This is a genomic window from Pseudanabaena sp. lw0831, from assembly GCF_016584665.1.
Lineage (GTDB): Bacteria > Cyanobacteriota > Cyanobacteriia > Pseudanabaenales > Pseudanabaenaceae > Pseudanabaena.
The window spans coordinates 1-57,671 of the sequence record NZ_BBJB01000065.1 but is presented as its reverse complement, the minus strand read 5'-3'; the positions used below and the strand labels follow the sequence as shown (position 1 = coordinate 57,671).

57 protein-coding genes and 1 other RNA gene (1 of these 58 running past the window's edge) are annotated in these 57,671 nt (G+C 42.1%); 24 read left to right on the top strand and 34 right to left on the bottom strand.

Translation table 11 applies throughout. The features are described 5' to 3' along the window. The 5 genes from APA_RS12960 to APA_RS12940 form a co-directional block, all read right to left on the bottom strand. Positions 1-513, bottom strand: the 5' portion of a protein-coding gene (locus APA_RS12960) for an LON peptidase substrate-binding domain-containing protein (RefSeq protein ID WP_103670693.1). Its footprint begins 123 nt before the window's first position; 513 of the gene's 636 nt are visible here — the first part of the coding sequence; its start codon is at positions 511-513; its stop codon lies beyond the left edge, outside the window. 104 nt (positions 514-617) lie between these two features. Beyond that, a complete protein-coding gene (locus APA_RS12955) occupies positions 618-1,055 on the bottom strand; it encodes a PH domain-containing protein (RefSeq protein WP_201322685.1) in 438 nt (145 codons plus the stop codon). Positions 1,056-1,182: 127 nt separating this feature from the next. Then, positions 1,183-2,382: an argininosuccinate synthase gene (locus APA_RS12950; protein WP_201322684.1), complete on the bottom strand. Its 1,200-nt coding sequence runs from the start codon at positions 2,380-2,382 to the stop codon at positions 1,183-1,185. A gap of 34 nt (positions 2,383-2,416) precedes the next feature. Further along, positions 2,417-2,513: signal recognition particle sRNA small type (gene ffs, locus APA_RS12945), an RNA gene on the bottom strand. A 127-nt stretch (positions 2,514-2,640) separates the two neighbouring features. After that, on the bottom strand, positions 2,641-2,862 hold the full coding sequence (locus APA_RS12940) for a hypothetical protein (protein WP_201322683.1): 222 nt from the start codon (positions 2,860-2,862) through the stop codon (positions 2,641-2,643). 500 nt (positions 2,863-3,362) lie between these two features. On the opposite strand from APA_RS12940, the gene APA_RS12935 reads away from it, so the two are divergent. After that, positions 3,363-5,777, top strand: coding sequence for a PP2C family protein-serine/threonine phosphatase (locus APA_RS12935; RefSeq protein ID WP_236579563.1), 2,415 nt, complete (start codon positions 3,363-3,365; stop codon positions 5,775-5,777). A 29-nt stretch (positions 5,778-5,806) separates the two neighbouring features. Here APA_RS12935 and APA_RS12930 read toward each other — a convergent pair whose 3' ends face one another. The 5 genes from APA_RS12930 to secD (APA_RS12910) all read right to left on the bottom strand — a co-directional run bounded on the left by APA_RS12930 (position 5,807) and on the right by secD (APA_RS12910) (position 10,463). Beyond that, positions 5,807-6,232, bottom strand: a complete 426-nt coding sequence (locus APA_RS12930; protein ID WP_201322682.1) for a hypothetical protein — start codon at positions 6,230-6,232, stop codon at positions 5,807-5,809. Then, the gene (locus APA_RS12925; protein WP_201322681.1) at positions 6,229-6,795 is read right to left on the bottom strand and encodes a Uma2 family endonuclease; all 567 of its coding nucleotides are present in this window, start codon (positions 6,793-6,795) and stop codon (positions 6,229-6,231) included. Before APA_RS12925 ends, APA_RS12930 begins: the two co-directional genes overlap by 4 nt. 72 nt (positions 6,796-6,867) lie before the next feature. Continuing rightward, positions 6,868-7,830, bottom strand: coding sequence for a protein translocase subunit SecF (secF, locus tag APA_RS12920; RefSeq protein WP_201322680.1), 963 nt, complete (start codon positions 7,828-7,830; stop codon positions 6,868-6,870). Next, positions 7,827-9,323, bottom strand: coding sequence for a protein translocase subunit SecD (secD, locus tag APA_RS12915; protein WP_201322679.1), 1,497 nt, complete (start codon positions 9,321-9,323; stop codon positions 7,827-7,829). The genes secF and secD (APA_RS12915) overlap by 4 nt, the downstream gene beginning before the upstream one ends. Before the next feature lie 267 nt (positions 9,324-9,590). Continuing rightward, positions 9,591-10,463, bottom strand: a complete 873-nt coding sequence (gene secD / locus APA_RS12910; RefSeq protein ID WP_201322678.1) for a preprotein translocase subunit SecD — start codon at positions 10,461-10,463, stop codon at positions 9,591-9,593. Positions 10,464-10,856: 393 nt separating this feature from the next. Here secD (APA_RS12910) and APA_RS12905 point away from each other — a divergent pair, with 393 nt between their 5' ends. From APA_RS12905 to APA_RS12885, 5 genes are all read left to right on the top strand, one after another. Continuing rightward, positions 10,857-11,141: an RNA-binding protein gene (locus APA_RS12905; protein WP_094528637.1), complete on the top strand. Its 285-nt coding sequence runs from the start codon at positions 10,857-10,859 to the stop codon at positions 11,139-11,141. 156 nt (positions 11,142-11,297) lie between these two features. Next, a complete protein-coding gene (locus tag APA_RS12900; RefSeq protein ID WP_201322677.1) occupies positions 11,298-12,089 on the top strand; it encodes an ABC transporter permease in 792 nt (263 codons plus the stop codon). A 110-nt stretch (positions 12,090-12,199) separates the two neighbouring features. Continuing rightward, positions 12,200-12,712, top strand: coding sequence for a photosystem I assembly protein Ycf3 (locus tag APA_RS12895; protein ID WP_201322676.1), 513 nt, complete (start codon positions 12,200-12,202; stop codon positions 12,710-12,712). 111 nt (positions 12,713-12,823) lie between these two features. Next, the gene (gene gatC, locus APA_RS12890) at positions 12,824-13,114 is read left to right on the top strand and encodes an Asp-tRNA(Asn)/Glu-tRNA(Gln) amidotransferase subunit GatC (protein ID WP_201322675.1); all 291 of its coding nucleotides are present in this window, start codon (positions 12,824-12,826) and stop codon (positions 13,112-13,114) included. A 6-nt stretch (positions 13,115-13,120) separates the two neighbouring features. Further along, on the top strand, positions 13,121-13,537 hold the full coding sequence (locus APA_RS12885; protein WP_201322674.1) for a response regulator: 417 nt from the start codon (positions 13,121-13,123) through the stop codon (positions 13,535-13,537). Positions 13,538-13,616: 79 nt separating this feature from the next. Here the strand turns inward: APA_RS12885 and rpmA are convergent, their stop codons facing one another. The 3 genes from rpmA to APA_RS12870 all read right to left on the bottom strand — a co-directional run bounded on the left by rpmA (position 13,617) and on the right by APA_RS12870 (position 15,366). After that, on the bottom strand, positions 13,617-13,904 hold the full coding sequence (rpmA, locus tag APA_RS12880) for a 50S ribosomal protein L27 (RefSeq protein ID WP_009629204.1): 288 nt from the start codon (positions 13,902-13,904) through the stop codon (positions 13,617-13,619). Between the two features lie 79 nt (positions 13,905-13,983). Beyond that, on the bottom strand, positions 13,984-14,313 hold the full coding sequence (gene rplU, locus APA_RS12875; RefSeq protein ID WP_142655909.1) for a 50S ribosomal protein L21: 330 nt from the start codon (positions 14,311-14,313) through the stop codon (positions 13,984-13,986). Between the two features lie 210 nt (positions 14,314-14,523). After that, on the bottom strand, positions 14,524-15,366 hold the full coding sequence (locus APA_RS12870) for an undecaprenyl-diphosphate phosphatase (protein WP_201322673.1): 843 nt from the start codon (positions 15,364-15,366) through the stop codon (positions 14,524-14,526). Positions 15,367-15,529: 163 nt separating this feature from the next. On the opposite strand from APA_RS12870, the gene APA_RS12865 reads away from it, so the two are divergent. Beyond that, entirely contained in the window at positions 15,530-15,664 is a 135-nt protein-coding gene (locus APA_RS12865) for a photosystem II protein Y (RefSeq protein WP_201322672.1), read from the top strand. A gap of 150 nt (positions 15,665-15,814) precedes the next feature. Continuing rightward, complete coding sequence (locus APA_RS12860; protein WP_201322671.1) at positions 15,815-16,951, top strand: citrate synthase; 1,137 nt, start codon at positions 15,815-15,817, stop codon at positions 16,949-16,951. A gap of 371 nt (positions 16,952-17,322) precedes the next feature. Here APA_RS12860 and APA_RS12855 read toward each other — a convergent pair whose 3' ends face one another. From APA_RS12855 to APA_RS12835, 5 genes are all read right to left on the bottom strand, one after another. Beyond that, the gene (locus APA_RS12855; protein ID WP_201322670.1) at positions 17,323-18,453 is read right to left on the bottom strand and encodes a hypothetical protein; all 1,131 of its coding nucleotides are present in this window, start codon (positions 18,451-18,453) and stop codon (positions 17,323-17,325) included. A gap of 20 nt (positions 18,454-18,473) precedes the next feature. Next, positions 18,474-19,937, bottom strand: a complete 1,464-nt coding sequence (locus APA_RS12850; RefSeq protein WP_201322669.1) for an MBOAT family protein — start codon at positions 19,935-19,937, stop codon at positions 18,474-18,476. A 253-nt stretch (positions 19,938-20,190) separates the two neighbouring features. Further along, positions 20,191-21,054 (bottom strand): Rpn family recombination-promoting nuclease/putative transposase, encoded by an 864-nt coding sequence (locus APA_RS12845; RefSeq protein ID WP_201322668.1) that lies wholly within the window; start codon positions 21,052-21,054, stop codon positions 20,191-20,193. Positions 21,055-21,140: 86 nt separating this feature from the next. Beyond that, complete coding sequence (locus APA_RS12840) at positions 21,141-23,630, bottom strand: dynamin family protein (protein ID WP_201322667.1); 2,490 nt, start codon at positions 23,628-23,630, stop codon at positions 21,141-21,143. Positions 23,631-23,776: 146 nt separating this feature from the next. Continuing rightward, positions 23,777-23,995: a hypothetical protein gene (locus APA_RS12835; RefSeq protein WP_201322666.1), complete on the bottom strand. Its 219-nt coding sequence runs from the start codon at positions 23,993-23,995 to the stop codon at positions 23,777-23,779. Between the two features lie 429 nt (positions 23,996-24,424). Here APA_RS12835 and APA_RS12830 point away from each other — a divergent pair, with 429 nt between their 5' ends. After that, positions 24,425-26,743: an MASE1 domain-containing protein gene (locus APA_RS12830; protein ID WP_201322665.1), complete on the top strand. Its 2,319-nt coding sequence runs from the start codon at positions 24,425-24,427 to the stop codon at positions 26,741-26,743. Positions 26,744-26,780: 37 nt separating this feature from the next. On the opposite strand, the gene APA_RS12825 is transcribed toward APA_RS12830, so the two are convergent. Beyond that, on the bottom strand, positions 26,781-27,863 hold the full coding sequence (locus APA_RS12825; RefSeq protein ID WP_201322664.1) for an alkene reductase: 1,083 nt from the start codon (positions 27,861-27,863) through the stop codon (positions 26,781-26,783). Positions 27,864-28,002: 139 nt separating this feature from the next. Between APA_RS12825 and APA_RS12820 the strand changes: the two genes are divergently transcribed. Beyond that, the gene (locus APA_RS12820) at positions 28,003-28,305 is read left to right on the top strand and encodes a helix-turn-helix transcriptional regulator (RefSeq protein ID WP_201322663.1); all 303 of its coding nucleotides are present in this window, start codon (positions 28,003-28,005) and stop codon (positions 28,303-28,305) included. A gap of 113 nt (positions 28,306-28,418) precedes the next feature. Here APA_RS12820 and APA_RS12815 read toward each other — a convergent pair whose 3' ends face one another. Beyond that, on the bottom strand, positions 28,419-29,213 hold the full coding sequence (locus APA_RS12815) for a carbonic anhydrase (protein WP_201322662.1): 795 nt from the start codon (positions 29,211-29,213) through the stop codon (positions 28,419-28,421). Positions 29,214-29,378: 165 nt separating this feature from the next. Next, positions 29,379-29,684, bottom strand: coding sequence for a hypothetical protein (locus tag APA_RS12810; protein WP_201322661.1), 306 nt, complete (start codon positions 29,682-29,684; stop codon positions 29,379-29,381). A 210-nt stretch (positions 29,685-29,894) separates the two neighbouring features. Between APA_RS12810 and APA_RS12805 the strand changes: the two genes are divergently transcribed. Then, entirely contained in the window at positions 29,895-31,280 is a 1,386-nt protein-coding gene (locus APA_RS12805; RefSeq protein WP_201322660.1) for a 1-acyl-sn-glycerol-3-phosphate acyltransferase, read from the top strand. 113 nt (positions 31,281-31,393) lie between these two features. On the opposite strand, the gene tsaD is transcribed toward APA_RS12805, so the two are convergent. Beyond that, on the bottom strand, positions 31,394-32,419 hold the full coding sequence (gene tsaD / locus APA_RS12800) for a tRNA (adenosine(37)-N6)-threonylcarbamoyltransferase complex transferase subunit TsaD (protein ID WP_201322659.1): 1,026 nt from the start codon (positions 32,417-32,419) through the stop codon (positions 31,394-31,396). Between the two features lie 192 nt (positions 32,420-32,611). On the opposite strand from tsaD, the gene APA_RS12795 reads away from it, so the two are divergent. From APA_RS12795 to APA_RS12785, 3 genes are all read left to right on the top strand, one after another. Then, a complete protein-coding gene (locus APA_RS12795) occupies positions 32,612-33,187 on the top strand; it encodes a Photosystem I reaction center subunit III (RefSeq protein ID WP_201322658.1) in 576 nt (191 codons plus the stop codon). A gap of 101 nt (positions 33,188-33,288) precedes the next feature. Beyond that, positions 33,289-33,405, top strand: a complete 117-nt coding sequence (locus APA_RS12790; protein WP_201322657.1) for a Photosystem I reaction center subunit IX — start codon at positions 33,289-33,291, stop codon at positions 33,403-33,405. Positions 33,406-33,797: 392 nt separating this feature from the next. Next, complete coding sequence (locus tag APA_RS12785) at positions 33,798-34,055, top strand: hypothetical protein (RefSeq protein WP_201322656.1); 258 nt, start codon at positions 33,798-33,800, stop codon at positions 34,053-34,055. Between the two features lie 306 nt (positions 34,056-34,361). Here the strand turns inward: APA_RS12785 and APA_RS12780 are convergent, their stop codons facing one another. Next, positions 34,362-36,593: a PhoX family phosphatase gene (locus APA_RS12780; protein WP_201322655.1), complete on the bottom strand. Its 2,232-nt coding sequence runs from the start codon at positions 36,591-36,593 to the stop codon at positions 34,362-34,364. A 236-nt stretch (positions 36,594-36,829) separates the two neighbouring features. Between APA_RS12780 and APA_RS12775 the strand changes: the two genes are divergently transcribed. After that, positions 36,830-38,905, top strand: a complete 2,076-nt coding sequence (locus tag APA_RS12775; protein WP_201322654.1) for an FAD-dependent oxidoreductase — start codon at positions 36,830-36,832, stop codon at positions 38,903-38,905. 35 nt (positions 38,906-38,940) lie between these two features. On the opposite strand, the gene APA_RS12770 is transcribed toward APA_RS12775, so the two are convergent. Continuing rightward, positions 38,941-39,837: an Rpn family recombination-promoting nuclease/putative transposase gene (locus APA_RS12770; protein ID WP_201322653.1), complete on the bottom strand. Its 897-nt coding sequence runs from the start codon at positions 39,835-39,837 to the stop codon at positions 38,941-38,943. 59 nt (positions 39,838-39,896) lie between these two features. Next, positions 39,897-40,397, bottom strand: coding sequence for a GAF domain-containing protein (locus APA_RS12765; protein ID WP_236579562.1), 501 nt, complete (start codon positions 40,395-40,397; stop codon positions 39,897-39,899). 205 nt (positions 40,398-40,602) lie between these two features. Between APA_RS12765 and recO the strand changes: the two genes are divergently transcribed. The 3 genes from recO (at position 40,603) to APA_RS12750 (ending at position 44,376) form a co-directional block, all read left to right on the top strand. Then, a complete protein-coding gene (gene recO, locus APA_RS12760; RefSeq protein ID WP_201322652.1) occupies positions 40,603-41,439 on the top strand; it encodes a DNA repair protein RecO in 837 nt (278 codons plus the stop codon). After that, on the top strand, positions 41,436-42,830 hold the full coding sequence (locus APA_RS12755) for an MFS transporter (RefSeq protein WP_201322651.1): 1,395 nt from the start codon (positions 41,436-41,438) through the stop codon (positions 42,828-42,830). Before recO ends, APA_RS12755 begins: the two co-directional genes overlap by 4 nt. A gap of 154 nt (positions 42,831-42,984) precedes the next feature. Next, a complete protein-coding gene (locus APA_RS12750) occupies positions 42,985-44,376 on the top strand; it encodes an NAD-dependent malic enzyme (RefSeq protein WP_201322650.1) in 1,392 nt (463 codons plus the stop codon). Positions 44,377-44,470: 94 nt separating this feature from the next. On the opposite strand, the gene APA_RS12745 is transcribed toward APA_RS12750, so the two are convergent. Continuing rightward, positions 44,471-45,139: a hypothetical protein gene (locus APA_RS12745; RefSeq protein WP_201322649.1), complete on the bottom strand. Its 669-nt coding sequence runs from the start codon at positions 45,137-45,139 to the stop codon at positions 44,471-44,473. 122 nt (positions 45,140-45,261) lie between these two features. Further along, the gene (locus APA_RS12740) at positions 45,262-46,581 is read right to left on the bottom strand and encodes a 3-isopropylmalate dehydratase large subunit (protein WP_201322648.1); all 1,320 of its coding nucleotides are present in this window, start codon (positions 46,579-46,581) and stop codon (positions 45,262-45,264) included. Between the two features lie 308 nt (positions 46,582-46,889). On the opposite strand from APA_RS12740, the gene APA_RS12735 reads away from it, so the two are divergent. The 6 genes from APA_RS12735 (at position 46,890) to APA_RS12710 (ending at position 52,218) form a co-directional block, all read left to right on the top strand. Beyond that, positions 46,890-48,623 carry a zinc metalloprotease HtpX gene (locus APA_RS12735; RefSeq protein ID WP_201322647.1) on the top strand — a complete coding sequence of 578 codons (1,734 nt, stop codon included), beginning with the start codon at positions 46,890-46,892 and terminating at the stop codon, positions 48,621-48,623. 89 nt (positions 48,624-48,712) lie between these two features. Further along, complete coding sequence (locus APA_RS12730; protein ID WP_201322646.1) at positions 48,713-49,003, top strand: DNA-binding protein; 291 nt, start codon at positions 48,713-48,715, stop codon at positions 49,001-49,003. 41 nt (positions 49,004-49,044) lie between these two features. Next, positions 49,045-49,221: a hypothetical protein gene (locus tag APA_RS12725; protein WP_201322645.1), complete on the top strand. Its 177-nt coding sequence runs from the start codon at positions 49,045-49,047 to the stop codon at positions 49,219-49,221. After that, complete coding sequence (locus tag APA_RS12720) at positions 49,221-49,427, top strand: hypothetical protein (protein ID WP_201322644.1); 207 nt, start codon at positions 49,221-49,223, stop codon at positions 49,425-49,427. The genes APA_RS12725 and APA_RS12720 overlap by 1 nt, the downstream gene beginning before the upstream one ends. Before the next feature lie 207 nt (positions 49,428-49,634). Further along, positions 49,635-51,194, top strand: a complete 1,560-nt coding sequence (locus tag APA_RS12715; RefSeq protein ID WP_201322643.1) for an adenylate/guanylate cyclase domain-containing protein — start codon at positions 49,635-49,637, stop codon at positions 51,192-51,194. 49 nt (positions 51,195-51,243) lie between these two features. Further along, positions 51,244-52,218 (top strand): alpha/beta hydrolase, encoded by a 975-nt coding sequence (locus APA_RS12710; RefSeq protein ID WP_201322642.1) that lies wholly within the window; start codon positions 51,244-51,246, stop codon positions 52,216-52,218. 5 nt (positions 52,219-52,223) lie between these two features. Here APA_RS12710 and APA_RS12705 read toward each other — a convergent pair whose 3' ends face one another. From APA_RS12705 to APA_RS12675, 7 genes are all read right to left on the bottom strand, one after another. Then, on the bottom strand, positions 52,224-53,021 hold the full coding sequence (locus tag APA_RS12705) for an SH3 domain-containing protein (protein WP_201322641.1): 798 nt from the start codon (positions 53,019-53,021) through the stop codon (positions 52,224-52,226). A gap of 41 nt (positions 53,022-53,062) precedes the next feature. After that, entirely contained in the window at positions 53,063-53,539 is a 477-nt protein-coding gene (locus APA_RS12700; protein ID WP_201322640.1) for a hypothetical protein, read from the bottom strand. Between the two features lie 87 nt (positions 53,540-53,626). After that, positions 53,627-53,986, bottom strand: coding sequence for a DUF4926 domain-containing protein (locus APA_RS12695; protein ID WP_201322639.1), 360 nt, complete (start codon positions 53,984-53,986; stop codon positions 53,627-53,629). A 14-nt stretch (positions 53,987-54,000) separates the two neighbouring features. Then, positions 54,001-54,636 (bottom strand): type I restriction endonuclease, encoded by a 636-nt coding sequence (locus APA_RS12690; protein ID WP_201322638.1) that lies wholly within the window; start codon positions 54,634-54,636, stop codon positions 54,001-54,003. 77 nt (positions 54,637-54,713) lie between these two features. Then, entirely contained in the window at positions 54,714-55,049 is a 336-nt protein-coding gene (locus tag APA_RS12685) for a DUF433 domain-containing protein (RefSeq protein WP_201322637.1), read from the bottom strand. A gap of 110 nt (positions 55,050-55,159) precedes the next feature. Continuing rightward, positions 55,160-55,909 (bottom strand): abortive infection family protein, encoded by a 750-nt coding sequence (locus tag APA_RS12680; protein WP_201322636.1) that lies wholly within the window; start codon positions 55,907-55,909, stop codon positions 55,160-55,162. 116 nt (positions 55,910-56,025) lie between these two features. Next, positions 56,026-57,573 (bottom strand): NAD(P)H-quinone oxidoreductase subunit N, encoded by a 1,548-nt coding sequence (locus APA_RS12675; protein ID WP_201322635.1) that lies wholly within the window; start codon positions 57,571-57,573, stop codon positions 56,026-56,028. Positions 57,574-57,671 lie beyond the last annotated feature (98 nt).

Below are 57,671 nucleotides of genomic sequence, written 5' to 3'. Positions count from 1 at the left end.
TAAGCTTGCACCCTGAAAGTTGCTGGCGACCCAATAGGATAATTCGATCGGGCCACGGGGAATCTTCGGTAACTCTATTTCTTGATCGGTAAGCTTTTGCGATAGACGGATTACGTCATTGAGCAACTCACGTACTTCTGTGGCTAATAAAAATGGTGCGTCACTACTAGGCTCGTCTTCAATCCATTCCACCAATCCCACCCGATAGGGAGTTTCGCGTACATATTCCAACACTCGAAAGCGCTGTTGACCCATAGTCAAAAGTTTAAAGCGATCGTCTGGCAAGCGATGATACTGTACGATTTGGGCAACACAGCCGATATTTGCAGGTTTACCCGTCTCTGAGTCCCACATTACGACCCCAAACATGCGATCGCTTTCTAGCACAGTATTGATCATCATGCGATAGCGGTACTCAAAAATATGAAGCGGTAGAGACTGTCCCGGAAATAGTACCAACTCAGGTAAAGGGAACAGCGGCAATTCACGAACTGAAATCGATGATGAAGTCATTGTTGCTAAGCTTGGCACTAGTTAAGACGTTCTACCCAGTTTAGCTTGAGTTCTATAGCGATCGCCATATCAGGAAATTTTCTGTGCCATCGGCGCAGAAAATTTCAAAAAAGTTCTCTAGGATTTTCTTCATCACGAACATGAAAGCGAAATCTTGCTTGCTGAATGCATGGACGCATCTGCTCGTATAGCTCTCTCACGTTAATTGGTAGACGGTTTAAGAGCAACTTTGGGGCGGAAATATCACGGGTTAACAAAAGCATATTTCCAGTACCCATAATGCGCTGGTTTAAGGGCATTTCCAACTGGATATCATCAACTTGATAAATTTCTAGAATTTCAATATCTTTTGAGAAAACTCCTCTTTCTATAACAATTCGTTGTGAAGTAATCAGATATTTTGTATTGATCGACTGCAACCAATACCAGATAGCACCAATACCTAGGGTAAAAATCGAAATCAGCAACCTTGTCACACTACCAATAACCGCAGGATGACCTTTAAAAAGAATGCGCTCATCGGGTAGAGGTACTTTAGTCATAGAGAAAATTACTATTTTGAGCCATCTTACAGCGATTTGCACCAGTAATCAAAGAGGAGTCAACGCTTAGCGTTGACTCCTCTTTGCGATTTTTAAGTGTAAGGCAGTGCTAAGCGCTCATTTACACTTATCTATTTTTCTGGGCCCATACACGAATAGGCATACCCCAAACATAGATAAATCCTTCAGCAGCCTTGTGATCGAATTGGTCAGCACTGGTATAAGTTGCCAAGTCCTCGTCATAAAGGGAGTTGACTGACTGACGACCGACAATGATCGCATTGCCTTTATGGAACTTGACGCGGACAGTTCCTGATACACGCTCTTGGCTGCTGTCGATGAAAGCATCGAGGGCAGTCTTGAGGGGGCTGTACCAAAGACCGTTATAAATCATCTTGCCATAGGTGTCTTCAAGACCGCGCTTGTATTGCGCTAAGTCAGAAGGCAAAGCAAGGCTTTCCAGATCGCGGTGAGCATGGATCAAGACCAACATCGCGGGAGCTTCGTAGATTTCACGAGACTTGATCCCCACTAAGCGGTTTTCTACCATGTCGATGCGTCCAACGCCGTTGTTACCAGCGATCTCATTCAAGGCAGTAATCAACTCGACAGGCTCAAGAGCTTTACCATCGATCGCGACAGGAATGCCTTTCTCGAAGCCAATTTCGGTATAGGTTGGCTCGTCAGGGGTATCGGCGATCGCTTTGGTCATCGCATAAATTTCTTCTGGCGGCTCATTCCAAGCATTTTCGAGAGGCCCTGCTTCGATGCTGCGACCGAGCAAGTTGCGATCGATGCTGAATGGTGAAGACTTCTTCACTGGTGAAGCAATCCCAAATTTTTCACCATAGGCGATCGTTTCTTCTCGGCTCATGCCCCATTCACGGGCTGGAGCTAAGACTTTAATATCTGGATTGAGAGCAGCGATCGACACATCAAACCTTACTTGGTCATTGCCTTTACCCGTACATCCATGAGCAACGGCATCAGCACCATATTCTTCCGCCGCTTCCACCAAAATTTTGGCTATGAGGGGACGCGCTAGAGCCGTCGTTAAAGGATAACGATTTTCATAAAGCGCATTGGCTTTAATCGCTGGGAACGCATAGTCTGTGACAAATTCTTTAGTTACATCTCTAACCAGAGAGACGGACGCTCCTGAATCTAGAGCCTTCTGCTTGATGGGATCTAACTCATCGCCTTGTCCTAGGTCTGCTGCAAGGGTAATGACTTCTTCAACGCCCCATTCTTGCATGAGATAAGGAATACAAACAGATGTATCAACGCCGCCTGAATACGCAAGTACGACTTTTTTCGCCCGACCCATGAATCTCTCCTGAACCCATTGCTAAACCTAAAAAAGTAGCCCGGGTACTACGCCTATCTCAAGCATCCCTTAGTGCTGCTGTCTTCCGACCCTGACACGATTCGGGCGTTGCGATCGCGTAGATCCGAGCCATCCATAAGATTAGCACTAAGAGGGAAAGTTACATCAATAGTTAAATAAATTGTTGGCAAATCCATACATATCGGTCGTGCGATCGCCTCAAAAAGAAAAAGCAGTGCTTTGCACCGCTTTTTTCTTTCATGTAAGGAGAGTACGTTTAGATTGCTCGAGCTGCTGCCATAACTCTTCGATTTGCAAATACGCTGCTTGCGCTGAAATTTTGCCACCAGTCTCTAGACTGCAAATGATACTGACACGGTGGGAAAACTCTTGTAAATTGGCATTAAACATCAGGTTCTCTGGCGTAAATGTGCCGTAATAACGAGACTTAGGAAATAGACATTTGGTTGTAGCGGACATAATTTTCCCTCTGTAGATTACAACTAAGAGTGAGACTAGATAGTCTTATATATCCTGAAAGGCTCTGTATTGAGTAGCAGCCGAACACATTACCTTTGTTAGAAAAATATTTTGATGACTATGGGTATAAGTAATTTAGACGCAATTAACTTTGTTAACCTAATCTTAACCTAGATTTAATCTATTATGACTGTCTACTTTGTGATATGTTCCCCAAGTATTTGTGATCTAGATCGCAATTGAGCCAGTTGTCGGTTAAAGAAATCGCAAAATAAAAAAATGAGTTACTAAAAATAATCGCCCCTCGGTTTTGGGGCTGTACTAATCAAGACTGGCAAGAGCTATAAAATGAGTAAGTAGCTAAGTCTAATTAAATGTAAAATCCCAAAATCTGTACCGCTCGCGCAGCGGGCGGTACAGATTTTGGTTCTGGTTTTATATTTATGCCGCGGTACTTAAGTAAATGATCAAGAATCTTAGTCGATTAGCAAGGCAAAGTAATGCCCATCTTGACTCTAAGGCAAAATATGCTTCTATTTAAACCAGCGATCGCCCTTATGAATCGGCTGAAATACCCCCAAAAGTTTTTTCTGATCAGTTTGCTCTTTGTGTTGCCATTAGCATTGGTGATGAATCTGCTGTTGTCAGAACTTGATAGTCGCATAGAGTTTACCCAAAAGGAAATCTACGGGAATGCCTATCTGCGCCCAATCAGTCAACTATGGCAATACATTCCACAAAGACAATTAATTTTACAGAACCAATTTCACAAGAGCCAGCAAAGCATTAACCTGACAGAGAAATCGGAAATACTCCAATTGCAGACGCGAGAATTGGATGATCTACAAAGTCTAATTGATAATGAATTCACAAGCTTATCAAATGCTGATATGCGACTAGGTGTGACCATTCAAACAGGCGAGAAACTAAAAGATCTTCAGCTTTCGTGGCAAGACTTACAGGACATGACAGGGTTTATAGGCTTTCGTAATCACGATTTATTACTCGAAAAGCTCGCCCAATTCCGAGTTTACGTAGTTGATTACTCGAATTTAATTCTCGATCCAGATTTAGATACCTACTACCTAATGGATGCGAGTGCCGTTAAGCTCCCAGAGATGCAGAAGATCTTAAATAAGATGATGCAGACTTCTAAGGAAATTTTATTTGACAAAGAAATTACCAACTTAAAAAAAGAATCGCTTATTTCTTTGCTTAGTTTGTTGGAAGAATATAACAACGATTTAACGGCAAATTTGGAACGCGCTTTTAGAAATAATCCTCGCGGCAATTTACGTAATTCGCTGAGCAGTCATCTTCGCAATTTTGTCGCTAATATTAGTGAGGTGATCGCCAATACAAATCAAATGGTCGGCAAAGACAACAAGTTCTCTTTAGCTGATGGCTTTTATCGACAAGCAATAGGGAATTCTCTTAAATATAGTTTTATGCTCTCGCAGCAAATTGTCGATCGCCTCGATGAGTTATTTATCTATCGAATCCAAGGATTTACGCAACGAAAGCAATTTATATTGATTTTTGTGGCAGTGATTTTCGGAGCAATTCTCTATTTGTTTATTGGCTTTTATTTGTCGGTCATGAGAACTGTACATCAGTTAGATATAGCTTCTAAACAAATGACAATAGGTGGAGCAATATCAATTAATCTTGATAGTAAAGATGAGCTATCAATGGTTGTGAGATCGTTTAACAGTGTCGCGATCGCACTGAGAGAGTCCGAAGCAAAATATCGGAGCATCTTTGAGAATTCTGTGGATGGGATTTTCCAAACAACAGTCGAAGGTAAATATCTAAGTGTTAATCCTGCCCTAGCTCGAATTTATGGCTACGATTCAGTAGAGCAAATGCTTGAAGAAATTGTTGATATCCAGAGAGATCTCTATGTTGATCGCGATCGTCGGCAGCAATTTCAGGAACTAATGGAGTTAAATGACACGATTACTAGTTTTGAGTCACAGGTATATAAACGCGATCGCACGACAATCTGGATTAGCGAGAATGTCCGAGCATTACGAGATGAAAATGGCAAAATCCTTTATTACGAAGGAACTGTTGAAGATATTAGTCAGCGAAAGATTGCGGAAATTGCTCTGGAGAAAGCTAACAAGCAAATTCTGGCTTTAAACGATCTTCTCAAATTAGAAAATCTGCGGATGAGTAGTGAACTAGATGTAACGCGCAAACTCCAGCAGATGATTTTGCCTAGAGACAAAGAATTAGCGTTGATTGTGGGGTTAGATATCGCAGGATTTATGGAGCCTGCTGATGAGGTAGGTGGTGATTATTATGATGTACTACAACAAAACGGGCGGATTAAAATCGGTATTGGCGACGTAACAGGACATGGGCTAGAAAGTGGCATGTTAATGATCATGGTACAGACTGCGGTACGAACCCTATTACAAAGTGAAGAAAATGATCCTGTCCGCTTTTTAGATATCCTCAATCGCACAATTTATGGCAATGTTCAGAGAATGTCATCTGATAAAAACTTAACCCTCTCTTTGATTGATTATGAGAAAGGTAAATTAATCCTGAGCGGTCAACATGAAGAAATGATTGTCGTGCGAAAAAATGGAACTCTAGAAAGATTTGACACTATTGACTTGGGCTTTCCGATTGGATTAGAGGAAGAGATTTTTGATTTTCTCTCTCAAAAGCATATTGACCTTGAGGAAGGAGATGTCGTGGTGCTGTATACCGACGGCATTACCGAAGCAGAGAATGAAGAAAGACAACTTTATGGCTTGGAGCGTCTATGCGAAGTCATCTGTCAACATGTCGGTGACCCAGCGATCGCGATTCGTCAAGCAGTTATTGCCGATCTGCGATCGCATATTGGCACTCAGAAGATTTATGACGACATTACATTATTAGTCCTCAAACAAAAATAGCTATAATAGGCTGCGCTTCGCACCGCCTATTATATTTTCTCTTCACAGACCCAGCGCCATAATGGATGACTTTTTCCTTTATCCTTTATCCTTTTTACTTGATCAATTAGCGATCGCTTCTCCCGTTGATTAACTCCCCACAAAATAATCGAACTCTGCCAAACTAAAGTCGCTAGAGTCATCGCTACACATATTCCTAACCCCATCATTGGCAAACGATTATAAGCTAGGGTTATGCGTACTCCTGCCCATGTGAAAGCCGCAATCCACAGCTCAATATCCGCTCGCAAAGCCCAAATACTTGCAGTTCCGATAGTTAGCCACAGAAAACCATCAAATATCCATCGCAAGTAGGTTTGTACTTCGATCAGCCGTTGGACTTGGCGTTCTAGCAAAGGGTCTATTAATGCCTCAGAGCTGGTTTCAGAGAGAGAATCGCTATTGTCAGAATTCATATATCTGCATTCAAAACATCATCAACTGTAAGCTGGAGATCGGCAAATGTTGGCGAGATAATCTGCTCTCCTAGATGGAAAACAGTTTCTTGGTACTGTCCATTCACCATATTTAGAACCGAAATGATAGCCAATCCTGCATCAACAATCCAATACTCAAATACGCCAACATTTTGATATTCGTGCAATTTTTCTTGGCGATCGACATTCCGATAATCTGGGCTAACGACCTCAATTACTAATAAGGGCGGAGTAAATAAGATAGCCGCTTTTCTTAAAATATCTAGTTCTTGTTGCTTGCTCAACACACATACATCAGGGCGGCGCGTGCGATTACCTGTCCAAATTTCGACTCCATTGGATCGCACACAATAAGGATAAGATTTTTGCTTGATAGTTACAGATAAAAAGACCAATAAAAAAGTGACAATTCTTTCATGTAATCCTATTGGCGGTGTCACTTCTACTAATTCTCCATCGTTAAATTCATATCTTTTGTCAGTACCATCGTCATAGGTTAGATATTCGTCAAATGTAAGCTTCCGATTTGTAGTTATAGTCATAGTTATATGCCAGAGACTTACTCACATAATAGCTCTAATGATAAGGGCGGTGCTTTGCACCGCCCTTATCATTTAGTTTACCTCTAGTGGAGGTTGACTAATTTTAGGATTCTGACGGCTACGCCACCATGCCAGTAAAATACTGGCATTGAAGATACTGGAATAAGCTCCAGAAAGGAAGCCAATAATCAAGGCAAGAGAGAAAAATCTCAGGGTTGCACCGCCAAACAAGAAAATAGCCACAAGGGGAAGAGTTGCGGTTAGCGATGTATTAATCGATCTCCCTAGAGTTTGATTGACCGAAGCATTAACCAACTGATTAAAGTTAGAAGCACCTGCGTCAAGCTTTACATTTTCGCGAATGCGATCGTAAATGACCACCGTATCATTCACCGAGAAGCCGCAAATCGTCAGCATCGACACAATAAACAAGCTATCGATCTCCACACCCATCGTTAGCCCCAGCACAGCAAATGCCCCAACAGTTACGAGCATGTCGTGAAACAGCGCAATAATTGCAAAGGCGGCGTAATCCAGTTGAAAACGAAATGCTAAATAAATGCCAATACCTGAAAAAGACAAGGCAAGAGCAAGTAGCCCATTTCTAAGCCCTTGCTGCCCAATCGCGGGTCCGACTTCATCTATTTGCGACTTTTTAGGATCAACTTCACCATATTGCTTCAAAGACTCTGCGAGGGAATTTTTTAGCTTTTCGCGTTCATCGGTTGAGAGATGAGCCGTCCGTACTGATACACCCTTGAGATCTTTGCCCTCAACTAATTGAATGACGCTGTTGGTAAAACCTTTGCTTTCAATCGCTTGCCTGACGACACTTACATCAATTGGCTTGCCGCAATTGCCAGCATTACAGGCTAATCCCAATGTGATGCTGGAGCCACCTGTAAAGTCTATTCCCAATCGCAAGGGCGAACCTAACTGCTGAAAAGACAACACCATTGCCACGATCCCAGCCAAAATCACTGCTGTCGAAATCGTGATGTAAAGACGAGCATTTTTGATTACATCTAATCTCATAAGACTGCACCACTTGTATTGTCTTTTTTATTGTCGTTTTTACTATCTTTCGATTCATCCTCAGTTTTTGAATCTACATCGATCGCTGTCGATGAGATTTTGCCAAAAGCCTTCATTCCGTAATATTCAGGCTTGCGGAATATCGGATTGCTAATCATTGCTAACATTAGCGATCGGCTCAGGGTGATTGCCGTAAACATACTGGTCAGCACCCCGACCCCAAGAGTAACTGCAAAGCCTTTTACAAATCCCGAACCAAGCCAAAACAGTGCGGCGCAAGCAATTAATGTCGTCACATTACTATCAAGAATGCTAGACCAAGCTCGATAAAAACCTGCTTCAACGGATTTATAAAGTGTGCGTCCCGCTTTTAATTCTTCTTTAGTGCGTTCAAAAATTAATACGTTCGCATCCACTGCCATACCGATACTGAGGATAAATCCTGCAATCCCTGGCAAGGTGAGCACTACGCCCAATAAGCCAAACAACGAAAAAGTAATAATCGCATAGGTGATCAGCGCGATATCGGCGACCATTCCCAAAATACGGTAATACAGCACCATGAAAATCAGTACTAGTAGTAAGCCCGCAACTCCAGCATAAATACTACTGAGGATGCTATCTGCGCCGAGAGTTGCGCCAACAGTGCGGTTCTCGACAATTTCCACAGGCACGGGCAAAGCTCCAGCGCGTAACTGCAAAGCTAATTCGGTAGCTGAGTCTAAGGTAAAGTTACCTGTGATTACAGCCCTTCCACCCGTAATACCTTTACCTTGAAATTCGGGGCCAACAGATGGGGAGCTAATTAATTTATCGTCTAGAAAAATTCCTAAGGCGCGACCAGTACCACCGATTTCGCTAGTGGTTTTCGCAAATAGATCGCCGCCCTTATCATCAAAGGTCAGTGCAACTTGCCAAGAATCGGGACCATTTCCTGTTGGTGAAGCAACTGCATCTTTGAGCATATTGCCTGTTAAGCCAGTGCGTTCAAAGATCCCTTTTAAATCTTCAATACTTTTCTTGTAGGCTACTTCGTTTTCCGCGATCGCCTTTTGATCGGTAGAATTTTTCAGAACTTCACGCTGAATTGTCGCCGCCTGCTGAATTTGCAATCTTGCCCTTAGCTCACTTTCCGTACTTTTCTTTTGCTTCCGAAAGTCAAGCTGGGCAGTTGTACCAATTACGCGCTCGGCTTGAGCAGGATCGTTTACTCCTGGCAACTGCACGATTAGTTGATCATTACCCGACAGCAAAATTGTTGCTTCAGAAACCCCTAAGCCATTAATGCGCTGCTCAACCACAAATTTGGCAGTTTCCATGATACGCGGCGTAATTTCATTAATTCCTTGCTCAGGATTAATTTTTGCTTGGAGTGTAAGCTGTGCACCACCTCTGAGATCCAAACCTAATTTAGGAGGATGACTGACGATTAAATACACAGCCCCGATTAAAATTGCCAGTACAAAGGCAAGCAGGCGGCTTTGTTTACCCATATTTTTTTTGAGCTTTTTATATAGCTTTTTTGTATAGCTGGTTGAGCTTTACTTAGAGCCAGATTAAACAGAGGATATTTTGAGACATCTGCCATCATACCCCACGGATAGCAGCCCTGAATTGGTTATATAGCTGTCAAAACGATTTGCGGCGCGAAGCGCCGCAAATCGTTTTGACAGCTATAACTTTTCTAGCTACAGCTATAAAAGCCCAGCTTTACACGATTTTTACAAGAAATTTGATGAGGCCGATCGAGAAAAACAACTTTAAAACGAATGAGTTTTGACAACTTCAAAGGAGACAGGCAATGCACCTGATCGCAACTGTAAAGCGAGTTCAGTTGCCGAATCTACAGTAAATTGTCCAGTAATGACAGCTCGCCCACCTGTAATGCCTTGACTTTGAAATTCGGCTCCCACTATTGGCGCACTAATGAATTTATCGTCTAGAAAAATGCCTAAAGCGCGACCTGTTCCCGCAATTTCGCTAGTAGTCTTAGCAAATAAAGCACCACCTTTATCATCAAACGTTAGCGTAATTTGCCAAGCACTAGAACCTTTGAATAGCGGGGTAGCATAGGCATCTTTGATCATATTGCCACTTAAGCCTGTGTTTTCAAAGATGTCCTTAAGAGCTTGAACACTCTTTTTATAGATTGCCTCATTTGCCGCGATCGCCTTTTGATCGGTAGAATTTTTAAGAGCTTCACGCTGAGCGATTATCATTTGATAGATCTGCAATCTTTCGTTTAACTTACCTTCCGTACCTTTTTTCTGTTTGCGAAAATCAAGTTGACCAGTTGTCTCAACCACACGATTAGCTTGAGTAGGATCTTTTATGCTTGGTAATTTCACAACTAACTGATTGTTACCAGAGATTTCAACAGATGCTCCAGAAATTCCTAAACCATTAATACGCTTCTCCAAAACGAGTTTGGCTCTTTCCATCATTTGTGGCGTAATTGTGTTAATACCTTGTGCAGGATTGATTTTTGCTTGCAATGTAATCTTTACACCACTTTGCTGGGTTAGGCTCGGTTTTGGTGGCTGACTAAATGATGGTGAAACGCAAGTTCCTAAGCTAGCTGTCAATAACAAAGCAAGTAACTGTTGTCGATTGTTCATATTTTTTAAGTTCATGTTTTTTAAGTACTTGTACAAAATTAAGTTACCCAAACTTACAGGGTTGCGCCCTTGAGGGGTGCAACCCTGTAAGTTTGGGTTTGCAATTAGCCTATGTCTTTAGATATAAATTTTGAGTCGGATCTTGGCATATTTTGCTAAATGCGATCGCAAATCACCAGAAGTAACGCTTTCAGCAAGGAATTTATTAAGCTTTTTAAGACCTAGGAATCTCTTTACCATTAGTTGCATAAAGCTTTGTAATACAGCCTACGCAAATTGTTGCGGGTAAACGGTAAACTATATCAAAGCTGAAATTTAGGTTGGATTTGTGAGATCTCGGATCGAGCGAGTCTTTTCCGAAGACTGGCTAAATTATTATATCGATCTCTTTTTTGGAGCGAACTGACTGTGACTATTTACGTTGGAAATTTGTCTTATCAAGCTGCTAAAGACGACTTAACAAGCGTCTTTTCAGACTACGGTACTGTAAAGCGTGTGCAATTGCCCACCGACCAAGAAACAGGTCGGGTTCGGGGTTTCGCCTTCGTGGACATGGAGGACGATGCTCAAGAAGAAGCGGCGATCGCGGCGCTGAACGAAGCCGAATGGATGGGACGAACCCTTCGCGTTAATAAGGCTAAGCCTCGTGCTGAACGTAGTAACGATCGCCCTAGGGGTCGTGGTTACGCCTAAGCCTATATTAATTGCAAAAATTGCAAATTGCGAAGAATGGCTAAGCTGTTCTCCGCAATTTGTAGCGAGTAAGCCATATAAACCCAAATTTGTAAGGTTGCGCTTCAGAGGGGCGCAATCTTACAAATTTAGGTAGTTAATTTTGTTCAATTACTTATGACCAATACGAGTAGATATTTAAGAGCCTTAAAGCTTTTCTGGTCAACGGCGATCGCCGCCGAACTCGAATATCGGATTAACTTTGCGATCGCTGCCCTAGGCAGTATTGGCAATTTGGCAGGAAGTTTGTTTGGACTATTTTTGTTTTATCGCACTGGTTACACTTTCGCAGGTTGGCGATGGGAAGAAGCGATCGTTGTGCTTGGTATATTTACGATTCTCGAAGGATTTTCCAGCACCTTTCTCGCGCCTAACTTAAGCAAAATCGTGGATCATGTCCAGAAAGGGACATTAGATTTTGTGCTTTTAAAACCGATCAGTAGCCAGTTTTGGCTATCGGCAAGAGCGATCTCACCTTGGGGATTTCCTAATTTAATTTTTGGTGTCGGGCTTTTGATTTATGCAGGCAACAAACTGGGATTAAGTTTGAGCAATTATCTTTTGGGTTTAATTCCCCTGACTTTTGGCTGCATTAGTCTCTACAGCATTTGGTTTATGCTCGGCGCAACTAGTATCTGGTTTGTAAAAATTTATAACGTTACCGAAGTGTTACGCGGATTAATGGAAGCAGGTCGCTATCCGATGGCAGCTTATCCCGCCTCTTACCGTTTCTTTTTTACTTTCATTGTGCCGATCGCTTTTTTGACAACGGTTCCAGCCGAAACGCTCTTGGGACGTGGTGAAGCTGGTTGGATCATCAGTTCGATGTTTTTAGCGATCGGATTACTTTATGTTTCAAATCAATTTTGGCGATTTGCCTTGAAGTTTTACACAAGTGCATCTAGTTAAAACCCATAAAGTTAAGAGGCACGCTTCGAGTGCCTCTTAACTTTATGGGTTTTAATTTATCAAGCTTTTGGTATGCTGATTAGTAATTGACTGCAAATTTATAAAGAACTATGCCTAGATCGCAACGTAATGACAACTTCGTCGATCAAACTTTTACCGTTATTGCCGACACGATTTTAAAACTCTTTCCTGCCAGTCAGAGAGAAAAAGAGGCCTTTGCTTACTATCGAGATGGCATGTCTGCACAAGGTGATGGCGAATATGCCGAAGCATTGGCTAACTACGAAGAAGCTCTTAAGCTTGAGGAAAATTCCTACGATCGCAGCTACGTGTATTACAACATGGGCTTAATTCATGCCAGCAACGGCGATCATGATAAGGCACTAGAGTTTTATGAACAGGCGATCGATCTTAATCCTCGAATGCCACAGGCTCTCAATAACGTGGCGGTGATTTATCACCATAAAGGCGAAAATGCTCAAGATGAAGAACAATCTGAAGAATATTTCAACATTGCTGCCGATCATTGGGTGAGGGCGATTCGCCTTGCGCCGAACAACTACATTGAAGCCCAAAACTGGCTAAAAACTACTGGTAGAGCTGACATTAATTTATTCTTTTAGACTGTTTTCTGAAATTCACATAAGATTTGCTTAGTTCTTTTCCCCAATCTTTAAATAAGGCGTAAGCCCCTTGTTTAAAGATTATTATTAGCTAAAAATTATATAAAGATCATGATTGACAGAGAGCAAGTTCGCCACGTAGCTCATTTAGGACGTTTACAATTAACTGAAGCTGAAGAAATTTCTTTTACTAAGCAGCTAGATAGCATTTTGGACTACTTCCAACAGCTAAATGAACTCGATCCTTTGCTAGAAGGGGTTGAACCGACAACTAGAGCCGTTAATACTGTCAATATTACTCGCCCCGACATATTACAACCCTTTACAGATCGCGAGGTCTTGCTTAACTGTGCGCCCGATCGAGAAGAAGACTTTTTCCGCGTACCACAAATTATGGGTTAGACCTCTATGGATACCTCAGGCAAACTCGATTCGTCTGCATCTAGTTTCAAAATACTCTTAGCTGAAGATAACCCAGTCAACCAAAAGGTAGCCAAACGAGTGTTGAATCACTTGGGATATCAAGCCGATATAGTTAATAACGGTGTAGAAGCAATTAAAGCGATCGCCAACACAGCCTACGATCTGATCCTGATGGATATTCAGATGCCTGAGATGGATGGTTTGGAGACAACCAAATATATTCGTAAGCAGGAATCAGAAACACAACTTCCTCCAATTGCGATCGTTGCTATGACTGCAAATGCCACCGATGACGATCAAAATCTCTGTCGTGATGCAGGAATGAATGATTACATTAGTAAACCAATTCAGATCGAGAAACTCAAAAACCTTTTGCAGTATTACGAATCAGCGAAAACATAAAAATAGAGGCTGTACTTTGTACAGCCTCTAAAACAAAAAAGAGATTGCGCTTTGCGCAATCTCTTTTTTGTTTTAAGCATTAAGCAACTTCTGCTTCTGCAACTTCTACAGCTACAGGTGCATAAACGCTAATTTTCTTGCGGGTTTTGCCAAAGCGCTCAAAAGTCACAACGCCATCAACGGTTGCATACAATGTGTCATCGCTACCGCGACCGACGTTATTGCCTGGGTGAAACTTAGTGCCGCGTTGACGGACTAGGATGCTACCAGCCTTAACGACTTGACCACCGTAACGCTTTACGCCGAGGCGTTTAGCATTAGAGTCGCGTCCGTTTCTTGTACTACCTGTACCCTTCTTATGTGCCATTTGTTTTGTATCCTCCTAATAGTTTAAAGACGCTTATATACAAAAGGCGCAAAGCGCCTTTTGTATGTGATAACTGGTTTTAAGCAGCTTGACCGCTTAGATTGATTGCTTCAACCATGATCCGAGTCAATGGCTGGCGGTGACCGTTCTTTCTGCGAGTTTTCTTCTTAGGACGCATTTTGTATACGATTACTTTTTTCGCCTTGTGATGGCGCATTACGGTAACTTCTACGCTAGCGCTATCAACGATGGGCTGACCAATAGAAATGTCGCCATCCATATTGACAAACAAAACTTTATCAATTGTCAATTTACTATCTTCTTCGGCTTCTAGTAGCTCAACGTCATAAAATCTGCCGACTTCGACGCGATATTGCTTACCGCCTGTTTCAATGATTGCGTAACTCATGGTGTTTAAATATTCAGTAGATGCCGTACAGGTATTGGGAAATTAGTTTCACCTAGTTCCACCAATTTTTTAAATAACCCGATCCGAGCATGAAAGATCGTGCGATCTACAACTATACATGAAATAAACAAATAAATTTTCGCCAAGCGAAAATTTATTTTCAAAAAGTAAAGAACGCATGTGCAGCGCGCATTCTTTACTTTTTGGGGTTTATTTGAGCCAACCCAACCCTACACTTGTCAGTAATAACGCTCCAAAAATTAATCGATAGATTACAAATACCCAAGTCGTATGGGTTTGAAAAAATTTCAAGAGCCATGCGATCGCTAAATACGAAAAAATCACCGATGAGAATAGCCCGATCGCAAGCTGTACTGCGCCAACGTCACCAAACCCTTTCTTAATTAAGCTGATTAACTCAACAAGCCCACCAATGGTGATCGCGGGAATGCCTAGCAAAAAAGAAAACCTAGTTGCGGCAACGCGATCCAATCCTAAAAACAAGCCTGCGGTTAAAGTTGAGCCTGAACGCGATACCCCTGGCATAAGTGCCATCGTTTGTGCTACGCCCATCAAAATGCCGTCAATTACCCGTACTCTTTGAAAATGGCGCTTTTCGGTTTTTCCTCTCTGCCCCAATATTTCAGCTAGGGCGAGTAAACTCGACATCACAATCGAGGCGATCGCGATCGCGGTCAAACTTCGCAAAGCTGATTTGTCATAGTCTGGGACAAAAATTTTAATCAGCAAACCACCACATAAAATTGGGATTGTCCCAAGGGCGATCGCCATTGCCAACTTAAATTCTTGGGACTTGTAGTTTTGCGATCGGACGGCTTTGATACTGCCTAGCGTAATATTACTGAGATCTTTCCAAAAGTAACCAACAACTGCCGCAATACTACCAAGCTGAATCACAGCATCAAAGGATATACCAGCATCTCGCCAGCCAAAAATGGCAGGAACTACCTTCAGATGAGCCGTGCTACTAATCGGCAAAAATTCAGTTAATCCCTGCACGATCCCCAAAACAAAAGCTTGCCAGTATTCCATAAAAATTAAAATTTAGACAAACGACATATATCACGAACCGGCGAAACCCTCAAAAAGTAGATCCGCGAATTTTGCTCGCACATCTACTTTTGGGGTTTCAATTTTCAGCTTTACTGTCATAATAAAAGCTAAAAGTAATTTCTATTTAAACTGGTATAAATATATGGATTGGAGAGTATTAGTCGTATTGGGACCAATTGTTTTAGTAGCTGGTTGGGCAGCTTTTAACCTTGGAAAAGCTGTAATCAAGGGTGAAGCTTCCCTATTTGGCAAGCAAGGTAACAATCCTTTCCAATAACTTCAGCTTAAAGCCGAAATATTAAGAGAGGACGCTTTGCGTCCTCTCTTAATATTTCGGCTTATTGTTAGGTATGTACATTCATAAGCATACATAACGATAAAATAAGCTAAGAAATAAACAAAATTAATCTTGTAAGGTAGCTAAGATATGGCGATCGGAGAATATAAGCCTGGTTTAGAGGGGGTTCCTGCAACCCAGTCCAATATAAGTTATGTTGATGGGCAGGCAGGTTTGCTTGAATATCGAGGTATCCGCATTGAGGATCTTTGCAAGCATAGCCATTTCCTTGAAACCAGCTACTTACTAATCTTCGGTGAATTGCCAAAAGCTACACAATTAGAAGAATTTGAGCACGATCTCACACATAGAAGAAGAATTAAGTATCGCATTCGCGACATGATTAAGTCATTTCCTGATAATGCACATCCGATGGATGCACTGCAAACAAGTGTCGCAGCATTAGGAATGTTCTATCCTCTGGGTAATTTTCATGATGCAGACTACATTTATCAGGCGACAGTAAGACTGCTAGCAAAAGTACCGACAATGGTGGCGGCTTTTCATATGATGCGTCAAGGCAATGATCCTGTGATGCCTCGCGATGATTTGGACTATGCTTCTAATTTTCTGTACATGTTAAACGAGAAGGTTCCCGCTCCCCTCGCAGCCTATATTTTTGATGTATGTTTGACTCTTCATGCAGAACATACAGTTAACGCTTCGACCTTTGCGGCTTTGGTAACGGCTTCGACGCTGACTGATCCCTATGCGGTAATGACTTCAGCGATCGGTACTCTTGCTGGCCCATTACATGGCGGCGCTAATGAGCAAGTAATGATGATGCTCGAAGAAATTGGCTCGGTTGAGAATGTGACTGCTTACCTTGAGCGCAAGATTGAGCGCAAAGAAAAGCTCATGGGCTTTGGACATCGTATTTATAAAGTCAAAGATCCCCGTGCTCTCGTTTTACAGGACTTAGTGCATAAAATGTTTGATGAGTTTGGTCATGATCCTTACTATGACATTGCTCTAGAACTAGAAAAGCAAGCCTATGAGAAGTTAGCTAGCAAAGGGATTCATCCTAATGTGGATTTCTATTCTGGATTGGTTTACAAAAAACTGGGTATTCCTAGTAATTTGTTTACAACTATTTTTGCGATCGCCCGTGTGCCTGGTTGGCTAGCGCATTGGAAAGAGCAGCTTTCCGATAATCGCCTTTTCCGTCCAACGCAGGTTTATACAGGACTACATGATGTAACCTATATGCCAATTAGCGATCGCTAACAGCTATAGCTATCAACAAAGATATTTCTGTACATAACGTGTTCAGAAATATTTTTGTCTGACTGAATATTATTGACCAAATCTATAGCAACGCAAGAGATAGCTAGGACAAATCAAAACCCAAAAGATGAGTGGCGGTGCTTCGCACCGCCACTCATCTTTTGGGTTTTATGTCCTAGCTATCTCTTGCGTTGCTATACCAATACTTTATCGATAAAAATGGGGTGTTCGCATCTCTGCTCCTCCTTCGCTGAAACCGCTCTTTAGCTTTAATTCTCTTTCTTGGCAATTTCCTAGTAGACAGGCACAGAGTTTTTCTCTTTCTCTTTGCCTCTTACTTTCCGCTTAGTCTCTTTTTCTGCAAGCTCTAATTATTTTTGGTTTATGAACTTTAAATGCCTTTCTACGCGGGCTTCGATTACAATCTCAGGATGATTGTATTGCAGATATTGCTCCAATAACTTAATATCTGGCCATTCCCAAACGTAAACAGTCTTAGCAAAATATTGAGAAATATAGGGCTGTAAGGCAATAAAAAATGAATCTCTAAAAATCAACGCTCTTGGCGCATCAATACCACAATCCGTAAAAAAAGTCGCCTTCATTTGATCTTCAGGGTGTTTCTCTACAATATGTTTATGACATGTGGGCAATGGTTTGCGTAGTTCAGGAACCATCTCTTTAAGAAAATATGAAATGTTTAACATATTCGCAATATCCCCTGACTTGTATTCTGTCAATCCAAAATCCTGCCAAGAGTAGTTAATTGGAGCAAGATTTGGATAAAATTTTTGAATAGTGCGGATGATTTCATGTTGTGCGATCGCTGCGCCAAAATCGTTCCAATGAGTATCGGTTTTATAAAACAATTGTCCTTGTTTCTTTGCGGCAAGCAATGTAGGTCTTAAATCTAGGACTGGCACGTCCGAATCTTTCATGTATTCTATTAGTTGATCTAGGCGAGTTTGGTTACCAACTTGACGAATATGCTCAGGCATATATTCTGGATAAATAGAATATTTGTCGGGCACAACTACAAAAAGATAGGGGATTCCTTGCTGCTTCAACCACTTATGTTTTGCTTCTAATCCGATTTTCCAGCTTCTGAGTTCTTCTGGAGTGAAAGGATCATTTCTCCGATAATCCTCAAGACTATTCCCTTCCCCTGGGTTAACATAAAACAGCCAATCATCTAACCCAATCAGCACTTTAGGATTCGAGGAGTTCTTTAAGATGATGCTATACAAAGAATAAACCTGAGCTAGCTGATCGCGTAAGCCGAAATGGTCATTAAAGAACGATTCAAACTGTGACGGGAATTTGAGTATAGTTTTTTGATCCCAATTCAGTTCAGGAAACTCAGCAAGTTTACGTTTTTCCGTCGCCGATTCTTTGCGATTATGGGTTAGTAATAAAGGCAAAAATAGACCAATTATAAAAGTCGCAATCAATAGATTGTCAAATATCCGAGATACTCTGTTTTGATGATTTTCTGGGTGCATGGAGTAATCTGTCTATAGCTTTAAAAGCGATAATAGATAAATGGATTATAAGTTCCTGCTGCTAAACTGGCGGCGGAAATCATAAATAGACTAACTAAAAGAGAATAATACCCACCATATAAAACAGGCTGAAGATGACTAAATTGGGGAGAAATAATTCTCTTTTGCAATTGTATGCCTATCCAACTTGCTATTGGGGTTGCTAATATACAGCCCACAATTAAGATGATTAAGGTTTTTAAATCAAAATAGAGAAGTGTAAAATATTTGATCCCATCAGCATCAGTAACACCAATCATACTGCCTAAATATGCGATCGCTTGACTCAGGGATTCCGAACGAAAAAATACCCATCCAATCATCACTAGTAATAACGTATACAAATGTCGTAATGGCATCCATAAGCGATCGAGATATTTATGCCATCCTATTCTTTCAATCACTAAATAGGCTCCATGTAAGGCTCCCCAAATCACAAAGTTCCAACTTGCTCCATGCCATAGCCCACATAGTAAAAACACTATCCACAAATTGAGATATGTCCGCAGTGAAGAGCCACGATTGCCACCCATAGGAATATACAGGTAGTCTCGAAACCAAGTCGATAGGGAAATATGCCATCTTCGCCAAAAGTCACGCATAGATTGGGCAATGTATGGATAATTAAAATTCTCTAGAAACTCAAATCCAAAAAGTCGTCCTAATCCGATCGCCATGTCGGAATATCCTGAGAAATCAAAATAGACTTGCAATGTGTAGCAAGCAATTCCTAACCAAGCCATACCTGTGGTGACTTCATGCACGGGTACGGCAAAGATTTTATCGGCAACTTCTCCTAACGGATTTGCCATCATCGTCTTTTTGGCTAATCCAAAAATAAATCTCTGAATCCCCGATGAAAACTGTGGTCTAGTCACTGTCCGTGACACAATTTGCTTGGAGACATCATGGTAGCGGATGATCGGCCCTGCAATTAGCTGTGGAAATAAGCTCAGGTATAATCCACAATTAATGGGATTTAACTGTGCATCGGTTTCTTGCCGATAAACATCGATCACATAGGATATTGCATGAAAAGTAAAAAAGGATAACCCAATTGGTAATGGGACTTGAGAATATGCGATCGTTGGGATTGAAAGATTGTGCAGAACTGTGTTGAGGTTGTTGATGAAAAAATTGGCATATTTAAAATAGAATAACAATCCTAAATTGCTGACAATAGAGATTAAAAGTATTTCATGTTCTTTAATGGATACGATCAGTTTTTGTCGCTGAAGATGTAGCATTAGCCCAGCTATATAGTTCAGCAAAATAGAGGCAATCATCAGGAAAACATAAACTGGTTCACCCCATGCATAAAAGATTAAGCTCACGATCAATAGAAAAATATTCCGTAGATACAGTAGCTTTGGGCTAATCAGAAAATATCCTGCTAGGGTAATTGGTAAAAATAAAAATAAAAATAATGCTGAGGCGAAAATCATATTTCCTTTAAAGCTTTGGCTATCATTGCAAGCGAGGCAACTTGTTTAGAAACAGGGATCGCTTTTTTAAGAGCATCAAATAACATGAACTCTCCCAGCCATTTGCTTTTTGTTGATGGTCAATTGAAAGACGACCTAATAGAGTTGCGAAATTATCTTTAACATCAATCTCTAAAATATTGTTTTTGAGTGAAGTTTGTCATAAGTAAATGTCTGGATAGTGTCGTCTTTGTCAGTGATTACCCAGACGATCTTACGACTGATTTTTCAACCAAGCATTCAGGTCAGCAGCAGTTTCAAAATCAAATATTGCCTCGGCTAAATCTTCTAGCTGAACCACAGAAAGTTTGGAAATCCGAGATTTCACCCTAGGGGTTACTTTGCCGAACTTGCGTGTCAGTTGGCGAAGCAGTATTGCAATCTGTCTTTGTAAACCCTCTTGTTTGCCAATTTGCAAACCGCGTTGTTCGCCCTCTAGCACTGCCTCTTGATAGACGCGGGTTTTCTTTAGATCGCTATGGGTAAACATGGCTTCAACCTCTTGACGACTTAGTTTTGGGAATTTGTATACCAATACTGCTTCTATGAATTCTACTACGTTATCTCTCAGATCGGTATTTGTTTCTTTCTCGACTTTTTGGGCTAGGTTTCTTGCCATTTTGGGTGCTTGTTTCTCTGAGGCTAATATTAGCTGAATAATCGCTATGCCAAGGGAGTTTGTTTCTTCCCGAAAGTCTTCTAGATGTATGCGGATGATCCTTCCTGATGTGATTAGTTCTTGGCAGAATTTGTCGGGTGCTGGTTCACAGTTGTGTCTGGCGAATATGGCTACGGCTTGCCAGTCTTGGATGGGGCGATATTGGTTGAGATACAGGAATATTTCAGCTAGGAATTCGGAGTAGAAGTCTTCTTTGGGTTGAAATTGGACTTCTGCTAGAAATATGGGTTTGTCTTGGGCTATGGGCATGAAGATGCCGTCAAACCGAAATGCTTTTTCTTTGATTTCGGCTGAGCTAAATTTGTATCCTTCGGCTTCTGATGTTGGGCGATCGATTAGCTCAAACAGTAGTGTATGGAAGGATTGAAAAAGTTGGTAAAATAGGGTGTCCGTTTTCATGACGATTTAGCTTAGCACGATGTTTGAGCTAAGCAAATATGTTGATTGTGGGCGGATGCCCCCACCCTACATACTTTTCTGCCCTATCAGGACTTATCATCTAGTAATGAAGCGTTGGTTTCTTCGATCGCAACTGACTCAGCATCGGTGACATCGATCGCCACAGTTGGTACAATCGATAGATCGGATTCACTGATCGCTGGCAACTTCTTACGAGACAATTGCATCGCTTCTAAACAAGCATTAATGTTAGAAACTGCTGCATTATAAGCATCAATATTTTGCTTTATGTCACCTTGCAAGCGGCGATTATTATCAATTTTAGCTTGAGCTTCTTTTTCGAGAGTTTGAGCAAGATACGCACGAGCGCGATCGTACTGCTGCAAAATCTCATCACCTTGCTTCTCCGCACCCGCCAATAAATGCGTATTCAAAGTTTGATTGATCGTCTGACGGAAAGTACGAATTACTGTATCCTTGACCTTGAATTCAAAATCTAACTGTAAAAGCTGGCGAATTGCTGGCTCAGACTCAATCATGCTTTGAAAATCGTAGCCACGACAGGCTTGGAATAAAGCTTGTTGCAACTGAAATGAACCCGTATCATTAGCATAAAATGTTGGACGTTCGCGCACATAGCGATCGCATTCCGTCTTAGCTTCATTTACTAATGCATCAGAAGCATTCAACATCACGCTTTGGAGATAACTCTCAGTGCCGCCATCATTACCGAGCAATCGATATAGTTCGAGGTAATAATCAGTCTTTTTGAGCTTCTCAATCAAATTTTGGAAGAAATTGGTAACAATCTCTTTCGAGCATTCCACCAAAACATCCTCTAGCTCATTTGCTAAGAAATAGAATCCCTCAGCCAAAATTCCCATCACTGGAACGACAGAATTACGGCGATGACTAGCCTGAGCGCGTTGATGTACGACAGCAACCGAGAAATTGACAATCAATTCATCTAAACGCTTAACCATTTTGGTTTTAAGCTTCAAATAATCAGCTTCCAAAAATTCATTGCGATCGCTTGCCACAGCAACATTTACTTCTTTGGCAATATCTTCGTAGAGGCGATCGCCAATTTCTTTGAGATCTCGACTGAGCTTCTGCAACTCCTGTGACTTGATCGCGTCAATATCGCGAGGTTGACTTTCTAGTTGTAGCCAAGCTTCCAGATAGGACTGACGCAATGCAATACAAATTGGCTGTAAATCATCGGCAAGATCAGCAAACAGTAAAGGACGCTTCTCCGTGGTTAAATATCGAGTAATTGCCGTGCGAAACTCTTCAATGCCACTATCCTTGATCAATTGACCGATTAGCCCAGTTCCCAAACCCGCGAGTAAGCGCACATACTTCTCATTCTTCACATTCGTTTCTAAAACATTGTAAGGAATTGGGAACTTGATAATATCAAGCTTGCCAGAAACCAGACAATAACTGTTGAATTCATTGACAAACTGCGGTGTCCCTTCCTGACCACCGACTGATTTGATGCTTTCAGAAAATACGGAATTTAACCCAAAGCGATCGCTAGCACTCGTATTTTTAATCTGACTACCATAGAAGCCAAGCAGACCGCTAGTTTTATAGATTTTTGAGCTATTGCGGAATTGGGTGTTGATCGTATTTTGCAGGCGATCGCGCAACTGGTCATTAGTCCAAGTCTCATCAATGCGATTGAACACATAAAATACGCGATCGCGAATTCCTGCATTAGTTTGCATTTTTTCGCTCAGTTCTGTTTCTTCAGAAGTCATCTCCCCAGTTGCCGCTGTTTTCAAGACAAATACCACCGCAGAAGTGTCGGGATGTTGAATCTTGTCAAAGGTCAATGCCGCATCTTTTTTAACTGGCGCATCAATCCCTGGGGTATCGATAATCACATTGCCATCTTCTAAAAGTGGATGATTGCAATAGTATTCCACCCGTTTCAGGACGGCGCTATTTGCGCCACGGCGAGCATAGTCGGCGGCTTTTTTAAGATTCTCAAAACCAAACTGTTCCATTGAATAGGTGGCATTTGCTGTCGATTTAATGCGATCGCGGTTATTCGTGAACCCTTCCAGCAAAAGATTCAAAGCATCAGCATCTTTGGCTCGTTTTGATTTACTCTTACCACCTTCTTGCTCGATCACACTCAGAGCTAGAGTTTGCAACTGCTTGAGCGCTTCAGGTTGATTGATATTTATTGGCGCAACCTGTCCAATTAACTGAGACAGCGCTTGCACCTGTTCGCGTACTTCTACTTCACTGAGAAACGTTAATACAACCCGCTCTTCGCCAGTTTTGGCAAAGGCAATTTTACATTCCGTCCCCGTCGCATGTCCCTCGGCACTATACAGCAACTCCCTTTCTAGCAGCGCGTTAATCAACATCGATTTACCTGCGCTAAAAGCCCCTGCAAAGACAATCTCAAAGGTGGGTGCGATCGCTTTTCTTAAAGAAGACTGAACAACGCTACCATCCTGCTGCGATCGCAAATTTGGCTCCTGCTGCAAAAGTTGTAAGATGGCTTCAACCTGTGCTTTTAAATCTTGACATTGTGGAAAAAGAGTAAGCAGAGTCATACAAGCAGATCCTTGATTTAAGCAAATTTAACGCTCTAGCCTAAATATATCATGTATACACCCGTTAAATTACAGTAATTCAACGGGTATATAAAGAGAATGACGGCGCGAAGCGCCGCCATTCTCTTTTTTGTTTTCATGGTAAATCAACGCATTAGATAGGGAGATTGCAGTTCATTTTGATCGTCTTTGTAATTGCAGATATCAGTCTCTGATCGATAGATATATTCAACATCTTCAGAGGACAAAACTAGTTCTAAATAGAGTTCTCCCATCCATCCACGAATCTTGCTGAGTTGAAAGAAAAGCTGAAACTGTTGATCGCTCAGTAATTCTTGGGTTCTGGCTATTTGTATAGGTGTCATAGTAGTCCCCCTCGGTCTGGATAACATTTCTGAATATCACTATTGTCGGTGCGATCGCTAAATCTGTTGGTGATTCAAACAATACGAAATTAACGATCTTCAACACTCAAAATTACGATTGCAATTACAACAATCAACGATCTAGATCATTAATGAACAGTGATCTCTCAACATTAAACAGGCTGCAAGGTACAAGAAAATTCTTCGTTTTTTATAAAAATAAACTCAATTAACCGAATACAATCTTTCTAATAGCTGATTTTACTTGGCAAGAAAAATGCACTTTATTCCCCAACCAGCTTTCCTTGTCAGAGCTTGCGCCGCGAGCTTAGCGGGTGACACAAGCTTCTATGGTTTAAGTTTTGTAGCTAGTTACGACATAAAATCAGTTAGAGGGCTATACGGAATTGAGCTATTAGGTACGGCAATATGTTGAGAATTCCTGTGATTTTTAGTCAACACAAATCTATTTGGAAAACCTTTATTAATTGCCTCGGTATCACCATCGTCGCATTAGGGTACTATGGGCTTGCCGAAATTTGTCGCCACCTCGCTTCTACTCCTCAAGATGTCACACCTGTTTGGTTTCCTGATGGATTTGCATCAGCAGCCATTTTGCTATTTGGCGATCGCTTACTCCTCGGAGTCCTGATTGGTTCTTTCTTGGCAAATATTTGGGCTTTTCTGAAAACCGATACCACTTTCCATCTATTGCAATCTATTGCCCAAGTCACAATGATTGCGATCGGTACAACTACAGGAATTGGCTTGGGCAGTTATCTATTGCGTCGGGCGATCGGCAGAGAAAGTCCGCTCAGAAATTTTCGGAATGTTTCCCAGTTTTTCTGGTTGACTGGGCTAATGGGAACGATGGTGAATGCAACAGCAGGCGTAACTGCCCTATGCTTAGGCGGCACGATCGCTTGGTCTGTTTATCCAAGTGTCTGGCTAACTTGGTGGGTGTCCAATGTGACAGGTATTTTTGTATTAACTCCGACCCTCTTAAGTTGGAGTGAGATTACCAGCTATAAACTAATCTACTTCTATCGGAAAACCAAGCTTTTACACTTTTTGGAAGCATTGGTGATGTTAGTCATTGTGTTAACAATTTCCCAAACCGCTTTTGTTGGTATTTATCCTATTGAGTATCTGATTATTCCCTGTTTGGTATGGGTAACTTTCCGTTTTGGTCATTTTGCAGCTACTAATTTGATCCTGTTGATTGCCATAATTGCTATTGTTGGTACACTCAACGGCTCAGGATCATTTGCGAGAGTCAATATTAATGAATCCTTACTGTTATTACAAAGTTTTATTGTCGCTACTGTTTCATTTACATTAATTTTGTCAGGAACAATTAATGAACAGCGTCGCAATAGCAATCATTTGAAAAAGTCCCAAATAGAACTACTTCAGAAATCACAACTTCTCACTAAGAGCAATCAAGAACTTACCCAAGCTAAACAATTAGCCGAAGCCGCAAACCGTTCAAAAAGTTACTTTTTGACTAATATGAGCCATGAGTTGCGCACTCCACTCAATGCAATTATTGGTGTCACTCAATTGCTTCAGGACGATGAAAGTGCTTCGCCACAACAAAAGGAAGATTTACAAATTATTTGCAATGCAGGATTTCATTTACTATCTTTAATTGAAGATATTCTCGATATTTCCAAAATCGAAGCAGGTAAAATGGAAATTCAGCCGCTGGATTGTCAGTTTTTACAACTATTGCATGGAGTGAGTGAGAGTTTTCGAGTTTCAGCGCAGAAAAAAGGCATAGACTTAGTTTGCGAGTTTACTCCCGATCTACCCCAGATCATACATACAGATGCCAAGCGATTACGGCAGATTCTCTTTAATTTGTTGGGTAATGCTTTGAAATTTACAGATAAAGGCACAGTGACTTTTGCGGTCAGCAAAATGACTAATCAAGAGTTGATTTCTGATCTCGAATCTTCCGACCACATCAATGTAATCACTTGTTCTTCACATTCCATTTCGCCTACACCTGAAGTTGTATATGTACTATTTGCGATCGCAGATACAGCTGTAGGGATTGACTCTGAAAAACTGAACAAAATCTTTTTACCCTTTGAGCAAGCGGGAGAGAATAAGTTTAAATCTCAAGGTACAGGGTTAGGATTAGCCATCAGTCAAAAAATTGCTAAATTTTTGGGGGGTGAAATTAGTGTAACTAGTGAATTAGGTTTAGGTAGTTGTTTTAATTTACGATTACCATTTGAAGTTGTCGATCCTATTGACTATGGTGAAATCGATCATGATACTCACCAATATCTATTGTCAAAAAATTCTGCTCAAGTGCTAAATTCTCAGCATGGGTTTGACTCCAAATTAGCCCAGCAGTATCCTTTACAAATTTTACTTGCCGAAGATAACCTTGTGAATCAGAAAGTTGCTTCACGGCTGTTTCAAAGATTGGGCTACATCGTCGATATTGCGAATAATGGTCTTGAAGTAATAGAAATGCTGCGATCGCGTACTTATGATTTGGTATTTATGGATATTCAAATGCCTGTAATGGATGGTTTAGAAGCCACAGCAAAGATTTTAGAAGAATGGGACTTTGCTATGCGTCCTCGGATTATTGCGATGACAGCAAATGCCATGCCTAGCGATCGAGAGCATTGCTTGGCGGCAGGAATGGATGATTTTCTTAGTAAGCCTATCAAAATTGAAACTTTAATTGCTGCCATTAAGCGATCGCAAGTTCGCCTTTTGTCATAAACAGTTAGAGAGTTCGCTTTGCGAACTCTCTAACTGTTTATAAGCTTGGATAGTCTGTATAACCTTTCTCATCGCCTCCGTAGAAGGTATTGCGATCGGGTGTATTCAAAGGTGCATTGGCGGCAAAACGTTCTACTAGGTCGGGGTTAGCAATGTAGAGACGACCAAAGGCAACCAGATCCGCAGCACCAGATGCGATCGCGGCGTTTCCAGTCTCAAGGGTATAACCACCCGCAGTAATAATCGTGCTATTAAAAATCGGGCGGAAGAAGTCAGCTCCAAGATCGGGTTGATCTTCAGCAGAACCAAATCCTTCGACTCTGGGAGCGACTAAATGCAAATAGGCAAGATTAAAGCGGTTTAGTTCCTTAACTGCATACCCAAAAGTCACAGCGCGATTGGAATCATACACGCTACCAAATGTGCCGCTAGGAGAAAGTCTCACACCTACGCGATCGCTACCCCATACATCCACAACCGCTGCTGTTACTTCCAACAATAGACGGGCGCGATTCTCAATTGAGCCACCATAAATATCGGTGCGATGATTAGTATTGTCCTGCAAGAATTGATCTAATAGATATCCATTGGCACTATGAATTTCTACTCCATCAAAGCCAGCTTCGAGAGCATTCTTTGCGCCGATGCGATATTGTTCGATAATTTGAGGAATCTCATCTAATTCCAAAGCGCGAGGCGTGACATAGGGCTTCATGCCTGTATAAGTAAAGACTTCTCCTTCAGGTGCGATCGCTGATGGAGCAACAGGTAACTCGCCATTAGGCTGAAAATCTGGATGCGAAATCCTTCCTACATGCCAAAGCTGTAAAAAGATTTTCCCACCCTTTGCATGAACTGCTTCGGTCACCAAGCGCCAGCCTGAGACTTGTTCATCAGAATAAATCCCTGGAGTATTCGGATATCCCTGACCCTGTGGACAAACCTGTGTCGCTTCTGTGATTAGCAATCCTGCTGAAGCCCGTTGCGCATAGTGCAAGGCATTTAAAGCTGTGGGGACGTTGCCAGTAGCAGCACGATTGCGAGTTAAAGGAGCCATCACAATCCGATTTGGCAATGTATAACGACCGAGCTTGACGGTCGAGAGAAGAGGAGCGCTCATAGGATTAATGTGTGAGTGTTTGAATTTCTATTGTTCGATTATATGCGAACAATAGAAATTTATGCAACATTATGAGAAAATTAAGACAATCAAAATGGCAAAGCCATTTTGATTGTCTTAATTTTCTCGGCTTTTTGTAATGCGCCAATATCACCACCCCGATCGCGACAATATTTCTTTAACCGATGTACTCTATGGACTCAGCGATCCGACGCGCTTACAAATTGTGAAAATGTTGGCAACCAAAAAAGAGATTACCTGCGGCGAATTTTGTTTGGAAATGAGCAAATCCACACAATCGCACCACTATAAGGTTTTGCGAGATACAGGCATCATGTATACGCGCCTAGAAGGAACTCAACATCATAATTCTCTACGACGCGAAGATTTAGATGCTAGATTTCCAAATTTATTAGATGCAATTTTACATAGCCTAGATTAAGGGCGGTGCTTTGCAACTATTTTAATCACCCGAACCCAAAGATTTTTACAAGTGTTGCGAAGCAACACTTGTAAAAATCTTTGGGTTCGGGTTTGAGGTCAAAATGCAGTAATTTAGCGGGCTGAACCGCGATAGATGCGATTAGCTTGCTCAGGTGACATCCATGAAGGTAGATCTCCAGCATTTTTAGTCTCTACTTGCTGGGAACCATTCTGATACGCCGATGGTATGGGAGGGGCATCAGTATGGGCAAAATGTTCATTTGACGAGCCGTTTGGATTGGCTAACAAAGTTTGCGGAACCTCAAAATCATCAGTCTCAGGATTGTAGGCAAGTACTTCGCCTGACTCAATGTCATAAATCCATCCGTAGATTGACATCTTGTTTTGATGCAATTTAGAGCGAATTACGGGATAGGTTTTTAGGTTTTCGATCTGGGTGACGACGTTCTCTGCCATCGTGATCGCCATCAGCTCTTCACCTTTAACATCAGCATAGTTTTCTTGAATCAATCGGCGAGTTGACTCAGCATGTTGCAGCCATTCATAGACCAAAGGCATCTCGGTTCTCAGCTTTTCTAACTTGAGTAACCCTTTCATCGCCCCACAGTTTGAATGCCCACAGATAATTACCTGCTCGATCCCCAGAGCATGGATCGCATATTCGATCGCAGCGCCTTCACCACCATTCGCAGCACCAAAGGGCGGCACTAAATTCCCTGCATTACGGATGACAAACAGTTCGCCAACACCTGACTGAGTAATGAGATGCGGCACAATCCGCGAATCGGAGCAGGTAATAAACAACACACGCGGCTTTTGTCCATCGGCAAGTTGTTCAAAAATCTCTTGATTGGCAGGGAAATAGGACGATTGAAACTTGTGTAAACCCTTTAGTAGCTTTCTCATATACCAGTGTTGACCTTGGATGCCGCAATTTATCGCTTTATTGCTTGTGTGTATTGCTTACTGTTTAGTGTATAGCGCTTTGCGCTCCAGAAAGTGAAATGCGGCGCGAAGCGCCGCATTTCACTTTCTGGGTTTAATCAAAAGCTTTGCAAAGCTTTTGATTTTCTATACTTGAGGAATGGCGCACCACATCGATCGCGTTAACTGAAAGCCAATCTTTACCGATAGGCGATCACCATTGATGAGGTGTTGATGAGTCTTTTTTAAAATCTCATGAGTGGCGCAGTATATTCTTGCCACGGCATATTTGCGATTGGGGAGTAATACCCGCAGAAGTAACATCGTGCCACTTGACCATGCGATCGTCCGAAACTTGGTGTTCTTCTTTGGGGCAATCCATTGAAAACGTCGGCCACTAGCTTGCAAATACGCACCAAAATCGCTCATTACCAAAGGTATATTTGTCAGCATAGAGTTTATTAATTGACTTGACTGAGAATATTCTAATTATGTTAGAACCAACATAAAACCAAAAAGAGAGTTGCGGCGCGGAGCCCCGCAACTCTCTTTTTGGTTTTGAATGCCTATAGCTATATTTATTTGGGTTGCAAAAAAGCTAAAATCGCGAAGATACGCTTTGCGTGTTTTAATTCGTATTTGCTATACATACAACTGGAAATCATGGCAGTAGATCTGACTCGCGTTCAACCACCTCTCAAAGTTTATCCGCCCAAAGCCAATCAATTTATATTGAAAATCATACGGCTGTTAACGCCCTTTTGGTTGCGGTGGCAATGTGGCATCAAGCAGATTGAAACCCGCTATGTCGATCGCCTTGTTGAAGCCACAAAAAAGTTTCAGGATGGCAAATCACGATATATGCTTGCTTTTCGGCATCCCAGCACGGATGATCCCTTTGCGATGTTGTATCTGCTCGCCTACGCTGTGCCAGAAGAGGCAAGAGATATGGGCATCAAGTTAACGACATTGCCCCATAGTGGGTTTGTGTACGATCGCGGCATTTCTCTATGGGCAGGAGATTACGTCAATTGGTTATTTCCAGCATTAGGAGGGATTTCCATTTTTCGCGGTAAGCTCGATCGCCTTGCCCTAAGCTGGATGCGTAAACAAATTACACATGGTGATGTGCCTCTTTCGATGGCTCCTGAAGGTGGTACAAATGGCAAAAGTGAGACAGTTGCCGAACTAGAACCAGGGATTGCTCAGATTGGATTTTGGGCGGCTGAGGATTTGCTTAAAGAAGGGCGTACCGAGGAAATGTTAATCATTCCTGTGGGGATTCAATACGAATATTCGACTCAGGCTTGGGGAAAAATTGATCAAACAATCATCACGATTGAAAAAGAATGTGGAATTAGTAAACCCGCGATTACACCTGATAACCGCTATCAAAGACTTTACGATTTGGGTAGTTACCTAGTGAAATGGGTCAGCGATTATTACAAAGCTTTCTATGGCAACTACGCCAAAGTTAACATCGAAAATACCAATCCCGATAATTTAGCAGCAAATTTGGAGGAGCTAGCCGATCGCATTTTGAGTGTTGCGGAAATGAGTTTTGGGATCAAGGCAAAGGGTTCACCAATTGATCGCTGCCGCCGCCTCGAACAGGCTGGATGGGATCGGATCTTTCGTAATGACATTAATGATATTGAGCAATTATCTGGGGTGGAGCGTGGCTTTGCTGATCAATTAGCGCTCGAAGCTAACTATAGCAACTGGCATATGCGAATTGCCGAAAGCATTATCGGTGTCACCAGTGATTATGTCCGCCAACATCCTAGCCCTAGTCGCTATATTGAAGTTTTGAAATTAATGTGGAGCGTGTTACAGCGCGTCACTGAGCGAAATCAAGATTCTGCTTTTAAAGAAACTCCTAATTTTGGCGATCGCAAATTAACGATCTCAGTTGCCGAACCTTTATCAGTGTCAGAGCATCTAGCCGAATATCAATCTAGCCGAGCTGCCTCCAAGGAATGCACCCGCAAACTTACTGAAGATATCCATCGTGCGATGAAAGATTTGGTCGTGCCATCAGTTCTATAGCTACAGTCACTTTTCGTATGGCAAATCAAAACCCAATAATTGATTGGCGGCGCTCCGCGCCGCCAATCAATTATTGGGTTTTATGTCTAATGCCGCTTCGCGGCGTTTTTTATTTAAGCATACAGACTTTGACAATCTTCGAGATTGAGGCGTGATCGCGTCGCAATATTCATTGACGAAGTTTCGCCACGAGCGAAATGAATAGCCCCTGCACAGCCAATCATCGCGGCATTGTCCGTACAAAGACTCAAGGGTGGAAAAACTGCCCGAATGTCATGCTCTGCGGCACTGGTCACAAGGCGCGATCGCAAAGCACTATTTGCCGCCACACCGCCAACTGCCACGATTGTCGATAAGTTATGTTCAACTGCACATTTAATCGTGCGGGTTACCAGAGCAGTAGCAACGGTTTCTTGAAAACTGGCGGCAATATCGGCGATCGGTAACTCTTCGCCATTGGGACTAAGTTTTTGGGTCAAGCGCAATACTGCGGTTTTTAAACCACTAAAGCTAGAGTCATAAGGGAAATCAGGAATACGTCCTTGCGGTAATTTGTAAGCCTTGGGATCTCCCGCGATCGCGATCTTGTCAATTGCTGGGCCCCCTGGATAGCCTAAACCTAGCAACCGCGAAACTTTATCAAACGCCTCACCCGCCGCATCATCGCGAGTTTTGCCCATTACCTGATAGTCGGTATAGTCCTTGACCAAAATAATGCTGCTATGTCCACCTGAAACTAATAGACATAAAAATGGTGGCTCTAAAGTTGGATCAGCCAATAAAGCCGAACAGATATGCCCCTCAAGGTGATGCACCGCTATCAAAGGCTTTTTATGTAACATTGCCAAGGTTTTTGCCGCCGTCACACCGATCATCAGCGAACCAATCAGCCCTGGGGCAGTCGTCACCGCAATCCCGTCAATCTCAGCCCATGTTTTGCCAGATTCGCGATATGCTTGCGCGATCGCAGGATTAATCGTCTCCACATGTTGCCGCGCCGCAATCTCAGGCACAACACCGCCATAAAGCGCGTGAGTTAAAATTTGCGATGAAACTACACTACTGAGAATTTGGCGATCGCATACAACCGCCGCCGCCGTTTCATCACAGCTAGATTCGATCGCAAGAATAGTTGGCATTACTAAACAAAATTAAGATGATCTAACTGCCGCATCGCGGCAGTTAGATCATCTTAATTGATAATTTACTTTACAGGATGTGAAGATTGCTTTACCTAGGCGCGATCGCTGATATAGGATCTGAGGCTAAGTTCTCAAACGAAAATCTCGTTATTTTTGCCTATCTTATCAAAGGTAAATTAAGGTCAGTCCATGAAAAGACTTTTTGCTCTCATTCTAGTTATTAGCCTGTGGTTTGGCATTAGCCTTGCTGCAACCCCTGCTGCATACGCAGAATTCTCATTCAATGCTTTGACTCCTTGTGCAACCTCCTCTGCTTTTCAAGATCGCTTGACAAGTGAAGTTGATGGTTACACAGCCCGTCTAGCTAATTTCAAAGCTGGTAGCGGCCCTGCTGAATACCTCAAAGGTAAAATTGCCCAAACCGAAGCTCGCTTTGCAAAATATGCCAACTCTGGCTTGCTTTGCGGTGAAGATGGCTTGCCTCACTTGATCAGCGATGGTCGTTGGAGTCACGCTGGCGAATTTACCATTCCCGCCTTGATGTTTCTATTCATCACAGGTTGGATCGGCTGGGTTGGTCGTGCTTATTTGATCGCGATCCGTAAGGACAAAGCAACCGCAGCTCAAAAGGAAATCATCATCGATCTTCCTCTTGCTATTAAATGTATGCTAACTGGATTTGCATGGCCCCTTGCTGCTCTTAAAGAGTTTGGCACTGGCGAACTGTTGGCTCCTGAAAATGAAGTTACCGTTTCGCCTCGCTAGTTTCTATATCTAGCGATCGCTTTGCTAACTTTTCCAGAGTGTGGCGACAAATGTTTTAGCACTCTGGAGAAAAATTAAAACTATCTAAAAGGAGAAATCCATTGAACGGCTTTTTATCTTCTGCTCCTGTCTTGGCTGCTGTATGGATGACAATCACCGCTGGTGTATTGATCGAAGCTAACCGCTTATTCCCAGACATCTTGACATTTCCCTTCTAAATCTTTAGAAGCTTTAACTTAAGAGCATTGCTTTTAAATTAAAAACATAGATTTCACAACAAAAAAGAGATAGTTCGCTTAGCGAACTATCTCTTTTTTGTTTTCTAGCAGCCTTGTAGGGTTTGATTTTGCTTAGCTACTTACATATCTAGGCAGGGCGTAAATAAATAATGACATTAATGGATTGATATATATTTAAATTATTAACTTTGTGAATCTCTGAGAACAATATGTTTGGCTTTGCGATTCTATCTATTTTTTTTAATCTAGTTGTTGGTTTATTACTGCTATTCAGTTTGATTTTAATTTTTCACTTGGTAGTTCACAGATCATTCAAATTCCTACCCCTTACAGGACGGACTTTTCTGGGGTGCTTGTGGGGAACTATTCTAGTGACAGGAATTTTAGGAACCTTATGGAATTGGAGTCAAGGGGCAAATGCAAAAGGGATTTGGTACGATCACTTCATTCACATGCCCATATATGGAGTCTTGGTAGGCTGCTATCTAGGTAAACTCACTGGAGAGCAAATATGGACAAAAGCATCACTAAGTCTGCGGATATGGCTATTTGTAATCGGTATGTTGATCGCTCTTGCTGCGTTCTATAGTTACGTATATACAGGAGCTATCAGTTATGGCGATAATTAAGCTGGGTTATAAGATTTTTATTGTCACTACTGCGATCGCGCAAAGCCCGACGTTAATGGCTTAAGTGCTAAGGGAATTGCGAAAAAATAAAGTGCCAATCCAGATTTTTCAGAATAAGTGGAGCGGCGAAGCCGCCCACTGATTCTGGGTTTATATTTGGGACTTTATTAAATCGCAAGTCCCTAAGGGCTGTAAGTTTGAAACCATTTAAGAATTGTCTAGATCTCCATGACTCCCTTGTAAATGGGGCTTTAGGGGCAATCTCTTAGATCTTTTTACGGCAGAAAGAAATTCTTAAATGGCTTCTTAAATAGAACTGTTGTCAATCTTCCGAATTGCAACTACCGCAGGCTTGGGTGGATCATTTGGCTTTAGTGTTGGCCAATTGGAACCAATGGGAACCTTACGGGTTTGCGTAAACTCTTTGCCATTAGTGGTTCTCATCGCAAATTTACGGGATTCAAATGCCATATTATTGCGCGTACCATTGATTTCCCCTGGGTGCTGCACCGCCAAGAAAAGCGTCTGTTGATCGCTAGAGAAAAATGGACCTGTGGTTTCGGATTCCATTGGACCAAATCCAAATAGAAATGCTTTGCCAGTATCTGCACCAGAGGTTGGTACAAACCAAATCGAACTGTTGCCGTAAAGTCCGCGTAAATTTGATTGACTGACAGGTTTTCCATCTTTGTCTTGGCGACTAGGAACAGCGCGATTGTACTTGTCACTGGACGTATCAGTTACCATCCAAAGATGTCCGCCAAGATCGATCGCCAGATTGTCAGGATTGGTAAAACCAAGACCACCTTCGGCTGGTTCGCCACCTGTAGCAATCATCGACCATTTGAAGTTCATTGCCTCAGGCTTATTGCTTTCTTCATTTAGGCGCATGATCCAGCCATATTCGTATGCTTTGCCATCTTTACCCTTAAAGATGCGTAAATCTGGACTACCATCACTAGCACTAGCAGAACCTGAAGTAAAGGCAATAAATAATGTCCCATCTGTAGCCACTTCGGTATCTTCAGGACGCGCCGTACAAGTTGCGCCAACGGCATTAGCCGCATAGTGGGCATCGATCAAAATTGCGCCTTGCTTCTCGCGATCGCTGCCAATGTATAGATCCCCCAAAGTTTTGAATTTGGATCTAAATTCCGCAATCTCCTCTTCTTTAGTTGCATTAAAAATTCCACCTTCAGGACGTTTGGGAAGAGGCAACATTTTTCCTGCGAGGACATCAATTTTGTGAGGATTGATCGGGGTTAGAGGATTTAGAGCAATCCAGCTACCCGTACCATCGGCATTAAACTTGGCTGCATAGAGCATTCCCGATTCCAAAAGTTTAGAATTTGCTTTGTCTTTCAGATCGGTAACAACACTTTTACTGACAAATTTATAGAGATGTCCACCACGACGATCGCAGCCTGAATAAAAGACTAGAGGTTTACCTGCTTCGGCACGAATACCAACGGCTTCATGGCGATAACGCCCTAGCCAAGTATGCTTAGTTCCAAAATCGTTGGGATTGGCGGGATCGATCTCTACCATCCAGCCATATTTATTAGCAGCTAGACCAAATACGTTAGCAACACCAACTAGTTCGCCATCATCTTTGGTGAATTTCTTTTTGCTGGGATTGAAGGAAGTTCCATCGGGCATTACCTCCTCTGGTACAAAATATTGATAGTTCTCTTCGGCGCTGAATACAGTTCCCCAAGGAGTTGTCCCGCCAGCACAGTTATTGAATGTGCCGATAATGCGATCGCCAAGCTTGTCGGTATAGCCTAAACCCTTAACCTTACGGAAAATATCTACTGCGGCTCCCGTTGACTTGAGGTAGCGGCCATCTTCTAAACCTGAGATTCCAGTTACGCGACGGTCAGCCTTAGAATTAGTGCGCTCCCATTTGCCATCGTCATTGCGCTTCACTGAAATTACGCCAATACCGAGATCGATTAAGGCTTCTTTGGAGATCAATTTAATTTTGTCTTTGAGTGGATCGCTGTCTGCTAATGACCAAGCATCAATATCTTTGCTACCCATAGCTTTGAGTTGATCGGCAACTTCAGTAAATGGTAAAGACTTGCCAATAACTTGGGAGAAAGATTGCTCCCAAGGAATGCTGCTGATGTATTCAAAATTGACGGTTAGATAACCTTCATTCTTACTGGTCTCAACCAGTGATAAATAATCATTGTTATAGCCAAATCGCGAATCTCCAACTGGATCGCCCCATGCTGCAATCACATCATAGGCAAATCCTTCGGGAAGAACTAGATCGTCAATTACTTCAGCATTTTTGTATGCCTGACTCTGTTTTGACGGAGCGATCATATCCGTGAGCAGTGGCATTACGCCTTTAATGGGTTTGAAGCTAAGCTTTGAAGATGTTGCCGCAAACGCCTCGTTGCCTGCCTCAGATCCCATAAAAGGCATAGAATATTTGAGGATTTGGCGATCGTGAGGAGATGCGCCAAGTAGCACTGCCCCACTAATTCCACCAATAAAAGTGAGGAAATCTCTGCGGTTAATGGTCATGTTTTTAATAATTTCCTGATGCTATAGCTGTAGACAGTCAAGTCAGGATATAAAACCCAAGAGAGAGTTGCGGCGCTTTGCGCCGCAACTCTCTCTTGGGTTTTGTTTTTGTCCTAACATAAGTGGCTATAGCTATAACTTCGTAATAGTTTGCCTATAGATTTAACTCTAGCGTCATGAGTTTAAGGCAAGGTAAACTTATGGTTAGGATATGCTGCAATCTAAAAACTACCCTAATGTCAAAATCATTGAAAAAGCTTAGTTCTAAAACTTGGTTTTCAGCCTATGCGATCGCTATATCAGCGATTTCCGTAGGATCTATAGGAATCTCCGATCTAGCGATCGCTCAAAATTCTCTTGCTAAAGCATCAGTACGCACTGAAGATTGTGAAATCCTGATCGTGGGTGGTGGGGTCGCAGGTACAGCAACTGCCTACGAAGGTCTACTCGCAGGACGCACTGTCTGCATGACTGAAATTACCGATTGGGTGGGTGGGCAGATAACTACTCAAGGTACTTCCGCATTAGATGAAGCCAAGAAACAGCGCAACCTGTGGTTTTTTCCTAAAGGATACACAGAATTTCGGAAGCGAATTGAACAGAATTATGGAAAGCTAAATGCGGGAGATTGTTGGGTAAGTGTGTCTTGTTTTATCCCCAATACCGCGCAGCAAATACTAGTGGGCATGTTGCAGGAAGCAGCCCAAAAAGGGAATGGCAAGTTGAAATGGTTTCCGAATACCGTAATTAAAAAGTTGGAAATGAGTGCGGACGGGAAACTGATCGATAGCGCGATCGCCATTCAACATAGTCCTGCACCAAATACACCACCGCTAAATACTGAGCCACTTTCACAAATTATTGACGACTCATATCGTTACGAAAATTCGCCACGCTTACAAAAACAAATTATTCGCTTTGTTCCTGTAGTTAATGAAAAGACCCAGCAGCAAAAGCGTCCAAGTGATTGGTTTGTGGTTGACTCCACCGAAACAGGGGAAATCATTGCCCTAGCCGATGTTCCCTATCGCTTAGGTATCGATCCGCGATCGCATCTCAATCCCTCTTCACCCGTAACGGCGAATGATACTTATTGCACGCAGGGTTTTACTTATACCTTTGCGATGGAGCAAACCCAAGAAGCACAACCGCAAAAGAAGCCTGAATCTTATGATCGTTATTCACCCTATTACGGTTCTGACCCCAAGCCCAATCTCGCCAACTTTGACACGATCTTCACCTATCGCCGTATTTGGAGCGCTGAATCAGAAAACCCTAAAAAAAATGCCTTTGGTGTTTCCGCCATGCAAGCGGGTGATATCTCCATGCAGAACTGGGTATGGGGCAATGACTATCGTCCAGGGACAGACAAAGATAATCTCATTTATTCTCAAGAACAATTGCAACGAATGGGACAATTAGAGCCAAATGGATGGATGGGAGGATTACGCACAGAAACCCTTAAGAGTGGTGAAGAAATCGCGCTTGGCTTCTATTATTGGCTAGTCGCAGGAACAACAGATTCACAACAAAAAACTGACTGGAAAAAGCCATTTCCTAATCACCGTTTACTAACGGGCTTTGACTCGCCCATGGGGACTTTACATGGGCTGTCCAAATACCCATATATTCGTGAATCAAGGCGGATCATCGGTCGTCCTTCCTATGGCTATCCTGAAGGCTTTAGCATGTCGGAAATTGATGTCTCACAGGTCGATTTTAGTACTGAGCTTTATCGAAATAACCTCTCGGATTCAACTTACCGCAGTTTATGGAAAGCTTTGTCGGGTTTAGAAGCAGCTAGCACCATTAGAAATAATACTGAGCCAAACAAAATTCCTCGCCGCACCCGTTCGACGATTTATCCTGATGCGATTGGTATCGCTCAATATTACCTAGACTTCCATCCTTGCTTGAGTGAATATCCAGTCGAGAAAGCAGGAAATACTGAACGGACAGGAGTCCGCAATGGTCATGGGCCAGCATTTCCAGGTCAAATCCCATTGCGATCGCTAATTCCTCAAAAAATCGATAATCTGATCGTGTCTGGAAAAAACATCGCTTTTAGTTACATCGTCGCCGCAGGATATCGCGTCCATTCCTACGAGTGGTCTGTGGGAGCCGCTGCGGGGACAACTGCTTCTTTTGCCTTGTCTGAAGGTATTCTCCCTTACCAACTAGTTGAGAATTTACCGAGGGTAAGCCCACAATTTACGCAACTACAGCAAATGTTAGTAAAAAACAATAATGCGATCGCATTTCCCGATACTTCTATTTTTAATCTAAATTGGAGTGATTGGAAAATTTGGTGATTGCTGTAAATTGGTGACATGCGATCACTACGGATTTATTGATCTTGTGATCGCGTACTTCGCAATTCCGCTATTTCTGGCAAGCTCAGCCCAGTAGCATGACTAACCGCCACGTCATCAATAAGATCGAGTAATTTTGTAGCCATTGCCAGCGTTGCCTCCGTTTTACCTTGCTCCAAACCTTGCTCCAAGCCTTGCTCCAAGCCTTTTTTCTCTCCTTGCTTCAAAGCCTTAATGATCGCATTATGTTGATCTTGGATAAAGAACTCCTGATGCTCTAACTCGTCTAATTCTTCAGGCGACAGATTTCCTTCTCTCGCAAATTCAAAGGCTTGCTTAATTTCTGGAACAAGATTCATACTCTCTGGCACAACATCTAAATCGATCGCATGTTTAAGAAAATATAACCACTTATCCGCCAAGGTTTCTAGCGCCACGAGTGCTTTATCAAACTTTGGTAACTCGACAAACACTAACTCAAGATCGTAAATGGGATAATCAATCAAAAAGTCTTTCTCTTTTAAAATAAACCGAGAAGTTAATCGCTCCAGTTCTGGAAACATCTCAAAATCAGTAATTGTCAGGGCAATCACGGGATTGAGTAGCGAATAGGATTGTCCAATACCGAGTTGAATAGAATAGGCTTTTGCGGCATTGTAGAGAATCCGCTTTTCAAATCCTTCAATATTTAATACCTGCATTTCGATAATCACACTTGTGCCGTTATCTAGCTTGGCTTTGACATCGAGATAGGTATCCTTAACGCCTCGGATGCGTGGCGCTAAATAAGGATTGAGAATTTCTAATTGCGAGATTTTGCTCTGACCATTGTAAAGCATCGCATTCAAAAAACTGATCAAGACATCATGGCTTTGTTCAGAGCCAAAGATTTTCTTGAACGCAAAATCAGTTTTTGGACTAATAAATCTCATATGCTAACGCCTATATTTCCCAGCTTCATTCTAGCAAGACTCGACTATTGCGCCAAAAATCATGAATCGCTAATTGAAGGAGCAAAAGCCAGATCATGAGAATATTTACGGATGGTGTCAATATCTGAGGTTTTCCATGCTCTGATATCTTGACAATGATGTCCAACTAATAGTCCCCAGAGCTTCCCATGATTTAAAACTGGTGCAACTAAATTTGATCGCACTTGCATACCTCTCAAAAAATCTTGATGACAAGCACTAATAGGAGCCTTCTCAATATCATCAGTAGCTTGTACACGTCCCTCCAAATAAAGCGCGGCATATTCAATATTGAAGCAATCATCAGGGCCAGTTGAGCCAATGATCGAATATTTCTGTTCACTTATAGCTTCAAAGGTTACTTGTCCTTTCCATTTAGTGTAGAAATAGTACAAAACCACCCGATCAACATTAAGATTCTCTCTGAGCTTGTGTAGAGAGTCACTAACAACTTGATCTTGTTGTAGCTTATTGGTAATGCGACTTAAAACTAAACTCAAATCGCGATTGGCAGGATTCATTATGGAAAAAATGATTAAATCGGCAAAAGATGGGCAAAGAATCAAATCAGTGACTGATTCCGATATCAAACAATCGATGATTGCTAGATGATCTCTATTTTAGTCCATTTAACTACTGACAGTAAAATAAAGAACCAATTTTTTGTTGGTGCGGCTTCGCTGCACCAACAAAAAATTGGTTCTTTAAACCCTAACGAGGTCAAAATTGCCTAAAGAATATCGAGCCACAGGAATAAATCTTAAGGGGATGCCTTTAGGTGAAAACGATCGCCTATTAACCATTCTCACTAAGGAGCATGGCTTGATCAGAGCTGTCGCCGCAGGAGCGCGAAAACATCGCTCAGCAATGGCAGGGCGATCGGGCTTATTTGTGGTCAATGATTTGCAGATTTCCGTAGGGCGCAATATGGATCGCATTAAACATGCTGAAGTTTTGCAATCTTTTGTGGGTTTGGGGAAAACTCTAGCTAAGCTTACCGCCGCACAATATTTGTCGGAACTTGCCCTGATGCAAGCATTATCATCTCAGCCCCAAGAAGAGCTATTTTTAGTGCTAGTTGAGCATCTAAATCGTATTCAGGATGCTGAGAATCAAAATGTCTTGGCGCATTTAAATCATGGGACATACCATTTACTGGCGATCGCAGGATTTGCACCCCAAGTACATAGCTGTTGTATCAGTCAAAGCCCAGTTATGGCAAATCGCGAACAACAAAAATGGAAAGCAGGTTTTAGTATTGTCGGCGGCGGCGTAGTTAATCTTGAAATAACCGATCTTGCTAGTGACGGTAATCCGAACTCTGATAGCGCTGAATCAAGCATGAGTGAAGCTATACACAATCGCATCAGTCACTACCTAACAGCGTCCGAACTTCTGGCTATGCAAGAACTTGCCCAGACTGATTTAGCAGATAATATTTTAGAAACTAATCCAACAGATTGGCTTGCAGTTGAAAGATTGTTACGAGCCTATGCACAGTATCATTTTGATAGACCAATCCAGTCTTCGGCTCTGATTGATAACTGTTTTTTTAATATATGACCCATTTATTCGATCCGCCTACACCAAATCTGCCAGAGATTCCCGATCCCCACCATGCTGATACTCATGCGAACAATGGCGATACAGTAGACACTCCTGAACTGCTAACTGATTCATTGTCAACTGATTCTAAGTCGGTTCTTCGTAATCCTAATTTTTTATCACTGTGGACTGGACAGGTTTTTTCGCAGATCGCAGACAAAATCTTTTTAGTACTCGTAATTGCGATCGTTTCTACACAATTTCAGCATGAGGGCGAAACGATTAGCGGTTGGGTCTCCGCAGTCATGGTGTCATTCACAATTCCCGCGATTTTATTTGGATCGATCGCTGGCGTATATGTGGATCGTTGGAATAAAAAAACAGTTTTAGTTAGCTCAAATATTCTGCGTGGAGTATTGGTTCTCAGCATTCCCCTACTACTCTGGGTTACGAGAAACAGCGTGCTACCTTGGGGCGCACCGACTGGCTTTTGGGGATTACTATGTATTACTTTTCTGGTCTCCACCTTCACGCAGTTCTTCACCCCTGCCGAACAATCAGCGATTACGCTCGTAGTCGAGAAACCAAAGTTACTATCGGCAAATTCGCTCTACACAACCACGATCATGGGGGCGTTAATTTTAGGATTTGCTCTTGGCGAACCACTTTTAGCCCTATCCGATCATCTTTGGCATAATGTCGGTCAAGAAATCCTTGTTGGCGGTAGTTATTTAGTCGCAGGAATTATTCTGATTCTATTGAAAACAGGCGAAACCAAAGAAGATCTACACCGTGATAGCTTTCATCTCTGGAATGACATCAAAGAGGGTTTGCAATATCTTAAGCATAAAAAAACTTCGCTATCAGCACTGATTCAATTAATTTGTACCTTTTCAATCATTGCGGCGCTGACAGTACTTGCCGTGCGTTTAGCAGAAGTAATGCCCGAAATTAAATCTGAGCAGTTTGGATTTTTGCTCGCCGTGGCAAGTGTGGGCATGGCGATCGGAGCGGGGATCGTGGCAAAACTAGGCGATCGCTGTAGCCGTCAAATGCTTTCTTTAATTGGCTCCCTTGGAATGTCAGCATTTTTGGGGATGCTAGCTGTTTTTAGCGATCGCTTTGTATTGGGGCTAATTGCGATCGCGGGTACAGGGATTTTTGCGGGATTATGCGTAATTCCGATGCAGACGGTAATTCAAGAAGAAACCCCTGAAGAAGTGCGCGGTAAAGTCTTTGGCTTACAAAATAATGCCGTGAATATTGCACTGAGTTTGCCGCTATCGGTTGCAGGGATTGCCGAATCCTATTTTGGATTGCAGAGGGTTATTTTTGCACTAAGTGCGATCGCGATCGCCACAGGTATTCTCACTTGGTACATTGCCCGCCAATTAGTCGAGCAGTCATAGATTTTATCTCCCTTTGATAAAGCAAAAGAAGCGCGACGGGCTTCTTTTGCTTTCGTGAAATCGTGTGATTTGTAACGCAATGCAAACAAACAATCAGGTAACATTGCATAGAGTCAGGCAAAGCCTGACTCTATGCAATTACTTACTCTTCACGATGCAACAACTAACACCTAATCCCAGCTTTAGCTTAACCATCCGCGTGCAACTCCTCAACCGCGCAGGAATGCTATCTTCAGTCATTGGCGTTCTAGCTGAAGCGGGAGGGAATCTCGGACAGATTGACCTCATCCAACAGACTCGCAAAATTTCAGTGCGCGATATCAACGTAAATGCTTATAGTACCGAGCATATGGACAAATTGATTGCCGTTGTCAAGGCAGTCCCCGAAATTCGCATTCTTGAAGTTTACGATCGCACTTTCCAAGTTCATAAAGGTGGCAAAATCCATCTCGAAGCAAAAGTTGCGGTAAAAAATCAAGATGATCTTGCGATGGTCTATACCCCTGGGGTTGGGCGCGTTTGCATGGCGATCGCGGAAGATAAACGCAAAGTTTATGACTACACGATTAAATGCAACACGATCGCTGTAGTTACCGATGGTACGGCTGTTTTGGGACTAGGCGATATTGGTCCTGAAGCTGCCATGCCTGTCATGGAAGGTAAAGCCATGCTCTTCAAACAATTTGCTGGACTAGATGCATTCCCGATTTGCTTGAATACTAAAGATGTCGATGAAATCGTGGAAACCGTAAAACGCATTTCTCCTGCATTCGGTGGCATAAACCTCGAAGATATTAGCGCTCCACGCTGCTTTGAAATTGAAAGACGACTCAAAGCCGAATTAGATATTCCTGTTTATCATGATGACCAACATGGCACAGCGATCGTTGTAGTTGCGGCTACACTCAACGCCCTCAAAGTTGTCAGCAAACCTATCGACACAGTGCGAATTGTGATGAATGGAGCTGGAGCCTCAGGTATCGCTGTAGCTCGTCTTCTGCGTGAAGCAGGTGTGAAGCGAATCGAGATGTGCGACTCTAGAGGCTGTATTAGCAAAGATCGCCCCGATCTCACGGCTGAAAAACTAGAATTTGCTAGCGATCGCTCTGGTTCTCTCGCAGAGGTGATCAAAGGGGCTGACATGTTTATCGGCTTAAGTGTAAAGGGCGCTCTTACGCCTGAGATGGTCAGAAGTATGGCTCCTGCACCAATTGTCTTTGCAATGGCAAATCCTAATCCCGAAATTCAGCCTGAACTAGTGGAAAACGATGTCGCAGTGATCGCCACAGGTCGCAGTGACTATGCCAACCAAATCAATAACGTATTGGCGTTCCCAGGGATTTTCCGTGGTGCACTTGATGCAAGGGTTACCCAAATCACGACTCAAATGAATTTAGGTGCTGCGCAAGCGATCGCCTCTTTAGTCAGCAGTAGCGATCTTGCTCCTGATTTTATCATTCCTTCTGTATTTGATCCCCGCGTTTCTCATGCTGTTGCTGCCGCAGTACATGCAGTAGCACGTCAGCAAGGACTAGCTAACGCATAAATAAAAGGACGTGCTTTGCACGCCCTTTTATTAGGACTTACGCATTAACCAAGATTCGTAGGGGCAATTCATGAATTGCCCCTACGAATCTCGGTTATGTTTGCATGGAGATAAATTCATCAACTAAATTTAGGAGTCTTTCGATCGCATCATTTAGTTTGATTGACTTCACTGGAAATCCATGGGCGACACGATTTCTAATTTCGTTCAAAGCGATCGCTCTCTCAAACTGATGATTAGAAATGCCTAGCTGATCGTGAAGATGATTGATCATCAAAATCGTTGGTAAGCGATCAATTGGAATTAATTTGTGTCTTGCATGTCTTCGCATCAAGATCTCGGCAAATATCCAAAGCGATAGAAAAGCAGCCTCATGTTCTCCAATCGAGATTAATTTGGCGATCCGTTCTTTGCGATGCAAGATTTGTGATTGCGTAAGTTTATGATCTGGAATATCTTCTTCAGCGATCGGCGTTGCATCTTCTCCAGTGATCAGCAAAAATCGCCAGCCACTATGCTCAGCAACATTTTTGGCAACCTCTCGATAGTGAGAAACTGGCAAATTTGTCGCCACATCTTTTACCTCAACAATAAATCCCTGATTTTCGGATATTTTTACCAGTAAATTTGGGCTATATCCATTTAAATCGAATGGAAGCTGCTGAATATGAGGTTGGTGAATAACTTCATATCCTTGGGATCCATAACATTCAATAACTTTTGTTTTGACCAAACTATTAATACTTGTACTACTTGAACACATTTATATTGCCGACACATTGCCTTAAGCAAAAAACTATACCAGTTGTCAAAATGACGTTGACATTTTAGGGATAGGATGGGCGGCGCGAAGCGCTGCCCATCCTATCTAGTTGAGAATTGGTATTACATGAAATCACGTGGATCGGTGATATGTCCTGTCAAAGCAGAAGCCGCCGCCGTATAGGGCGAAGCAAGGTAAATTTGCGCTTGCTTATTACCCATTCGACCAGGAAAATTACGGTTTGTCGTCGAGACACAAACTTCCGCTTCATTGACGCGCCCAAATGTATCTTGTGGTCCACCCAAGCAACCAGCACAGGATGGTGAAGCTGGTTCAATACAACCCGCTTGCAAGAAGATTTCTGAGAGTGTCAAGCCATCAATCTTCAAGCTGAATAGATCGTTGTAAACCTTCTGTGTTGCTGGTACAAGGTAAGTGGGAACCTTGACCTGTTGACCTTTGATCAATTGGGCGGCGTGATAGAAGTCTTCTGTTTTACCACCAGTGCAGGAGCCGATATATACGCGATCGATCTTCACATCTTGCACTTCGCGAACAAGAGCGCGATTGTCAGGAGAGTGAGGCTTTGCCACTACGGGTTCTAGTTTGGAGACATCGTAATGCTTGACGTAATAGTACTCAGCATCAGCATCGGCGTAGAGCGACTCAAAGGGCTTGTCAGTGCGCGATCGCACATAGTCGAAGGTAGTCTGATCTGGCGCAATCACGGCATTTTTACCGCCAGCCTCGATCGCCATATTGCAGATCGTCATCCGCTCTTCCATGGTCATTTTGGCGATCGCTTCGCCTTCAATCTGTAAAGCGCGATAGTTTGCACCACTAACGCCGATATCACCAATTACTTGCAAAATCAAATCCTTAGCCAACAAGTAAGGCGGCATTTCACCATCAAAGACAAACTTCATCGAGGCAGGAACCTTTAGCAATAATTTGCCCGTTCCCAAAACAAAGGCAGCATCGGTATTGCCGATGCCTGTGGCAAATTGTCCAAAGGCTCCCGCATTACAGGTATGTGAATCAGTGCCAAATAGTACTTCACCTGGTCGCGTGTGACCTTCTTGCGCAAGGGCAATATGGCAAACACCTTTATAGTCAGGATTTGCTTTAAAATCTGAAAGATCGGTAATGTCGTAGAAATACTTAATGTCTTGCTCTTTGGCAAATTCTCTCAAAATATCAATATTGCGATTAGCTCTTGTATCTTTGGTAAAAATATAGTGATCGGGGATCAATACTAATTTTTCTTTGTCCCACACCTTGGCATCTTGACCAAATTCACGCTTAAATACACCGATCGTGCCAGGGCCACAGACATCATGGGTCATTAGCAGGTCAGCATTCACCCAAATATTTTCGCCTGGGCTAATGTGACTTTTGCCCGACGCTTTTGCCAAAATCTTTTCGGTGAGTGTCATTCCCATAATTGTGATGTCCTTGCGTAGATGTTGATTCCTACTTGTTTTGTAAATTAAATTATAGTCCGAGATCGGAAGTTTTTAAGTTATCCCCATCTGTCCGTAATAACAATTCTCATTTTGAGAATTGTTATTACGGACAGATGAAATTTAATCTTTACGTAAAATCATGATTATGGCGATCGCTATATCATAATTTGTATTGAATTATGTCGATGTTGATTGGGGCAGCTTGCAACAAAAACATCATGATACGGGACTAATACTCAAACTAAGGCTCAAACTAAGTCTCAATAAAATTGATAGAGGATTTTATGTCCACACCAGAATCAGAACTTCCACAAAAAGCAGGACGGGCTGCTCAAGTTGGCGCAAGTCTTGCCACAGCTAAAATCGCAGGTAACCTTGCGCTAGCCTCTAGTATTACGATCGCCTTACTTGTGGGGATTGTATTTTCACTAGTTACCGCCACCATTTTTATCGTCAATAGTCCCAACCCTATTCTTGGATTTGGCGTTGCAGTTCTAGTCACGATTGTGGTGAATGCGATTATTTTCTTTGTGTCGCCTTGGATCATGGACTTGACTCAAGGCTGGCTCTATCATACTCGCTGGGTGAAGATCGAAGAAATCGAGCGACTCAGCCCCGAATCGGCGCGTGTGATTCAGCGCATCTGTAGTCTTAAGAAGCTGAAGCAGCCTCGCCTCGGCATCATTGATGATAATAATCCAACTGCTTTTACCTATGGCGCTTTGCCAGATAGCGCTCGTCTAGTAGTCAGTGCAGGTTTGTTTAAGTATCTTGACGATGATGAAGCTGCTACCGTTTATGCCCATGAATTGGGACATATTGTCCATTGGGATTTTGCGGTGATGACTGTGGCTTCGACATTGGTGCAGATCACCTATTTGCTCTATGTCACCATCCGTGAACTCGGCAAAAGAATTAATGATGAACGTGCCGAAAATGCAGCGATGGTTACGGCATTTATCGCCTATGCGTTTTACATCATTGGTACATATATGGTGCTTTACCTATCACGCACTAGAGAATATTTCGCTGACCATTTTGCTGCTGAGCAGACTGGTAATCCTAATGCTCTATCTCGCTCTCTGGTTAAAATTGCCTATGGCATTGTCCAGGAAACCGAGAAGTCTAAAGAACCAAGCCGTTTGATGCAAGGTACTCGCGCTCTGGGTATTTACGATGCTAAAGCTGCGGCTTCTACTGGTACTGCCTATCAAATTTCTTCTTCTCCAGAAAAAGTTGGTCGCCTATTTCTCTGGGATTTATTTAATCCTTGGGCATGGTGGATGGAGTTAAATTCGACTCATCCGCTGACGGGTAAGCGAGTTCGCGCTCTCAGTAACTATGCTGAGCAACTGGGCTTAGATATGGAATTTGATATGGGACATGTAGTTGCCGAAGGTAAACGCCTCGACAAAAAACGTCTCTATGGAACGTTCTATCAAGATGTCCTGCTTTATGGCGCAGAGTTTATCGCGATCGCAGTTGGTTTAGCGATCGGTGCTGCTACATACACAAGTATTGGAGGGCTGAGAGCATTTGTGGCAATTCCTCTATTGTTGCTTGGTGCGGTGATGATCTTTAAGCGATCGGTCATGTATCCAAGTTCCAAGAATGCGCCTGCGAATGATGTGATTATGCTCATGTCTGATGCCTACGCTAGCCCTTTGCGCGGTCAACCTGTGCAATTGGAAGGAACTCTGATTGGTCGTGGCGATGCAGGTTATGTGTTTGGTTCTGACCTGAAGTTACAGGACAAAACTGGCATGATGTATCTGCTCTATGCTTCGCGTTGGGGCCCTTTTGGTAATTTCTTCTTCGGAATGAAGCGTGTAGAAGGCTTGATCGGAACAGAAACCACAGCAAAAGGTTGGTTCCGTCGCGGTGTTGCATCTTGGATGGATTTAGAACTTCTATCTACCAAAAATGGCAACAAAGTTTCGAGTCATCCTGCCTTTTGGGGTTTGGTTTTGTCAATCGTCTTTTTAGCGATCGGTACGCTACTATTTTTCGTTAAATAGTTCCTAACCCATATATCTCACAAGAAAGAGAGGGCGATCGCCCTCTCTTTCTTGTAAAAACTAATTCGTATAAAGAGAAAGAATGAGCTATGAAAGATTATGACTTTACGTTGAAGTTTAATCTCCCAGATTCACAAGTTGACCCCAATGAGTATGTTGAGCAACTCTATGAAAATGGGTGTGATGACGCTTTAATTGGTGTTGGGAATAAAGGGTATATTGCACTAAATTTTATGCGTGAGGCTTCGTCTGTTTCCGAGGCTATTTCTAGTGCTATTACTGATGTGGAACGAGTTATTCCTCATGCGACCATGATTGAAGCAACAACAGATTCTGTTAGGTTGACAGATAAAGCTGAAATTATTAGATATATTCGCTAAAATCTAGTGCTACAATCGGATTGTGTGGAATAAAAACTTAAATGCCTACTGATGCTCAACTGAGAGGCTTATATCGTCTGATCTATTGGTTAACGTATATTATGCTTCAGCCTGTACATATTGCCTGCATTGATGAGCGAACAAATAATCTGTACGTTTTGGCTGGAAATACTGAAGATCTAGAGTTCCAAATTACGCCGAATGGAGAGGTGTTCTGATGAGTGAAGTTAACTATGAGGCTATGTCAGATCAGGAATTAAGACAACATTTTCTTCTGCATCGTGAAGATAAGATTGCTTTCAGAGCTTATCTAGATAGACTTGCTGATCGCAAACGAGAGATTATTACAACTGTAGATGCTCCTGATTTTGACGAGAAAATTCAAGCAGCAGTTTTGCGAAAAGTGAAAGCAGCAAAAGTCTAGATAGCTAAATCTGAAGTTGATGCGTATCTTTTAGAACGTCAACATAACACTGCATTAATTCATCAAGAAACTGAACAACGGCTTAATCAATTGGGAATCCGCGATCGCTTAATCGCTAGATAATCACGGCAAGCGATCACCAATGTCTTTCTGCATCTAAAAATTGGGGTAACATAATTCCAGCTAACAATTTATGGTTTAACATCTATGGAACCTCCTAATCCTATAATCGCGAAACTTCAAGGTATAATTCCATTTCTAGACTTGATTCCATCAACTTCAACCTTAGAGTTAGAGTTTGTGCAAAGAATCCTGAAATGCTCACCTGGCATTTTTGCCACTACTGGTCAAACTCAAACAGGTAAGCTCACAATTTTATTAGCAATTGTACAAGAGTTTACCAAGTCAGGATTACCAGTCAAACTTTTTACAGAAGATCTGAATTTCTATTGTGAACTACCAGAAAACTGGTCAATTCAGATTGTTACACCGACAGAAATCGCTTGGATGGAAGCAATAGAAAATTCAATTCAAGATTCTTCTAGTATTTTTGTTTTTGACAGAATGGACTCAAGAAACTATCGTGCAGTCTTTCTTGCAGCTCAACAAAAACGATGGATCTTTACTAGTATTGACACACCTTATATAGGGATTGATGTTGTCTACAGTTTTCGAGATTGGAAAGGAATAAATTACTCGGAAATTCTTCAGCTATTTTCTTGTATTTGGTCACAGGCACTTTTACCTATCTTATGTTCAAATTGTGCGCGCCCAATTCAAGTAAGTCTCGAATCAATGCAATTGTTAGACCCCAGTACTCATCACTCAGAAGAACTATGGCAAGAAGTGGGCTGTGAGATCTGTGAACAAAAAGGAACAAAAGGTCGATGTGCTACCTACGAAATTTTACAGATTGATGATGAGACACGACCAATTTTACAGAATTATTTAGAAAAAAGTATTCTTACACCTTTACCAATTACTAAACATCAGACAATCCAAGACTTTTCTCGAAGCCTTTTGAGATCGAAACAGGTTGGGGTTAATACCTACAAGAGATTCATCACTCAAAACCCTTTACTGCGTGTTCAACATCTACTCGAACATGAAAAATATCGCTCAGCCCAAATGCAAGACATGTTCAGCCGCTTTGTCACTCGGCAGGTGGTGGATCGGATTATGCACAGCTCAGATTTTGCCGAGATCGTTGCAGGTGAAAGACGTAAAGTAACTTGTGTGTTCTGTGACGTTCGTAACTTCACATCCTATGCCGAAACTGCCTCTCCTGATGATATTTTTGCACTACTTAACAGGTACTTTCAAGACATCATTGAAATTGTTTTCCAATATGAAGGCACAATTGATAAGTTTATTGGAGATTCAATTATGCTGGTATTCGGTGCTCCAACCGAACAAATCGATCAGGAAATAAGAGCAGTTAGTTGTGCGATCGCCATCCAACACAAGGTAGCTGAAATCAACAAGATGAGGATTAACACAGATATTATCAATCTTGGCATCGGCATCAATACAGGAGAAGTTATAGCTGGTTGTTTGGGAAGCGAACGTCGAATGGACTATACTGTCCTTGGTGATGTCGTGAATGTGGCGGCACGTCTTGAAAGTAGAGCTATTGCTAAACAGATATTAATCAGCAAGGAAACTTTTACGGCTGTGCAAGACAAAATCTCCTGTCGTTCTGTTGGTGAGTTATCCTTAAAAGGGAAAGCTGACAAACTATCAGCCTTTGAAGTGGTTTATGAATGACCCAAGCTTGTGTGATTTCAAATGTAGCGAGATATAGCAAGGTCTGATAATGCCGATCGCAATTCAAGTTATTCTGCTGGTTTTTACGACACTTTATCAAGCGATCGCTAGCTACTTAGAAGATAAGCGATCGCCTATTGGTCAATTGATTGATGTCGGTGGATATCGGCTGCATCTTTATACTCTAGGAGAAGCCAAACCAACAATCGTGCTAGACCATAGCTTAGGAGGCGTAGAAGGCTATCTGCTGATAGAGGAATTAGCCAAACTAGGACGAGTATGTATTTGCGATCGCGCAGGATATGGATGGAGCGACCATAGCCCACATCCTCGCACCAGCGGGCAAATTGTAAAGGAACTTGACATACTGCTAACTCAAGCCAAAATCGAGCCACCTTACATCTTGGTTGGCGATTCCTTTGGTAGTTACAATGTCCGACTATATGCACACTTGTTTCCTCAAAAAGTTTCGGGTATCGTCCTCATCGATGGACTGCATGAGATCGGGATGCTAAATATGCCGCTCCAATTAAAGGCTCTCAAGTTGTTTTTTCTGTCAGGCTTTGTGATGTCTATCTTTGGCTCAGCATTTGGGGTTATTCGATTATTGAAAACATGTAGAGTATTTGAATTAATCAAGCCAGAGTTACGGAGTTTTTCTGAAGAATCTCGCGATCGCGTGAAGCGTTCTTTTTGTCTTCCCAAACATTGGATTACGATGAGCCGAGAGATCATCAATCTAGACAAAAGTTCAGCGCAAGTGAGTGTCGCTAAACATTTTGGCTCATTACCTATAGTTAGCATTAAAGCCGCTTCCTTCTTTAAGCCTGCATTTTGGACTGCATTTATTCCTCTGAGAAGCATTAATCAGTTACGAGATAAAATGCATCTAGAGCTAAGCCAATTATCCACAGATTGTCTGCAAGTTGAGGCAAGTCAAAGTGGTCATTTTGTATGGGTAGACCAGCCAGAGCTACTTGTAAACGCGGTAAAAACTGCGATCGATAAAATTGCTGAGCATTAAGTATTCTATGGTTTGGCGAAACGAATCATACTTACTGGCGAAGTAAAACTAATATTATTCTTTTTAATCCATCCTTTCTTTCCATATGGAAACTCTACCCCAATCCAACCACTATCTGTTTGAGACTGAAAAACAGTGAGAACCTCATGCTTTGACATCATACTGACAATATTTGATCGCGCATCTGGACGTTCCCGAATTTCGACACAATCGCCTAACGTCCATACGTACCGTTTGTTTTGACTCTTCCATAACTGTTCTATTTGATTCCATTGTGCAATCACTTCTCCTCTGAAAAACTGCAAATCAAAATTTTCGTTGAGACTTGCTCCAGGTAAATCCGTAACTCCAAGATAAACTGTCTTTACTCCATCTGGCTTGATAAAGAGATACATACTCTCTTGACTGGTGTCATCACCCATGTAAAACAATAGTTCTTTTCGCCCATTGCCATCTAGATCTTTATCCAAAGTTAATTTATGAATCCAGTAACTAGCCAGACTAGTCCCATAGGACTGTTCAAGAATGACCTTACCTGTTTGCTGTCCATCAGCATACAAGGTATATCTCACAAACTTCCCTGATAATGTCTGACAAGCGTTTGAGTCATATTTGGGAACTAAAACTGGACGAATAAAATAGCTAGCAACAATGCGATCGGGTTTTCCGTTGTTGTCAATATCTTCGTTAATAACAGTTTCAGATTTTGGCAATTCTAAATTAGTCTTTGTGCTTGCCAAAGCAGGAAGACAACTAATTGATGAAAATCCTATAATTAATGCGATTCCAAGACTTTTTATCATTTATCCAATTCCAACTGACTTTCTGCAAAACTGGAGAACCATTAGGGATTAACCCAATACCGAATAGTAAGTTGGGTTGTTTGGGAAGACGAACTAATGTTAACTGATGTTCCTGCCCAGCCCCGCAAGTCACTAACTGGAATATTTTCACCGAAGACATAACGCTTTTTCTGGATTGCTCTTTTTTCGAGAGCTTCAGGGAATTCACGATAAGGATCTAATCCTGTCTGTGTTTCTTTCCTCCACTCTCGTACAAGACTTGCTGCTTTAGTGAGTGCTTCCGCATGTGTTAATAGAACACCTCGCTTAGTAGGGAACTCGAAAACAAAAACTTGGATGATACTGGTACAAGCATTCCATGTGAGCTTTCCACTCACATCTCCAGACAGTCTTGCCTGTTTAACGCCATTAGTTTCTTTCAATGTGCAATTATTCTTTAGTGGAGCACTTACGAGTTCTTGTGTAAATGAGCCTGATAACGCGATCGCAAAAAAGCAAGGTAGAACTTTAGCTCTCATTCCGATCCTCCAAAGCATTATGAGTATATGCGATCGCTAAAATAGTTTTAGAAATAGGTAATGTGACAGCCATAAGAGTATTTTCAGCTAAATAGATTTTTCTAGGTTTAAGCTTGGTAGTTCTTCCAAAATTTCTTCGGGACTGTAGCCGCTTAATAGTTTCTCGATGTACAACTCTAAATGAACTAGTTTTACTACGCTTAATTGATGTAGTTTTTCTAGTATTTTCATCTCTTTTTGCCATTGTTCGACAGAGATAATTTGTGATTCGGCAACTTCGACTGTCACATTTGGAATATTAAACCCTTCAAGACTATAACCATCTTGCGCCAATTCAGTCATGGGATAATGTTCTACAACCGTAGCAACTGAACCCCGTTTGAGGTTATACATGGGTATATCTTGCAGCAAGACAACTTCAGAGAATAAAGGAAATTTAGGTTTCATAAATTACTTTGTATCTACCCTATTTGCTCCTTAATCTTCTTCAAGACGCGGAACACTTCAGCTAAATCTTGACTACCAGTGGGAAAAAATATTGAATATAATCGCGAAGCACTGTATAGGGGAGTTGGCTTGGAGATCGCCTTCAGGAAAATAAACTCATCACCATTGGTAATTAGCCCAAAAGATGGGATATCAGGTTGTGGGTTACACATCATGTATGACAAAGCTTGTGGCATTGCTAACGAAGCCATAATCGTGCGTTTTGCCTCAATCACTAATATCCATAGCTTTTCACGCACAATTAGAGTATCAATTCTTCCGCGCAAAACTTCTTCATCACCTTCTAGCGCGAATTCAACTGATTCTTCAGTTCGCACCTCGTATTCAGGTTCGTAAAAGCCAACCAAATCTAACAATGGTGAGATCATGAGCTTGTCAACAGCACCTTCGGCTAAAATACCTCGCCTTCTATGTGCTGCAAATCGTACTAATAGGCGATCGATTGCTGCGTATTCAATCTCGGTGAGTTCTGGTAAATTTTCCTGCCATTCTCTAAAAAATGTAGGCGCGGTGCAAGGCAAAAGTTGAAATTTGTCTTCAACATCTGCGATCGCTAAAATAGTTTTAGAAATAGGTAATGTGACAACCATAGGAATATTCTCAGTCAACCGATACAGCTATTTTACAGTTTGTCTAAAAAAGTTGCATAAACAGTCATATTTTCTTTTCATGAAATGCGTAAAAGTTCTTTTTTTACCAGATCTCTATGAGATCGCAATCTTACTATCACTTCTGAAGGTTCTTTTTTAAGCCATTCTTGATAGTATTGTTCCTGAGACTGCTCTAGGCGGAACATATATGCATCAACTTGAGTGCGATTACGCCAATAATAGGTAATTACGGCATAGATTTTTTCTAGGTTTAAGCTTGGTAGTTCTTCTAAAATTTCTTCGGGACTATAGCCGCTTAAATAGTATTTGATGACATCTTGGATACCTATACGATGACCTTTGATGCTTATGTCATCAGGGTTTAGAAAATCGAAATAGTATTCTAAAAGCATAGTTGTTGACTCTTTTATGTAAATTCTATTTTAACTAAGCAATTAGATCACCTCGAAAATTAACTATCTAAAGTTTGTTGTAGGTATTCTTTAACTATTTAATCCATTTTTTAGGTAGATTTCGATACTCTTTCTTCCCAAGTTGTGACCAAAAATGCAGCCATTGACCCTGCTAAGTTGACTGCGAGTGTAGTGTGTCGAGGAGATGGTTTAATGGCTTTTTTCCCTTTACCATGAGCATCACTCAACTTATTGCGTAAGGTTCCAAGTCCGTGAATTACTGAAAAACAACCACTAAGAATTTGCTTGAAGACTTCTTCTTGATGCTGTTCAGGAGCCATATTAAGTTGTTTAGCAGTTTCTCTATAGAGTTTAAGCAAATCATCTTTATCGCTGTAAGCAATACTTGCGTCATCCAAAATATGTTTACAAACTGATTCAAGTAATGTACGTGCCATAGTAATTGCTGCTTCTGGATCTTCATCTCTGCGCTCCAGAGCTTTTTGCCAAGCAATATGCACATGTTCAGTATCAAACTCAACAAGGATTGTGGAAATGTCGTCATCTGCTGGTTGAGCCGCAATAATATTTTGCTCTAAAGATATAATCAACGAACCAAACTCTTCCCATATAAAGTTTTTCCGTTCTTGGTAGGTACTGAACTTTGATTTAATAAAACCCCAGAATTTTGATAGTTCATCACAAGTTCTAACAAATTGAGGCAGAAGATCTCTGACTGTGCTATCTCTTAATAACTCTAAACGGAGAATACTATAATCATCATCTTTCGTATCTTCATGTGTTGCACGGGCAATAAGAATATTTTGAAGTTGTCGTACTTTCTCTAAGCGTGTCGTCATTATTTCTAAAAGCTGCGCTATATATAACTTGTATGTATTAGTCTAATCGACACCCAAGATACTTCTGAAAATGCCACAGACAACGCAAAAAAAGGGACGCAAAGCGTCCCTTTTTTTTACTGTGCAGTTGTTGGTAAGACTGCAACTGGTTTTGATATTGGAGCTTTAGCTTGGAGAAACTTGGTTTCTTTTACAGCTTGATTGGATAGGGAGAAGAGAGGATTAGAAGCAATACCTGCGATCGCAGTAAATATAAGTGTAAATACGAGCGCCGCTTGTAAAGGCTTCATACCAACCTGAGTCCATGAAATCTCAGGATAGTTCTTGATCGACTCAGACATTTCTTGAGGCTCTTTGACTACCATCATCTTGACGACGCGGATGTAGTAATAGAGAGAAACTACACTCATGACTAGAGCTAACAATACCAAGCCATAAGCTTGAGCTTGCCAACCAGCCCAGAAAATGTAGAGCTTACCAAAGAAACCTGCCAGAGGAGGAATACCACCGAGGGAGAGTAAGCAAACGCTCAGAGCCAATGTGAGTAGAGGGTCTTTTTGGTAGAGACCACTGTATTCGCTGATTTGATCGGTTCCCGTGCGAGAAGCAAACAGAATCACACAGGCGAAAGCACCCATGTTCATGAATAGATACAGGATCAAGTAAAAGATCATGCTGGCATAACCTGCTTCGGAGTCGATCGCCATGCCGAGCATCACAAATCCTGCTTGACCGATGGATGAATAAGCAAGCATCCGCTTGATGCTAGTTTGCGCGATCGCAACGACATTACCCAAGACCATGCTCAAAACGGTCAAGACCACAAACACATAATGCCATTGCAATGAAGCAAGAGGGAATACGGTAATTAAAAATCTGAGGGCAAGTCCAAAACCTGCAACTTTCGAGCCGATTGATAAAAAGGCAACTACAGGAGTTGGTGAACCTTCATATACGTCAGGAGTCCATTGGTGGAAAGGTACTGCTGAAATCTTGAAGGAAACTCCCGCAATCACAAACACCATGGAGATGATCAGGGCTGTATTGCTCACGGTGATCTTCGATGCGATCGCCGCTAGTGAAGTTTCGCCGCCAGAGAGTCCGTAGAGCAAAGACATGCCATAGAGGAAAATTGCTGAGCTAGCAGCACCGACTAATAAGTACTTAAGTGCGGCTTCGTTAGAACGGGGATCGCGCTTGGTGTATCCTGACAGCAAGTATGACGAAATACTCAAGGTTTCAAGTGAGACAAATACCATCACCATTTCGTCTGCGCCAGTGAGGAACATCCCGCCCAAGGTGGCACTGAGCAAAATCACCAGATATTCGCCTACTACTACGCCTGACTGCTCTAAATAACGCACAGAGACGAGGATTGTGAATAGTGCCGAGATAGCAATGATGCCGCGAAAAATAATGCTGAGTTTGTCACTATTAAAGCTACCCAAAAAGGCGATCGGATTTTCTAAGCTTGTCCATTGCCATACCAAAGCACCTGTTGAAACCGCTAAACCTGCGATCGCAATGTAGGGTAGAACATTTGCCGATTTACGCCCTGATGCAATCAGATCGACGATCAATACGAGTACCAATGTCCCAATGACGATTAGTTCTGGCAAGATCGCGCCACTATTGAGTAGAGCATTGAGACTTGCTGTATCCATACTTAATTCATGTGTTTGTTGCTATGGCAATTGTATAGCAAAAATAGAGTCGCTCTTATTTCTGATGACTTGATCAAACCCAAGATTGTTATGGCGGG

Bases quoted from the DNA above. Each gene is read 5' to 3' on its own strand.
- APA_RS12690 (WP_201322638.1), bottom strand. From the start codon at position 54,636: ATGGTTGTCACATTACCTATTTCTAAAACTATTTTAGCGATCGCAGAT.
- APA_RS12930 (WP_201322682.1), bottom strand. From the start codon at position 6,232: ATGAATTCTGACAATAGCGATTCTCTCTCTGAAACCAGCTCTGAGGCA.
- APA_RS12755 (WP_201322651.1), top strand. From the start codon at position 41,436: ATGACCCATTTATTCGATCCGCCTACACCAAATCTGCCAGAGATTCCC.
- APA_RS12850 (WP_201322669.1), bottom strand. From the start codon at position 19,937: ATGATTTTCGCCTCAGCATTATTTTTATTTTTATTTTTACCAATTACC.
- APA_RS12675 (WP_201322635.1), bottom strand. From the start codon at position 57,573: ATGGATACAGCAAGTCTCAATGCTCTACTCAATAGTGGCGCGATCTTG.
- APA_RS12925 (WP_201322681.1), bottom strand. From the start codon at position 6,795: ATGACTATAACTACAAATCGGAAGCTTACATTTGACGAATATCTAACC.
- APA_RS12865 (WP_201322672.1), top strand. From the start codon at position 15,530: ATGGATTGGAGAGTATTAGTCGTATTGGGACCAATTGTTTTAGTAGCT.
- APA_RS12870 (WP_201322673.1), bottom strand. From the start codon at position 15,366: ATGGAATACTGGCAAGCTTTTGTTTTGGGGATCGTGCAGGGATTAACT.
- APA_RS12940 (WP_201322683.1), bottom strand. From the start codon at position 2,862: ATGTCCGCTACAACCAAATGTCTATTTCCTAAGTCTCGTTATTACGGC.
- rplU (WP_142655909.1), bottom strand. From the start codon at position 14,313: ATGAGTTACGCAATCATTGAAACAGGCGGTAAGCAATATCGCGTCGAA.
- APA_RS12860 (WP_201322671.1), top strand. From the start codon at position 15,815: ATGGCGATCGGAGAATATAAGCCTGGTTTAGAGGGGGTTCCTGCAACC.
- APA_RS12685 (WP_201322637.1), bottom strand. From the start codon at position 55,049: ATGCTTTTAGAATACTATTTCGATTTTCTAAACCCTGATGACATAAGC.
- APA_RS12895 (WP_201322676.1), top strand. From the start codon at position 12,200: ATGCCTAGATCGCAACGTAATGACAACTTCGTCGATCAAACTTTTACC.
- APA_RS12810 (WP_201322661.1), bottom strand. From the start codon at position 29,684: ATGCTGACAAATATACCTTTGGTAATGAGCGATTTTGGTGCGTATTTG.
- APA_RS12805 (WP_201322660.1), top strand. From the start codon at position 29,895: ATGGCAGTAGATCTGACTCGCGTTCAACCACCTCTCAAAGTTTATCCG.
- APA_RS12725 (WP_201322645.1), top strand. From the start codon at position 49,045: ATGCCTACTGATGCTCAACTGAGAGGCTTATATCGTCTGATCTATTGG.
- APA_RS12740 (WP_201322648.1), bottom strand. From the start codon at position 46,581: ATGGGAATGACACTCACCGAAAAGATTTTGGCAAAAGCGTCGGGCAAA.
- APA_RS12845 (WP_201322668.1), bottom strand. From the start codon at position 21,054: ATGAAAACGGACACCCTATTTTACCAACTTTTTCAATCCTTCCATACA.
- APA_RS12950 (WP_201322684.1), bottom strand. From the start codon at position 2,382: ATGGGTCGGGCGAAAAAAGTCGTACTTGCGTATTCAGGCGGCGTTGAT.
- APA_RS12705 (WP_201322641.1), bottom strand. From the start codon at position 53,021: ATGATAAAAAGTCTTGGAATCGCATTAATTATAGGATTTTCATCAATT.
- secD (WP_201322678.1), bottom strand. From the start codon at position 10,463: ATGAACTTAAAAAATATGAACAATCGACAACAGTTACTTGCTTTGTTA.
- APA_RS12775 (WP_201322654.1), top strand. From the start codon at position 36,830: ATGTCAAAATCATTGAAAAAGCTTAGTTCTAAAACTTGGTTTTCAGCC.
- APA_RS12730 (WP_201322646.1), top strand. From the start codon at position 48,713: ATGAAAGATTATGACTTTACGTTGAAGTTTAATCTCCCAGATTCACAA.
- APA_RS12720 (WP_201322644.1), top strand. From the start codon at position 49,221: ATGAGTGAAGTTAACTATGAGGCTATGTCAGATCAGGAATTAAGACAA.
- tsaD (WP_201322659.1), bottom strand. From the start codon at position 32,419: ATGCCAACTATTCTTGCGATCGAATCTAGCTGTGATGAAACGGCGGCG.
- APA_RS12735 (WP_201322647.1), top strand. From the start codon at position 46,890: ATGTCCACACCAGAATCAGAACTTCCACAAAAAGCAGGACGGGCTGCT.
- APA_RS12955 (WP_201322685.1), bottom strand. From the start codon at position 1,055: ATGACTAAAGTACCTCTACCCGATGAGCGCATTCTTTTTAAAGGTCAT.
- APA_RS12770 (WP_201322653.1), bottom strand. From the start codon at position 39,837: ATGAGATTTATTAGTCCAAAAACTGATTTTGCGTTCAAGAAAATCTTT.
- APA_RS12855 (WP_201322670.1), bottom strand. From the start codon at position 18,453: ATGCACCCAGAAAATCATCAAAACAGAGTATCTCGGATATTTGACAAT.
- APA_RS12935 (WP_236579563.1), top strand. From the start codon at position 3,363: ATGCCCATCTTGACTCTAAGGCAAAATATGCTTCTATTTAAACCAGCG.
- APA_RS12835 (WP_201322666.1), bottom strand. From the start codon at position 23,995: ATGACACCTATACAAATAGCCAGAACCCAAGAATTACTGAGCGATCAA.
- APA_RS12820 (WP_201322663.1), top strand. From the start codon at position 28,003: ATGCGCCAATATCACCACCCCGATCGCGACAATATTTCTTTAACCGAT.
- APA_RS12750 (WP_201322650.1), top strand. From the start codon at position 42,985: ATGCAACAACTAACACCTAATCCCAGCTTTAGCTTAACCATCCGCGTG.
- APA_RS12695 (WP_201322639.1), bottom strand. From the start codon at position 53,986: ATGAAACCTAAATTTCCTTTATTCTCTGAAGTTGTCTTGCTGCAAGAT.
- secD (WP_201322679.1), bottom strand. From the start codon at position 9,323: ATGGGTAAACAAAGCCGCCTGCTTGCCTTTGTACTGGCAATTTTAATC.
- APA_RS12710 (WP_201322642.1), top strand. From the start codon at position 51,244: ATGCCGATCGCAATTCAAGTTATTCTGCTGGTTTTTACGACACTTTAT.
- APA_RS12745 (WP_201322649.1), bottom strand. From the start codon at position 45,139: ATGTGTTCAAGTAGTACAAGTATTAATAGTTTGGTCAAAACAAAAGTT.
- APA_RS12715 (WP_201322643.1), top strand. From the start codon at position 49,635: ATGGAACCTCCTAATCCTATAATCGCGAAACTTCAAGGTATAATTCCA.
- APA_RS12765 (WP_236579562.1), bottom strand. From the start codon at position 40,397: ATGAATCCTGCCAATCGCGATTTGAGTTTAGTTTTAAGTCGCATTACC.
- APA_RS12780 (WP_201322655.1), bottom strand. From the start codon at position 36,593: ATGACCATTAACCGCAGAGATTTCCTCACTTTTATTGGTGGAATTAGT.
- APA_RS12840 (WP_201322667.1), bottom strand. From the start codon at position 23,630: ATGACTCTGCTTACTCTTTTTCCACAATGTCAAGATTTAAAAGCACAG.
- rpmA (WP_009629204.1), bottom strand. From the start codon at position 13,904: ATGGCACATAAGAAGGGTACAGGTAGTACAAGAAACGGACGCGACTCT.
- APA_RS12680 (WP_201322636.1), bottom strand. From the start codon at position 55,909: ATGACGACACGCTTAGAGAAAGTACGACAACTTCAAAATATTCTTATT.
- APA_RS12900 (WP_201322677.1), top strand. From the start codon at position 11,298: ATGACCAATACGAGTAGATATTTAAGAGCCTTAAAGCTTTTCTGGTCA.
- secF (WP_201322680.1), bottom strand. From the start codon at position 7,830: ATGAGATTAGATGTAATCAAAAATGCTCGTCTTTACATCACGATTTCG.
- APA_RS12885 (WP_201322674.1), top strand. From the start codon at position 13,121: ATGGATACCTCAGGCAAACTCGATTCGTCTGCATCTAGTTTCAAAATA.
- APA_RS12700 (WP_201322640.1), bottom strand. From the start codon at position 53,539: ATGAGAGCTAAAGTTCTACCTTGCTTTTTTGCGATCGCGTTATCAGGC.
- APA_RS12830 (WP_201322665.1), top strand. From the start codon at position 24,425: ATGTTGAGAATTCCTGTGATTTTTAGTCAACACAAATCTATTTGGAAA.
- gatC (WP_201322675.1), top strand. From the start codon at position 12,824: ATGATTGACAGAGAGCAAGTTCGCCACGTAGCTCATTTAGGACGTTTA.
- APA_RS12815 (WP_201322662.1), bottom strand. From the start codon at position 29,213: ATGAGAAAGCTACTAAAGGGTTTACACAAGTTTCAATCGTCCTATTTC.
- APA_RS12795 (WP_201322658.1), top strand. From the start codon at position 32,612: ATGAAAAGACTTTTTGCTCTCATTCTAGTTATTAGCCTGTGGTTTGGC.
- APA_RS12825 (WP_201322664.1), bottom strand. From the start codon at position 27,863: ATGAGCGCTCCTCTTCTCTCGACCGTCAAGCTCGGTCGTTATACATTG.